This is a genomic window from Shimia sp. R11_0, from assembly GCF_017744035.1.
Lineage (GTDB): Bacteria > Pseudomonadota > Alphaproteobacteria > Rhodobacterales > Rhodobacteraceae > Shimia > Shimia marina.
Window position 1 is genome coordinate 337,650 of the sequence record NZ_JAGHQY010000003.1, and the last position, 57,213, is coordinate 394,862.

Below are 57,213 nucleotides of genomic sequence, written 5' to 3' on the forward strand. Positions count from 1 at the left end.
CATTTCAGTCATCCAAAGGTTCCGAGTTAGTCTGAAACGAGCCAGCCCTGTCGTAGCCACGTATGTGGGCCATTGAGAGCCGTAGTAGGGCTGCTGTTCATTCGACAAACCCTAAGCGGTCGCGTCTCGCCTAGGTCGGGTAATTAAGAGTGCTAGCGATAGACCGGCCGCAGCAAAAAATGCCGCATAGTACAGCGAGTATGACTCCCAAGCCCAGATAACGATTGCAAGAAATAGGCACCCGGCGGCACAGAGCAATCGCAAGATATCCCACACAATAATCGACGCGCTCCAACTTCGGAAATCACCTTTGGTGACGAATATGCGCCAAACAATGGGGGTAAAAAATAGCGCAGTTACAGTCCACCAGATCAAAGACCACAAAGCAACGAGCGGGAATTTTCTAATTTTTGCGCTTTCAAATCGGACAATCTCCGAAAATGTCGCGGGTCTTACCAAAAAACCAAAATCTAGGCCCATACCTTCTGGGTAAGCGGTCAGTAGTGGTTTCTCTTCTTTTTCTACAACGGGGCCTATCGCCCAAGCACTTGGCGCGACCTCATAAATCAGGCTAGAAACACTGTCATAAACCACGCAATCGTGAGCCTCTTCAAGTCGGCCACAGTTTATGTGCAATCTAACGCCTAAAGGTGAAATGGCGCGAATACGCGATTTGGAATCTACAACAATTGCGCGCACTGGGTCTGTTGTGATGATCCCGTCCCCATGGAGAAGTTTGATTGTGAAAGACTCACCCTCAATTTGCTGAAGTTGTTCTATTTGTGAATAGTATGGTGCGTGGGCAATCACTTGACTAGGAGCCAACAAAATCAGCAGGAACGAAATTAGTCTCAACAACGTATCATTCCCCTTTAAAGGTGAGCAGATCACTCATCGGCCGCAATGACATACTGCCTAACGGCCATGGTGGTGTCAAAGGGGGCGTTCGCGGCATCTGTCAATGAGCCGATTTCAGTAGCCGTAAGTTCGTCTGGTAAATTCGCTACCCCCGTTGTGCAGCACTTGTCTGCACCGTGTAGCCGATCCTTTGCAATTGCGGCCCCAAAGGGCTGCTTTTGCGCCAGATCAGGCCGATTTTGCGGTTGGGCTCGCGACCTTTGAAATGTGCGACGGTGACCTCTGCGGAGGGGGTTTCTATGGGCACGGCCATTTCGGGGATCAAAGTCACGCCAAGGCCTGCGCCAACCATCTGCACAAGCGTGGAGAGCGAAGAGCCGTCGAGCCCCTCATGCGGGCGGGCGGTGGGCATGCCGCAGAACGACAGGGCCTGATCGCGAAAGCAGTGGCCCTCTTCCAGCAGCAGGAGGCGTTCGCGTTCCAGATGCTCAGGGGCGGGCACAGGGGCGTCTGCTTCGGATTTTGGGCGGACCAGCACAAAGCTTTCAGACAGCAGTGGCATTTCCTCAAATGTGGGTTCTGAGACCGGGAGTGCGACGATGGCGGCGTCAATACGGCCACGGCGCAGCTCTTCAATCAGGTTGGCTGTCATGGTTTCACGCACGTGCAGTTCCAGATCGGGAAAATCCACGCGCAGCTGGCGCAGGAAGCGGGGCAGCAGGTAAGGGGCAATGGTTGGGATCACGCCAAGGCGCAGACGCCCCACCATGCCAGATTGCGCCATGCGCGCCATTTCGCCAATTTCATCAACTCCGCGCAGCACGTCGCGGACACGGCCGGCCATGTCTTCGCCAAAGGCCGTGAGGCGGATCTGTCGGGCGGTGCGCTCAAATAGGGGGAGGCCGAGATCTTCTTCCAACTCTTTGATTTGCACGGACAAGGCAGGCTGGGAAATGGCGCAGGCGTCGGCGGCGCGACCGAAGTGTTGATGTTGGGCGAGGGCTTCGAAGTAGCGGAGCTGGCGCAGGGTCAGATTTGTCATAGGAATTGATTATCGCAGTGATTAAAAAATGCAACTTCTGTTTATGAGTTTGCCATGTTTAGAATTGTTCCAGACAATCGACAGACCCATCTATCTGACAGGAGGACGATATGGACGGAGATATCAAAGCAGGCGGCTGCCCGGTGATGCATGGTGCCGTGAGCAACAAAACACGGGGCAACCGGGATTGGTGGCCCAATCAGCTGAACCTGCGCATTCTGCATCAGAATTCTGCCAAGTCCGACCCAATGGGCGCTGAATTTGACTATGCGGAAGAATTTAAGAAGCTGGACTACAAGGCACTGAAGGCGGATCTGACCGCGTTGATGACGGACAGTCAGGATTGGTGGCCTGCGGATTATGGGCACTACGGTGGGCTCTTCATCCGTTTGGCATGGCACTCGGCAGGGACCTACCGCACGGCGGATGGCCGTGGTGGTGGCGGCACCGGGCAGCAGCGTTTTGCGCCGCTGAACTCTTGGCCTGACAATGGCAACCTCGACAAAGCGCGCCGTCTGTTGTGGCCGATCAAGCAGAAATACGGCAATCAGATCAGCTGGGCGGATCTCTATATCCTCGCGGGCAACGTGGCGATTGAGAGCATGGGCGGCACCACCTTTGGCTTTGCCGGTGGCCGGGCCGATGTCTGGGAGCCGGAAGAGGATGTGTATTGGGGCGCAGAAGCGGAGTGGCTTGCAAGCTCCGAAGCGGACAATTCGCGTTACAGCGGGGAGCGTGATCTGGAGAACCCGCTGGCCGCAGTGCAGATGGGTCTGATCTATGTGAACCCGGAAGGTCCGGATGGGCAGCCGGATGTGCTGGCCTCTGGGCGCGACATTCGCGAGACTTTTGCGCGGATGGCGATGAACGATGAGGAAACCGTGGCGCTGGTCGCTGGGGGGCACACCTTTGGCAAGGCGCATGGCGCAGGCAATCCTGAATTGGTGGGGCCAGAGCCAGAAGCGGCGTCGATTGAGACCATGGGGCTTGGCTGGATCAACAAACACGGTACCGGCAAAGGGGATGACACCACGACCTCTGGCATTGAAGGTGCGTGGACGGCGAACCCGATCCAGTGGGACAACGGCTACTTTGATCTGCTGTTTGGCTATGAGTGGAACCTGACCAAGAGCCCGGCGGGCGCGTGGATTTGGGAGCCAATTGATGTCAAAGAAGAAGACATGGCCCCGGCGGCGCATGATGCCAGCAAAAAGGTGAAGACCATGATGACCACCGCCGATATGGCGATGCGTCTTGATCCGATCTATGGCCCGATCTCCAAGCGGTTCCATGAGAACCCCGAAGAGTTCGCCGATGCCTTTGCGCGCGCCTGGTTTAAGCTGACCCACCGCGATATGGGCCCACGTGCGCGGTATCTGGGCGAAGAAGTGCCTGCCGAAGAACTGATCTGGCAGGATGTGGTTCCGGCCAGCGAAACCGCTCTGTCTGAGGATGATGTGGCTGCACTCAAGGCTGCTGTGATCGGCTCTGGCCTGTCGGTGAGTGATTTGGTGAAAACCGCCTGGGCGTCGGCCTCCACCTTCCGTGGCAGCGACATGCGGGGTGGGGCCAATGGGGCGCGTGTGCGTCTGGCACCGCAGAAGGACTGGGACGCCAACGAGCCAGAAGAGTTGGCGCGGGTTCTGGACAAGCTGGAAGAGGTGAAAGCGGAATTTGGCAAGCCTGTCAGCACGGCAGATCTGATCGTGATTGCCGGTGCTGCGGCGGTGGAGAAGGCGGCTCTGGACGCAGGGCATGACGTCTCCGTGCCGGTCTCCCTGGGTCGTGGGGATGCGACCCAGGAGATGACCGATGTGGAAAGCGTCGGCATGCTGGAGCCACAGGCCGATGGGTTCCGCAACTATCAGAAGGCGCAATACACTGTGTCGCCGGAAGAGCTGCTTGTGGACAAGGCCCAATTGCTGACGCTGACCGCGCCGGAAATGACCGCATTGGTGGGTGGCCTGCGTGTGCTGGGCGCCAATCATGGCAACAGCAAGCATGGTGTCTTCACCGATCGGGTTGGCACGCTCAGCAATGACTTCTTTGTCAATGTGCTGGATATGGCCAATGACTGGAGCCACGCTGGCGAAGGGATCTATGAGGGCACGCACCGCGCCTCTGGTGAGGTGAAGTGGACTGCGACCCGTGTGGATCTGGTCTTTGGCTCAAACTCGCAGCTGCGGGCCGTGGCGGAAGTTTACGGTCAGGCAGATGGGGAAGCCAAGCTGGTGCAGGACTTTGTGGCCGCCTGGTGCAAGGTCATGGATGCGGACCGCTTTGATCTGACGTGATCTTAGGCGCATGAGATGGAAAGGGCGCGGCGTTGGTCGCGCCTTTTTTTGTGGCCGCTTTAAAATGCGGGTTTCATCAACATCAGCCAGACGATGGCAATCACCGCAAAGAAGGCGGGAAAGCCGCAGGCGAACCAGATGCGATAGAGGTGGTGGTATCTCTCTGGCAGGGGGGTGTCTTGGTCGCGCGCCAAGCGGGCCAGATTGCGCATTTGCAATTGTATCCAGACCACTGGCAACCAGAAGGCACCGACCACCACATAGAGGATAAGCGATAGCGCAATCCAGGGCTCCCACAGGGACCAGCCAATGGACCAAGCCAGCCAAGCGCCGGTGATGGGTTGCAGCAGGGCGGCGGTGGCGGTGAAAACGGTGTCAGCGATGACCACAATGCCCGCCACATGGGCAATCAGCGCCGGGTCACGGCTGCGATGAGACATCACCATAAAGAAAGCGATGCCCGCCCCGGTGCCAAGAAGGACGGTGGCCCCGATGACATGGGCGAACCGCAAAAGCTCTTCGATCATCTGTCCTCCAGAAGCAGAGCCACAAAAGCGGCCAGTGTGATGCCGGGCAGCACTTTGACCATGGGGCCAAGGGGATCAGCAAAAAGCGCAGGCGTCAGGAGGGCGGCTCCAAGCAGGTAGGCGGCGGACAGGGCCACCATGCCTATTGCGGCGCGGCGGGTGTGCCGCCGTATCAAGATTGCCCCGCCAAGTGCTATATCGGCAAAGGCCCCCGCGATCACAATGAGCTCAGCAAGACGCGGGGGGGTGTCGGCATTGATCATCACCGCAGCGGCTTCGGGCAATTGCAGCAGGCCTATGGTGCCAGAGAGCACCCAGAAGACCGCAAGGGTGGCAATGGCCAAAGGCATCAACAGGTAAAGGCGCGCGGCGGTGCGATCTTGAGAGGTGGCTGGCGTGATTGAAAGAGTTGTGTGGAGTGTCGCGCATCTCTGGCCGGACAGGGCCTGCCAAGGTTTTGGGGCTGCGGTGATGCCCTCTTTGAGGACGGTGATGGCAGAGCTGCGCAGCGGTGCGCGCCAGCCAAGCCATCCCAGCCCGTCACCAACAGAGGCTGCGCCTTGTAGCATCCAAGGTGACAGTCGCGGGCGCAGGATGGGGGGCGGAAGGCCAATCCACTGGCGCATGCGCAGGGCCAGCGCATCAAAGCTCTGGCTCCCGCTCTCTGCGAGATCTGCCACAGTGCCAGAGGGGATTTTGGGATTTGCCGCGAGCAGGACGGCCTGTGCCACATCGGAGAGTGCCACGGTTTGAACAGGGCTATCTTCGAATATGCGCGGCATGATCCATGGCAGAGCTGCACATGCACGCAGCAGAGCGCTGCCGCCATAGGCGTCGCGGCCCAGAACCATGGCAGGGCGCAGGATCACGTGATCTGCGCCGGATTGGGCAAGGATGGCATCGCCCTGCGCTTTGGTGCGCAGAAAATCAGTTGTGGCCTGCGTGTCGGCGCCCACTGCCGAGATATGCACCACACGGCTGCCGGTGTGTTTGGCCGCCTGTGCAAGCTTCTTAAGGACGTCAACATGGATGGCTGTCAGGGTGTCTTTGGCCCCATCCTGAAGCGCGCCCGTGGCATTCACCACAAGATCTGCATGAGAGAGCAGCGCGTCCCATTGGGATTGTTTGAGGTCTGTGAGGTTCAGATGTTTCCAGCGATATTGCGGAAAGCGTGCAGCGGATTGTGGGGACCGTCCGACGCCGGTGACGTCATATCCGGCCCGTGCCAAGACAGACAGGCATTCTGCGCCAATCAGGCCGTAGCCTCCAAGGACAAGAGCTTGCGGCATAATTATCTGCCTTATGCTGGTTCCATACAGCCGAGGTTCGCAGGCTGCGCTGGATGTGAGTTTGTTACACAACGCAGTGTTTCAAAAGCGCATGTTGCAGGCAGCGGCAATATGTCTTTTCAGTCTTTAAAAAAGCCAAAGGCGCAGCCGAGGGGCTACGCCTTTGACAGTGGCTTATGACGAGAAGACTGGGATGATGCCCTCGTCGTCGGGTCTCTATTGAGATATGCCACCTTCCGTTGTGACCTGTTCCTGCACATGCGCCTCGTTGCCCAATGCCGCGCCACGTGGCGGGAAATCAGCAAAGGTGGACAGATGGGACTGCACGAGGCGTGCCGCAGGTCCGAAGGCCCACATCTTGTTGCCCATCCAACGGGTGTACATGCCGGACTCTTCGGCCGCTTTTTCATAGGGGTCGCGCCGCAGATTAAACAGCAATGGCGCGTTCAGTTCTTCTTTGGGGCCTGCCCAGCCTTTTTCCTGAACCACAAAGTGGGCTTTCCAGTCATTGTAGCGCACGGCCTGAAGATCAGTGCCTTCATAATAGACAATCTCTTTGCGCTGACTTTCCGTGTCACCGGTCAGGTAGGGCAGTTGGTTGTAGCCATCCAGATGCACCTGAAAGCCCTGATAGCCGTCGAGCAGGGCGGCGGGCAGATCTTCTGGGCCCCCAGCGGCGGCGACGAGGGTGGGCATCCAGTCCATGCCGTCAAAAATGCCGTTCAGGACCTGACCTTCAGCGATCTGGCCGGGCCAGCGGATGATCGCAGGCACGCGGAAGCCACCTTCCCAAGTGGTGCCTTTCTCGCCGTGGAATGGGGTGGTGCCGCCATCTGGCCATGTCATGGTCTCAGGACCGTTGTCAGATGTGAACACCACAATAGTGTTGTCACTGACGCCGAGATCATCCAGATGAGCGAGCACCTTGCCGACGTTGTCATCAAGTTCCTTCATGACCACATCCTGAAGCCCGCGCCCGTCTCCGAGCATGGCTTCATATTCCGGGCTCAAGTGAGTCCAGACGTGGGCGCGGGCAGGGGCCATCCAAACAAAAAATGGCGTGTCGCTTTCCACAGCGCGGTCAATGAAGTTGATGGTGTGAGTGGTGACTTCGTCGTCGAGCGTCTTTTGGCGTTCCGGCGGCGCAGCGCCGTCGTCTTCGATGCGTTGTTTCCCAACCATGCCCCAGCGCGGCTCTACGGTTTCATCCACGGTGTCTGTGGCATAGGCGTGGATGATGTTGCGCGGGCCAAACTGATTGGCGAATTCGGGATCGTCCGGCCAATCCGGATCGGTGGTGTATTCCATGGCATTGAGGTGGTAGAGCCAGCCCCAATATTCATCAAAGCCCTTCATAGTGGGCAGGAATTTGTTCAGGTCACCAAGGTGGTTTTTGCCAAATTGGCCTGTCGTATAGCCAAGACCCTTGAGCATATTGGCAAGGGTTGGGTCGTTTTCATTGAGGCCGACAGGATCGCCTGGCAGACCGACAGTGTGCATGCCTGTGCGCACCGGATACTGGCCGGTGATGAAGGCAGAGCGGCCCGCGGTGCAGCTGGGCTGTGCGTAGTAATCGGTGAAGCGCGCGCCTTCTGCGGCCAGCTGATCAAGATTGGGCGTTTGAATGCTTTTGACGCCCTGATGATAGCTGCCGAGGCTGGCCCAGCCGACATCATCGGCCATAATCACGAGAATATTGGGTTGTTGACTGTCTTGTGCAAACGCAGGGGCGGCAATGCCTACAGATGCGATCGTCGTTGTTATTGATAGCATAAATGCATGTGTTTTCGACATATCTTATCTTTCTACGAAGGTTGCTTGAATAGACTTCTCCAATGACGCGAATAGTAGTGAGCAGTGGGGCATTTTCACAAGAGCGGTTTACTTTCGTTTCATGATCTGAAAATTTCTCACCAGATGCTGAAACTGAGACTGCCATGTTGAACGAGACTGCCTTAGCCGCTTTTTTCCATTTGGCAGAAGCCAATAGTTTTCAAGAGGCTGCACGCCGGATGGGGGTCTCAAACGCCTCGTTGTCACGCTATATCGCACAGGCGGAAGCGCAATCAGGATTGGTGTTGTTTCACCGAAATCGCAACAATTGTAAGTTGACGGATGCGGGGCAGGCGTTTTTGCCCATCGCGCGAGCGTTGCGCGAAGATATTGGGCGATTTACCCGTGATGTCGATTTGTTGCGCGATGGCAAGGGGCGTCGGTTGCGTGTTGGATGTGGGCCATTGACCACACGGACTGTGGTGGCACCTGTCCTGAAGCGGGTGGTGGAAGAGATCCCGGAGCTTGCTTTCTATCTTGATGTGAACGCGCGCGTGGCACCGCTGGAAGGGTTGCTGAGCGGCGATATTGATATTTTCATCGGAGATCTGACCCATACGCCGGAGGCGGAGAATGTCGATATTCTCATGATGGAGAAGCGCAGTGTGATGTTTGTGGCAACGCCGGATCATCCCATTCACGATCTCGGAGCTTGTAGCATTGCGGATGTGGTGAGCTATCCGTTGGCCTCCGGCCATTTGCACAGGCATTGGCGCAATACGTTCATCAAGTTGCTAGGAGGGGATCAGGACGCGCAGGACAAGGTGAACGCGCTGCCGCAAATTGAGAGCGATGACTACAGTTTCCTTATCGATATGGCGTTGACTGGGCGCTATGTTCTGGGCGCGATGGAGGAGACTTTTGCGGAGTTTGTTGCCGCTGAGCGGCTGAAGGTGATTGAGATGCACACGCCGGTGATCTGGAATATTTGTGCGGTGAAGAAAAGCGGTACGAGCTCTGTGGGGGTGCAGGCTTTCTGGGATCATTTGAGAGCTTTTGGCGTCAACCCGGTGGCGGCCTAATTCCGGCGCTCCGTCAGTGTTTGCTGCCAAGCAGCCGGTCTCTGGCGTTAGCTGGTTTGCGACAGATATTGCAGGCAGCCCTCGAGCGCGGCCACGTCTTCTGTGATCAAGCTGATCGGGAATTGATGCGCATCGACGATGCCATGATGATCTGCGGTCAGTTCCTCGACAAAGGCGGGCAAAGCTTTTGACGTCAGGACGCCGCGGGAGGCAGATCCTGCAAAAGCGATGCCATCGCGTGGCATGAACTGATGAATGACGGACTGGGTCATGCGCCCGAGTGCACGGGCAAAGAGAAGGACGGTGCGCTGAGCGTCAGTTTGCCCGGCGGCGAAGCTCTCCATGATGGATTTGCCATCCTGTTTCTCACCGCTCACAGCTTCATGCAGGCGCTCCAGCCCTCTGCCGGAGAAACAGTCTTCATAGGTGTTGAAGGGCTGCGCCGCGGCGCCGAGCGCATCTTGCAGAAGTTGGCTCACGGAATACGGTAATTCTGCATGGCCGAGTTCGGATTCCATAGCGGTCACGCCTGATGCCGTGGCCCGAGTGGGGCTGACGTTGAAACCTGTTCCCATGCCGACAACAAGCCGCTGCCCGTTGGTGGCACCTTGGTGGGTGCCAAATACATGTTCGGTTGACACACGTGCAAGGGCGTAGCCAAGCGCAGAGAGATCATTGATCAGTTCTGCATGCGGGGCGCGCGCCTGTGCTCGCAGACTGTCCACATCCAGAGACCAATTGCGATTGGTCAGGGTGCCTTTGCCGGCCTGCACCGGGCCAGCGATGGCGACACAGACCCCGGCAAGGCTATCGGGGTCTGTCTTTTGCAGATAGGAAGACAGCACCGCATCAAAACTCTCGTAGGCGTCATTGCTGGCTCGCATTACAGAGGCGGGCTGGACGCCAGTGACATCTGCTAATGCGAGGCGGGTATTTGTACCGCCGATGTCGCCAACGAGATAGGTCATGCGTGAGGTGCTTTCTTCCATTGTGCTTCGAAAATTCGTTTACCGAATTAAGTTACTCCTGAACAGGCACGCCTTCCGGCTTTTTGCCCAGAATAATCATGCCAAGGAGATCATCATCGGTCACGTCTTTCACATCTACGGTTCCGACCAGTTTGCCGTTTTTCATCACAGAGGCGCGGTCACAGAGCTCCATCACATCATGAATGTCATGGCTGATCAGGAAAATGCCAATGCCCTCTGCCTTGAGCTGTTGGATCAATTCTGACACCATTTGCGTCTCATGGGGGCCAAGCGCGGCGGTGGGTTCGTCCATGATCAGGATTTTGGCGTCAAAATAGACCGCGCGGGCGATGGCGACCGACTGACGCTGTCCGCCGGAGAGTGCCGAGACGGGCTCTGCAAACTTTTTAAAGTTCGGGTTGAGCTTGCCCATGATTTTGCGGGTCTCTGCCTCCATGGCATCGTCGTTGACCATGCCCAGAGGGGTGGTGAGCTCGCGCCCTAGAAAAAGGTTGGAGGCAGCATCGAGATTATCGGCCAGCGCCAGCGTTTGGTAGATGGTTTCGATGTTGTATTTGCGCGCATCCCGGGGATTGTGGATCTCGGCTTTCTCGCCATTGATGCGGATCTCGCCGCCGTCGGCCTGATAGGCGCCGGAGAGGATCTTGATAAGCGTGGATTTGCCTGCGCCATTGTGGCCCAGAAGGCCGACCACTTCGCCGGGGTAGAGATCGACCGAGACATGGTCCACCGCTTTGATCCCACCGAAGGAGATGTGGATGTCACGCATGTCCACGAGAGGGGTTTGCTTGTCCATTTCAGTTCTCCTTATGCGCCGGTGCGGCGGCGGTAAACGATGTCGATCCAGACGGCGAAGACCAGAACGATGCCGACCACGATGTTTTGCAGCGGCGCATCTACGCCAACGGAGGCCATGCCCGATTGCAGCGATTGCATGATCAGGGCCCCGATCACCGCGCCGTAGATGGTGCCCGCGCCGCCAGCGAGGGCGGTGCCGCCAATCACAGCAGCGGCGATGACGCGCAGCTCATCGAGCGTGCCCAAACCCACATCGACCGCGTTCAGGCGCGCGGAGGCGATGATGGAAGCAATGCCGGTCAGCGCGCCCATCAGGGCAAAGATTTTGACGGTCAACAGGCGGGTGTTGATGCCGGAGAGCTCAGCAGCCTCAGGGTTGCCCCCGGTGGCGTAGACGTAGCGGCCAAAGCGGGTGCGGTTGGCGACGATGGTCATGACGATGGCGACCGCCAGAAGGATCACCACTGGAATGGCAACACCGTGGTTCCACACCATGCCATCGGTGTACTCAACGCCTTGCGCTTTGGCCATGCGCTTCATGGCACCTTTGGACAGGGGGTAGCTGTTCATGATCCAGACAAAGAGCAGGATGCCGCCAGCAGCGATGGCCATGAGGATGGCCTCGGCCCAAGCCGGTTTCACAGTGAAGCCATGGGCCGCTTTGTTGCGACGGCTCAACAGCATGAATCCTGCGGCGGCGAATGCGGCAACGGTGCCAAAGAGCCAGCTCATGGTTTCCCTCAGAGTGCCTTCTGCGCCGCCCCCCAAAAGGCGGAAAATTGGATCGAGCGGCGCCTGTGTCTGGCCTTCTGTGACCCACCACATCGCCCCCCGGTAGACCAGAAAGCCGCCGAGCGTCACGATGAAAGCGGGTACAGTGAGATAGCCTATGATCCAGCCCTGAAAAGCGCCAAGCACTGCCCCCATGGCAATGGCGAACAGTACGGCAATGATCCAGATGGACCAGTGACCGAGGCCAAGAATTTGGGGCAGCCATTGGACTTGCAGGGCGGCGGTGGCCATGCCGATGAAGCCCAGCATGGAGCCGACAGAAAGGTCGATGTTGCGGGTCACGATCACAAAGACCATGCCCGTCGCCATGACGGCCACGGAGGCGGTCTGAACGGATACGTTGAAGAAATTGCGCGGTGACAGGAAGCGGCCTTCGGTGAAAACGCCGAAGACGATCCAGATCACCACAAGCGCGCCGATCATTCCAAGCAGGCGGGGATCGAGGCCCAGCTTGCCGATCAGGTTCTTGGCTTGATTTTGCATTTGGCGTTCCCTTTTTTGGTGCGCGGATGCGTGCGTGAGCTTTCCGGTCCGATGACGACACGTCGTCCCGGTTGGAAAGATGCTGAATTCTCAGAGGGGGCGGAGGGTGTCACCCGCCGGGGCGGGTGACCTGGTTTTGATCAGTTGCAGGCTGCGTTGGAAGAGCCGGCGCAGAGCACGTCTTTGGCAATCCAGCCCGCGTCCAGAACAACGTTGAGGTTGTCAGCGGTGACGGGCACTGGGGCGAGGAACATCGCGTCCATGGTGGTGCCGGAGGGCGAGGTCCACTCAGCGGCACCATCTACTGCGTTGCCATTGGCAAGGCTCACGGCAATTTCACCTGCCGCTGCACCAAGGGCGCGAGCGTCTTTCCAGACAGAGACCGTCTGTGTGCCGGTAGCCACACGGTTCAGAGCGGCGTGGTCGCCATCTTGGCCGGAGACAGGAATGCCTTCCATGCCCTGTGCGGTCAGGGCGGCCACAACGCCGCCAGCGGTGCCGTCGTTAGAAGCCACTACCGCGTCAACCTTGTTGTCCTGTGCGGTCAGGATCTGTTCCATGTTGCGCTGTGCGTTCGCGGGCACCCAGCCATCTGTGTAGGCTTCGCCAACAATCTTGATGTCGCCAGAGTCAATCGCGGCTTGCAGTACCTCCTGTTGGCCACCGCGCAGGAAATCCGCGTTTGGATCGGTGGGGGAGCCTTTGATCATCACGTAGTTGCCTTTGGGCATGGCTTCCAGCACGGCGCGGGCCTGCATGCGACCAACTTCGACGTTGTCAAAGGTCAGGTAGAAAGCACGCGCGTCTTCGATCAGGCGGTCATAGGCAACAACGGGGATTTCTTCGTCCGCTGCGGCCTGTACTGCCGGGCCAATGGACGCGGAGTCTTGCGCCAGAATGATCAGCGCATCGGCGCCCTGTGCGATCAGGCTTTCGATATCAGACAGCTGTTTGGCAGAAGAGCTCTGCGCGTCGGCGGAAATGTATTTTGCGCCTGCCGCGTCCAACGCGGATTTGATGGCCGCCTCGTCTGTTTTCCAGCGCTCTTCCTGAAAGTTCGACCAACTGACACCAATGGTCAGATCTTCGGCCCAAGCTGCGGTGCTCATAAGGGCGCCGGCGAGGACCGCCGTCGCAGATGCGAATAGTTTCATGATTTCCTCCCAATACATGGCCCGGGGTCAGCGATGTGAATCAGCTTTGTTCCGGGTGCACTCATTGTTAGCGCAATAAATTTGTAAATCAAATTAAATAAGCTATCCTTGAAAAAAACCGGCGAACATCGGCATGGTGTGAGGCCACGATTGATGGCGGAAACGCCTGATTTGCCGAGTGGTTCACGTTTGGAGGAGAGTGATAAATGTCTGTCAATCAAAGGGAAATTGGGCGTCGTGTGTTGCTCAATGAAATTCGCAGACAGCAGCGTGTGCCGCGTATCACTCTGAGTGAAATTACAGGAATCAGCCGAGCCACTGTGACCACGATCACCGCTGAACTGCTTCGTGAAGGGCTGATTGAGGAGGTGTCCAGCGAGGCAGGAGACAAGGATGCACGGCGTGGGCGACCGAAAGTTGACCTTAAGATTCGCGGGGCGGCGCGGCTGATTGCTGGGGCCAAAATCTCCAACCGCACGATCTCTCTTGTGTTGTTGGATTTTGAAGGTGTGCAGCTTGCCGCCCATGAGGCGACATTGGATGTGGGGGTTTTTGAGGCGCAGGATCTGGCCGCTATTTTGGCGGAGTTTGTGGATGTTCTGGCACAGAAGGTCGGCCAAAGCCGTGCTGCGGTGGCCGGGTTTGGTCTGGGCATCGCGGGCATTGTGGATGCCCCCAAGGGATTTGTGCATTGGTCGCCCTCTCTGACCACGCGCAATGTAGCGCTGGGCCCGGTGATGGAAGAGGTGATGGGCGTTCCGGTCTTTATCGACAACGACGCCAACCTCGTGGCCATGGCCGAAAAGAGCTTTGGGCTGGGGCAGGGGCACAGTGACTTCATTGTGGTGACCATCGAAAGCGGTGTCGGGATGGGCATTGTGATTGGGGATGAGATTTACCGGGGCACCCGTGGATGTGGTGCGGAATTTGGTCATACAAAGGTGCAGCTGGAAGGTGCGCTCTGCCGCTGCGGGCAGCGTGGGTGCCTTGAAGCTTATGTGGCGGATTATGCGTTGTTGCGTGAGGCGATGATTGCCAGCGGGGATATGGCAGCGCGGCAGGTGGATGAGATCCTCGCCTCTGCCAAGGCTGGTGATGAGGTGGCCGCATCGATCGTGGAGCGCGCAGGGCGGATGTTTGCCATGGGGCTCGCCAATATTGTGAATATCTTTGACCCGGAGCTGATCATTCTGGCCGGAGAGCAGATGCAATTCAGCCATCTCTATGCGGAAGAGGTGATTGATGCGATGCGCAAATCCATCGTGCAGATCGACAAGGCTCCGCCAGAGGTGGTGATCCACAAATGGGGGAACCTTATGTGGGCGCGTGGAGCGGCCGCCTATGCGCTTGAGAGCGTGTCAGAGATGGCTTTGCAGGAGATGGTTGACCATGTGGCGTAATCTTTTCTGTGTGCCCTTCGTTTTTAGCGCAGATGCCGGTGTGGCGGAGGTGCGGTTTCAACCGGTTGATGTCAGCCCGCATGTCTATGATGGCGGTTGGGAGTTTTATGTTGGCGGCGGGATTGCCGCGCTGGATTGCGATGGGGATCACCTGCCAGAGTTGGTGGCCGCAGGGGGGGAGAATATGCCGGTTCTGCTGCGCAATCGTAGCAGCGCCGGGGGCGAGGTGCAGTTTGAAGCGCGGACGCCCGATGCCCTTAACCTGCCCGGGACCATCGGGTTTTACCCGGTGGACATAGACAGCGACGGGCTTCTTGATCTTGTGGCCCTGCGGGTTGGGCAAAACCGCCTCTTCAAAGGGGGACTGGACTGTCAGTTTGACCCGATGGACGTTGGCGGGTTTGACGGCGGTACGGGGTGGACAACGGCTTTTTCGGCGACATGGGAAGGGCAGGCGGATCTGCCGACGCTTGCATTTGGAAACTATGTAGATCGAGAAAACCCGAAGGGGCCGTTTGAGGCCTGCGATGACAATGATCTGTTCCGCCCTGATGGTGAGGGGTATGTGCAAAGCGCGCTCTCGCCTGGGTTCTGCCCGCTGTCGATCCTGTTTTCAGACTGGAGTGGCGCAGGGCGGGCCGACCTACGGATGAGCAATGACCGGCATTACTATGTCAAAGATGGCGCAGAGCAGCTTTGGGCTATGGAAGACATGCCGCGGCTTTATGGGGAGGCAGATGGCTGGGCCACGCATATGCTATGGGGGATGGGGATTGCGCAGCGGGATCTTGATTTTGATGGGATCAGTGAGGTGTTCCTCTCTTCGATGGGGGACCAGCGCCTGATGAAGCGGGTGGACCCTTTGCGGCCCACATTTGAGGATGTGCCGTATGAATTGGGCACATCGGCACATCGCCCCTTTGTGGGCGATGATGGGCGGCCTTCGACGGGCTGGCATATCGCCTTTGGTGATGTGAGCAACGATGGGTTGGATGATGTGTTCATTGCCAAGGGCAATGTGCAGCAGATGCCCGGCGCGGCGATGGAAGATCCCAACAACCTTTTGATACAACAGGTGGACGGGCGTTTTGCGGAGCATGGTGATCTGGCCGGTATCGCAAGCATGGCCCGCAGCAGAGGCGCAGCGCTCGTGGATCTGAATGCTGATGGGCTTCTGGATCTTGCGGTGGTCAATCGCCGTGCGCCGCTGGAAGTCTATCAGAACATCTCTGAGGCAGAGGGGGGCTGGATTGATGTGGATCTGCGCCAGAGCGGTGTCAATGCATTTGCCGTGGGCGGGGTGATTCAAGTGTCTGCCCCGGATTTTGCCACGCGCATGCGGGAGGTGACGGTTGGGGGGGGACATGCCGGTGGCGTGGCTGTGCCTGCGCATTTTGGCCTTGGGGCGGCGTCAAATGTGACGGTGCGCGTGGTCTGGCCTGATGGGTTGATCTCAGACATCATAGATGTCAAAGCCGGTCAGCGCTTGCGGCTTGAACGAGAGGGGGATGTGGTTGTGGCGCGGCGCTACTGAGCCGCGATCCCATCCAATGGCAGGCCCGAGGGCACGGCATCAGGCACGCCAAGGCGGCCTTTGATGGCATCATAGTCTGTGAGGGTTTCGAGAAAAGCGAGGATATCGCTGACCTCCTGATCAGAGAGAGCGATCGCGGGCAATTCATTGGCTCCGGCGATTTGCAGGACGTCAATTTTGCGCTCTAATACAATGAAGTCACTGTTAAAATTCCCATCCGAGAATGTGGATTGATCGGCCTCATAGGCGAGCAGTGCCGGGACCGGATCAAGGTGGTGGCGCACCACATCTTCAAGGCGCGTGTATGCTCCGCTGTGCCCATAGGGGGCGGTTTGCGTGACATTGCGCAATGAAGGGGTGCGGAAGCGGTAGAAATCCTCCTCCGCCCCGGTGACGCGCCCGCGGCCCACATCCCGGTTGTGGCGCTCAAACCGTGCGGCTTTGCCCGGGCCGATCTGTGGCATGGCAATGGCATGAAAGCTATGATCCGTCTGAAACTGTCCGGCGTGACAGCTGCTGCACTGCGCCTTGCCATAAAACAATTCCATGCCCACAAGTGCCTCTTCTGAAAGTGGCGTCTCATCGCGCAGGTAGGCATCAAAGGCTGCGGCATCGGCGCGCCATTCAAAGGCGATGAAGGCGGCCATGGCGTTGGCGATGTCGTGGAATTTGATCGGGGCCTGCGCGCCGATCACGTCGTCAAACGCGCTGCGATAGGCGGGGATGGCGGCCACGCGCTGCGCCAGGATGTCCCAGGCTCCGCCGGGCCCGGTGAGCTGCCCAAGGCGCACGGCCTGGCTGACATCGTTTTCGGAGTAATGCCCGGCCATTTCATCAGGGGAGAGGACGGGGAACATGGCCTGCGCAGAGAGCGCGTTGTCAAAGCCCATTTCCATTTCAGACCCCAGTGGTGTGCGAATGCCGGAGGGGCGGCTGGGATCATCTTCAAGCCGGCCATCGTGAAAGAAGACTGTGAACTCGGTCGCGCCAAGGTTCCAGAGCGCGGGGGCATTGCGGGGGATGCGTTGTTCCGGCGGATTTTGCGGATCAATCTTGCGCTGCAGTCCCAGTCCCGTGGCCCCATCTCCTAACCCCAGAGACAAGCCGTCGGACGTGCCGAGGTCCGGGTGATGGCAGCTGGCGCAGGAGACGGTTTTGTTGCCTGAGAGGATCGGATCATAAAACAGAAGCTGGCCGAGTTTGACTTCAGCCATATCCTGTTCCGGGAAGAGCGCATCCGCCTCTGGCAAGGGGGCCGCGGCAAGCATGATGGGCATGAGGGCGGCGGTGCAGAGCAAGAGGTGGCGCATGGCTGATCTTCCTTTGGCAAAATCCACCGCATCGATGATGTGGTGCGATGGATTTAATTTAAGTATGTCTAAAAATTATTGTAAAACAATTTTTTAGACAAAACGGTTCACGTGGTTTTCCAGTATCTCCTGACGCCCGGATTTTGGAGTTGGATTGATTTTTCCGCTCAGCACATCGGCAAAGCTGCTGTCCAGATCGCCTTCCAGCATGGCTTTGGCTTCGGCGGTGTCCCAGCCTGCGTAGCGGGCTTTGAGCGCATCCTCCAGACCGCCATCTTCGACCATGGCTGCGGCGGCTTTCAGGCCACGCGCGCAGACATCCATTGCGCCGATGTGGCTGGCGATCAGGTCTTCGGCGTCCAGAGATTGGCGGCGCAGTTTGGCGTCAAAGTTGGTGCCACCGGTGCCAAGCCCACCTGCTTTGAGGATGTGGTAATAAGTCAGTGCCACCTCGGGGACATTGTTGGGGAACTGATCCGTGTCCCAGCCGGACTGGTAGTCGTTGCGGTTCATGTCGATGGAACCAAGCACGCCAAGCGCGGCGGCGGTGGCAATCTCATGTTCAAAACTGTGACCGGCAAGGATGGCGTGGCCTTGCTCAAGGTTCAGTTTGACCTCTTTCTCAAGGCCGTATTTCTGCAGGAAGCCATAGCAGGTGGCGGCGTCAAAATCATATTGGTGCTTGGAGGGTTCCTGTGGTTTGGGTTCCACAAGGATGGTGCCCTCAAAGCCGATCTTGTGTTTGTAATCCACCACCATATTGAGGAAGCGGCCCATGTGATCGAGTTCGCGCCCCATGTCGGTGTTGAGCAGGGTTTCATAGCCCTCACGCCCGCCCCAGAGCACATAGTTTTCCCCGCCCAGACGTTTGGTGGCGTCCATGCAGGTTTTCACAGTGGCGGCGGAATAGGCAAAGACCTCGGGATCTGGGTTAGTGGAGGCCCCTGACATCCAGCGACGGTGGCTGAACATATTGGCGGTGCCCCAGAGCAGTTTGATGGTGCGAGTACTCATTTTTTCTTCAAAGTAATCAATGATCTCTTCGAAGTTCTTGAGGCTTTCGGCAAAGCTGTCACCTTCGGGGCGCACGTCTGCGTCGTGCCAGCAGAAGTAGGGCTGCCCGAGGATGTCAAACATCTCAAAGGCGGCGTCGGCTTTGACTTTGGCCATATCCAGGCGGGTTTGCGGATGCCAGGGGCGCTCAAAGGTTTGGCCGCCAAATGGGTCACCGCCTTCCCATGCAAAGCTGTGCCAATAGGCGACGGCAAAGCGCAGGTGATCCTCCATCCGTTTGCCCATGACAATTTCGTCAGGGTTGTAGTGGCGGAAGGCCATCGGATTGCTGCTGTCTGGCCCTTCATAGGTGGCGGGGGCGATGGCTTTGAAAAAATCGGTCATTGTGTCAGGGCCTTTATGCCGGGGTAAAGTTGGGCGAAGTCGGCATAGGCCGCTTCGTAGCTGTCGCGCAGATCGCTGCGGGGATGAACGGTTGTGCCGATCTCGGGGCGGGTCATGACGGCGTCAGGCGCGGCGTCGGTGGCGGCGCAGATCGCCAGCCGGGCGGCCCCCAGAGCGGCACCAAACTCACCGGCCTTGGGCAGAGAGATGGGCATGTTGAGCACGGTGGAGATGAGCTCCACCCAATAGCGGGACTGTGCGCCGCCGCCGATGGCGATCAGGCTGTCCAGTTGTGCGCCGGTTGTGCGCAGGGCATTCAGGTTGTCTCGCAGGGCAAAGGTGACCCCTTCGAGCACTGCCTGTGTCAGCGCGGCGTGATCGGCCCCCATATCAACATTGAGAAAAGCCCCGCGAATTTGTGCGTCATTGTGCGGGGTGCGTTCGCCTGACAGATAGGGCAGGAACCGCATGCTGCCCGGCCCATTAAGAGCGTCGCCGAGCAAGGCGGTGAGGTTTTGCGGGCTGTCTTGCAGATTGCGGGCCAGCCAATTCAGGCTGTCGGTGGCGGCGAGGATCACCCCCATCTGGTACCAGCGGTTTGGGATGGCGTGACAGAAGGTGTGCACGGCGCTTTCCGGTTGGGGCGCATAGGCATCACGCCCGGTCAGAAGCACACCGGAGGTGCCCAGCGACACAAAGCCATCGCCTTCATTCAGGGCCCCAATGCCGCAGGCCGCTGCGGCGTTGTCCCCGGCACCCGCGGCGACAACCACGGCTTTGGGCAGGCCCAGTTCCGCGGCGATGTTATCGCGTATTGTGCCAATGGCATCGCTGCCTTCAAACAGGGTGGGCATTTGGTTGGGGCGCATGCCGCTTTCAGAGAGCAATGTCTCAGACCAGCCTCTTGCGCCCACGTCGAGCCAGCTTGTGCCTGCGCTGTCGGACAAGTCAGAGGCGTAGATGCCGGTCAGCCAGAAATTGAGGTAGTCTTTTGGCAGCAGAACTTTGGCGGTGCGGGCAAAAATCTCTGGCTCATGGGCCGCGACCCAGGCGAGTTTTGGGGCGGTAAAGCCGGGGAAGACGATATTGCCGGAGAGGCTGCGCATGTCTGCGATGTTGTCCAGTTCTTGGGCTTCTTTGGCGGCGCGGGTGTCATTCCACATTATGCAGGGCCGCAGGGGCATGCCGGTTTCATCCAGTAGATTTGCACCATGCATGTGGCCAGAGACGCCAATGCCTTTGACGGCGGCCATATGCGCCGGAAAATCTGCGCTCAATTGCGCGAAGACCTGCCGGCAGGCGTCAATCCAGTCGGCTTGGTTCTGTTCGCTCCAGCCTGCATGGGGACGGGCGGTGTCATACTGTGCTTCGCGTGCTGCAATGACGGTTTGCTGCGCATCGATCAGCAACGCGCGCAATCCGGATGTGCCCAGATCGAGTCCCACAAACATGGGTGGCCTCCCTTTGTCTCCTCTTTTTAATTTTTGCGTCAAATTAAATTGGAGATCAAATGGAAAATGACACGGAGAGGCAAATTTCGGGGGAAATCGGACACAGGTCGCGGGAAGTTCTTTTGAAAATAATGGTCAATATCAAAGAGATGTGGCCTTTGTTGGGGCAGGGAAAACTGGCCTTCGTTCTGGGGATAGCCTGTGCTTGACCTTCCACTTGCTGGAACCTTTATAGAGGGCGAGCACCCAAGAGAGACTCACAGGGAGACTTGCGGGGTGACGGATGGATTGAAAGACCGATGCAAACACTGACGTTTCAAATTGATGGCCTGAATTGTGCCGGATGTGTCTCGCGTGCTGAGAAAGCTTTGGCGGCGACGGATGGGGTGCGCAACGCACATGTGAACCTCGCAGATGAGATGGCGAGGGTGGAGGCAGAGGCGCTGTCTGTTGATAAGCTGGTGTCTGCCTTGCAGGCCGCAGGCTATCCGGCGCGGGAGGCCAGTGTGACCATGGATGTGTCCGGCATGAGCTGTGCGGGATGTGTGCGCCGGGCTGAGGCGGCTATGGCCGCAGGTCAGGGCGTTTTGGAGGCGGCGATCAATTTTGCGGCTGAGACGGCGACGGTGCGCTATCTAGAGGGTTCCGTGACGCCAAGCCAGATTGCGGCCTTGAGCACCAAGGCGGGCTATCCGGCGCGCCTGCAACAGAGCGGGGCGCCTGTGGTGGATCGCAAGGCAGATGAAGCGGCCAAGTTACGGCGTGATGTTTTGGTGGCGGCGGTGCTGGCCTTTCCGGTGTTTTGTGTGGAAATGGGGGGGCATCTTGTGCCGCCGTTTCATCACTGGCTGATGGGGACATTTGGCGTGACGCAGCTGCATGTGATGCAGTTTATTCTGACCACGCTGTTGCTGATCGGGCCGGGGCGGCAGTTTTATGTCAAAGGCTTTCCGGCTCTGCTTAAGGGCGCGCCTGAAATGAACTCTCTGGTCGCGGTGGGCACCAGTGCGGCCTATCTTTTCTCCGTGGTGTCGACCTTTGCCCCGCAGCTTCTGCCGGTGGGCGCGGCGCATGTTTATTTTGAGGCCGCCGCCGTGATTGTGGTGTTGATCCTGGCAGGGCGCTGGATGGAGGCGCGGGCAAAGGGGCGCACGGGGGAGGCCATACGGCAGTTGATCGGCTTGCAGCCGCGTGTGGCCCGCGTGGAGCGCAAGGGCGAGATCACAGAGCTTTCGATTGAGGAGGTGGCCTGTGGTGACGTGCTGCATTTGCGGCCCGGTGAGCGGGTTGCGGTGGATGGGCGCGTGCTGGATGGGCAATCCTATGTAGATGAAAGCATGATTTCTGGTGAGCCAGTACCCGTGTTGAAGACCGCCGATGCGCAGGTTGTGGCGGGCACGATCAATGGGCAGGGCAGCCTGCGCTATGAGGCGGAGAAAATTGGTGCGGAAACCATGCTGGCGCAGATTATTGCGATGGTGCGGGAGGCGCAGGGCACGAAGCTGCCGATACAGGCACGGGTGGATAAGATCACGGCAATCTTTGTGCCCGCTGTGATGTCGGTGGCCTGTCTGACCTTCCTTGTCTGGCTTGTTCTGGGGCCGCAGCCGAGCTTTGGCCCGGCGGTGGTGGCGGCGGTTGCCGTGCTGATCATTGCTTGCCCCTGTGCCATGGGGTTGGCCACGCCGACGTCGATCATGGTGGGCACCGGGCGTGCGGCGCAGCTTGGCGTATTGTTTCGCAAAGGTGATGCGTTGCAGTCTCTGCGTGAGTGTCAGGTGGTGGCGTTTGACAAGACTGGCACGCTGACCAAGGGCGCGCCAGCCTTGACGGATTTGCAAGTGACTGAGGGCTTTTACGATGCGGCGGTTCTGGCAGCTGTGGCCGCGGTGGAAGCACACTCGGAACATCCGGTGGCACGTGCACTGGTGCAGGCGGCGCAGGAGCGGGGGCTGACGCTGCCGCAGGCGTCTGGCTTTCATGCCGAAATCGGTATGGGCGCCGCTGCTACAGTGGCCGGGCAGCAGGTGCATGTTGGTGCAACGCGTTACATGGTTGCCTGCGACGTGGCGGTTGCGGAGCTTGCGCCGCAGGCGGATAGGCTTGCCGCAGCGGGAAAAACGCCGATTTTTGTGGCGATTGATGGGGTGTTGGCAGCGGTGATGGCTGTGGCAGATCCGGTCAAAGACGGCGCGCAGGCGGCGGTGGCGACCTTGCACGACCAAGGTTTGAAAGTGGCCATGATCAGTGGGGATCGCGCGCAAACGGCGCAGGTCCTGGCAAAAACGCTAGGGGTGGATCATGTTGTGGCGGATGTCTTGCCTGCCGGAAAAGTAGACGCGCTTGAGGCATTGCGCGCGGAGTTTGGCGCGGTCGCCTTTGTGGGTGACGGTATCAATGATGCGCCTGCACTGGCGGCGGCAGATGTGGGCATTGCCATTGGCACAGGCACGGATGTCGCGATTGAATCCGCAGATGTTGTGTTGATGTCGGGCGATGTGGGCGGCGTGGTGACGGCGTTTGATTGCAGCCGTCAGGTGATCCGCAATATCGGACAGAATCTTTTCTGGGCTTTCGGCTATAATGTAGCGCTGATCCCGGTGGCGGCAGGTGTGCTGGTGCCTTTTGGTGGACCGGCGCTGTCCCCCATGCTGGGTGCGGGGGCGATGGCTCTATCCAGTGTGTTTGTTCTCTCAAACGCGCTGAGGTTGCGCCGGATACAGTCGCCACTATGGAAGAAGGATGTGTGATGAATATCGGAGAAGTCGCCAAACGGTCTGGACTGCCAGCAAAAACCATTCGGTATTATGAAGACATTGGCTTTGTGACCCCGGCGCGGGGGGACAATGGCTATCGCAGCTTTGGGGAGAAAGACCTGCACAAGCTGGCCTTTCTGGGACGTGCGCGCGGGCTGGGATTTTCGATTGAGGACTGTCGCACACTGCTTGCGCTTTACGAGGATCAGGGCCGTGCGAGTGCGGACGTGAAGCGGGTAGCGCAGAAGAACCTCAATGAGATTGATCGCAAGATTGCCGATTTGCAGGCGATGCGCGGCACATTGAGCCATCTGGTGGCGACCTGTGCAGGCGACGGGCGGCCAGATTGCCCGATTTTGGAGGATTTGGGGCGCAGGTAACGCCTTGATGTCACAAAAGGATTGCGCAATGCCTGCGCCGTAGTAGCATTGCCGCATGGAACCCATTCACTACGCGCTTTTGCTATCTTTGTTTGCCGGTCTGGCGATCCCCGTTGGGGGCGCATTGGCCCGCTGGGCGCATATTGCCAATCGTGCTGTGGAGGCGCGGGTTCTCAAATCTGTGACTGCTTTTGGCGGCGGGGCGTTGCTCTCTGCTATTGCGCTGGTGCTGGTGCCGGAAGGGGCGGAGGCTTTGCCTGCTACGCTGGCTGTTGGGCTCTTGCTGGCGGGTGGTCTGTGTTTTGCCATTGTCGATTGGGTGCTGGCGCGGGCAGGGGGCAGTGGTGCGCTGGTTTTGGCGATGCTGTTGGATTTTCTGCCTGAAGCCATGGCGCTGGGGGCGTTGTTGGTGACCGAGGCGGCCACGGCGAAGCTTTTGGCGGTGATGATGTTTTTGCAGAACCTGCCGGAAGGGTTCGCCGCCTTTCGCGACATTTGGGCCCAAGGCAAGCTGAGCGCGAGTAAGGTGCTTTTGGTGTTTGTTGCGCTGGCCGGGCTGGGGCCGCTTTGTGCCGGGATTGGATTTGCGGTGTTGTCCGATGATCCTGAAATTCTGGGCGGCATCATGATCTTTGCCGCCGGAGGTATTCTCTATCTGGTGTTTCAGGACATTGCGCCCGAGGCGCATGAGCCGGGGCTCTATGCGCCAGCGCTGGGGGCCGTGGCAGGTTTTGCGCTGGGACTGGCGGGGGATATGCTGATTGGATAAAAGTGGGCGGTTCGCAAACCCAGCCCTTAGTGATCGAAAGTGTGCGCGAAAGCGCTGAAGGCGCGAAGCTTGAATCCTCTGTGATCGTTTTACCAATGAAAATTACGCTTTCAGCCGCTCAGCGACACTGCTACCTTCGCGGTATGAAACAGTATGTATTTACCTTCGTAATTGCGGTTCTGACGTCCGCTCAACAGAGTTTTGCATGCTATCCTGACCCCCAATTCGATTATGACGACGTTGGTTCTCAAGCCGTTTCGATTGTTACGGCAAAGGTCAGTGCTGTTGATTTTAGGAAGGGTGATAGCCAGTCCTGTTGGCATGTCAGCTATTCCGGCGCTAGCTATCTGCACGGGAAAGGTGAAAGTGAGTTCTCAGTGACTACCTGTACGTCGGAAGTTTATCAAATTGAGATGACGGCACAGGAAGTTGAGGGTTTGGACTATCTCGGTTTCGTCGAGGGGGCTGAGGTCTTGATCGGGGTGGCAGAGAAACAAGAAAACCGACCTGAGCTGCGTTATGCCATTCCTTCGTGTTGGGGGCCACTTCACGTCAACCTGAGTAAGTTCTCCCGCGTAGAGCGTAAAAAGTTTGTGCAAGATGTTTTGAACCAAGTCACAAGTAAACAATGACCGCTTGAACCGCAGGCCATGATCTAATGAAAAGGGCCGCCCGGAGGTAGCCCTGTTCGTGATCAAGCAGGCTTTTATCGCCGGATCAGGCGAGGTCTTTGTAAGAGACCTCTTTGGCATCTACCCCTTCGCCCACCTTATCACGGCGCACCAGCAGGCGGTTGAGGGCGTGGATATAGGCTTTGGCGGAGGCCACCACCGTGTCGGTGTTCGCCGACTGTCCTGTTGCAATCACGCCGCCTTCTTCCAGGCGCACAGACACAGTGGCCTGCGCATCGGTGCCTTCGGTCACGGCGTGTACCTGATAGAGTTGCAGGCGGGCCGTGTTGGGGTGGATCTGACGGATCGCTTTGAAGGTCGCATCAACCGGGCCGTCGCCTTCGGAGGTGGCGGTGATGTCTTGGCCGTCCACTTCCATTTCCACAGTGGCCTCTGCCGGGCCACCGGTGCCGCAGACCACTTTCATGGAGACCAGTTGCAGGCGGTCATCCTCATCTTCGCCGCTGCCCGCGCGCACCAGCGCCACGATGTCGTCGTCAAACACCTCTTTCTTGCGGTCCGCCAGCTCTTTGAAACGCACAAAGATGTCCTTGAGCTGATTGTCGGCCACTTCAAAGCCCAGCTGTTCGAGCTTGTCGCGCAGCGCCGCACGGCCGGAGTGTTTGCCCAGCGGCAGGGAGGTGCCGGAGAGGCCCACATCTTCGGGGCGCATGATCTCAAAGGTTTCTTTGTTTTTGAGCATGCCGTCCTGATGGATGCCGCTTTCATGGGCGAAGGCGTTTTTGCCAACGATGGCTTTGTTGAACTGCACCGGGAAGCCAGAGACGGTGGCCACACGGCGGGAGATGTTCATGAGCTTGGTTGTGTCGATGCCCGTGGACCATGGCATGATGTCGTTGCGCACCTTGAGCGCCATCACGACTTCTTCGAGCGCGGTGTTGCCCGCACGTTCGCCCAGACCGTTGATGGTGCATTCAATCTGACGCGCACCACCCGCCACAGCGGCGAGTGAGTTGGCTGTCGCCATGCCAAGGTCATTGTGGCAGTGGGTGGCAAAGATCACATCATCCGCACCCGGCACGGTCTCGATCAGCTTCTTGATCAGATCGGCGCTTTCCATTGGGGCGGTGTAACCCACGGTGTCGGGGATATTGATGGTGGTGGCGCCCGCCTTGATGGCGATTTCGATCACGCGGCAGAGGTAATCCCATTCGGTGCGTGTGGCATCCATCGGAGACCACTGCACGTTCTCACAGAGGTTGCGGGCGTGGCTGACGGTTTCGTGGATCTTATCGGCCATCTCATCCATGGTGAGATTGGGAATGGCCCGGTGCAGCGGAGAGGTGCCGATGAAGGTGTGAATGCGGTTTTTCTCCGCGTGTTTCACTGCCTCCCAGCAGCGGTCGATGTCGGCAAAATTGGCCCGCGCCAGACCGCAGATGCGGGAATTCTTGGAGCGTTTTGCAATCTCGGACACGGCGGCAAAGTCGCCTTCCGACGCGATGGGGAAACCGGCTTCGATGATGTCCACGCCCATGTCATCCAGCATCTCGGCAATTTCGAGCTTTTCATCATGGGTCATGGTGGCGCCGGGGCTTTGTTCGCCGTCGCGCAGGGTGGTGTCAAAAATAACGACGCGGTTGTCGGACATGGGGATCTTCCTATTCAGATATGCGGGGCGGCAGGCTGTGTGGTGACACAGGTGCCTGAATACAAGGGCTGGCGCAGCGCTTTGTGAGGGCTGTAGACGCATAAAAACGATTTTGGATCAGTGTGATATGCGATTTTCACGAGGATGTTCCTACGGTCCTGATGTCTGTCTTCGCCAGTGGGGTGGGCAAGTGTGACGCGTCCATTTCTCCTCTGAGCACGCGCGCCGACAGGGTCACGCTCAGAGGCGGACTAGGAGTAGGTCAAGGCCACGCGCAAAAGGCGCCGGAAGGCGCGCAGCGTTTGCGATATGGGCGTTGGTCATCATGGGCGCGATTTATACATGCCGCCTGATAAATGAAAAGAGCAAAATTGCGTGGATCTTGCACGGGGCAATCTGCTGCGCAGTGTTGGATCCAAGCGGGGTCATGCTGCGTATTGCGAAAGAGAGAGAAGGAGGGCGCGGCATGCGGGCCTTGGTGATTGGGGAGAGTGGTGGCATTGGCGCGGCTGTGGCACAGGTGCTTCGGGCAAAGGGCGGGGAGGTTGTTGGTCTCTCACGCAGTCGCGATGGTTTCGATCTGACGCAGCCGGAACAGGCGGATCGTGCGCTGTTGGCGATTACAGGGGCGTTTGATCTGATTTTTGTGGCTTCGGGGGCTCTGACGGTGACACGCACAGGGCCAGAAAAATCTCTGCGTGATCTGAGTGCGGAGGAACTGACGGCGCAATTTGCGGTCAACACCATTGGCCCGGCTTTGGTGCTCAAACATGCGGCGCGCTTACTGCCCCGTAGGGAGCGCGGTGTTTTTGCAGCCCTGTCGGCGCGGGTTGGGTCGATTGGCGACAATCGCGCAGGGGGCTGGTACTCCTATCGTGCCTCAAAGGCGGCGCTCAATCAGATTGTCCATTGTGGGGCGATTGAACTGGCGCGCAGTCACAAGCAGGCGGTCTGTGTCGCGCTGCATCCCGGTACGGTCGAGACCGCTTTTACGGCCAATTATCCCAGTCATGAAAAACACTCCGCGCAGACCGCCGCCGTGAAGTTGCTTGCGGTGCTTGATGGATTGGAGGCTGAGGAAAGTGGCGGGTTCTTTGACTACTCTGGTGCAAAGGTTGTCTGGTAGCCCATAAAAAAGCCGCGCAGAGGGGCGCGGCTTTGCGGATTCACGGAAATAGAGGGGTCAGCCGTCGTTTTGTGGGGCGGCCTCGGAGAGGGTGCCATCGCTCCAGTTTCCGCTGCGCTCCTCGCCGGAGGCGTATTTCATCGTGCCTTCTCCCTGACGTTTGCCGGCTTTGAATGTGCCTTCATAGACGTCGCCATTGGCATAGGTTGCGGTGCCAACACCGTCGATTTCGCCATTTTGCCACTCGCCCGCATATTTGAAGCCGTCCGGCATGACAATTTCGCCAATGCCGTGGCGCTGACCGGCGGTGAATTGGCCTGTGTAGACTGTGCCATCTGCATAGGAGGCTTTGCCCATGCCCTCGCGCTGGCCATTTTGCCATTCGCCTTCGTAGCGATAGCCATCGGCATAGGTCATCACGCCACGACCGTGGTTTTTGGCGCTTTGAAATTCGCCTTCATAGATGAGACCATTGGCATAAGTCGCTTTGCCAACACCATCAATCACGCCAGCTTTCCAATCCCCTTCATAGGTTGAATTGTCTGTATAGGTGATTTTGCCCTGACCATCGGCCAGATCATCCTTGAATTGACCAACATAGATGGAGCCGTCCGGGTAGGTGACTTTGCCATTGCCTTCGATGTGGCCATTCACCCAGTTGCCTGTGTAAACATAGCCGTCGGTGCCGGTGAAGGTGCCGTTGCCATGGCGCAGGTCGGCTTGAAAATCACCTGCATATGTGTCGCCATTGGCATAGGTCACGGTGCCCTGTCCCTGACGCTGACCGCCCACAAGCTGACCAACATAGATGTCGCCATTGGGTTGTGTCAGCGTGCCATCGCCTTCGATCTGACCTGCGGCCCATGTGCCTTCGTAAATCAACCCACCGGGCATTGTCAGACGGCCCTGACCTGCGCGTTCACCTGCTTTGATCTCACCGTCATAAATGGTGCCGTCTTTGTAGGTGATTTTGCCAAGGCCTTCTTTGACACCATTGATCCAATCCCCTTCGTAGCGATAGCCCGCCGGGCTGATCATCACGCCTTTGCCGTGGTGATTGGCATTTTGAAAGCTGCCTTCATAACGCACGCCATTGGCATAGAGTGCCACCCCTGTTCCGGTGATCTTACCGTCGGACCAGTCGCCTTCGTAGGTGCCGCCATCTGTGAAGGTGATTTTGCCAAAACCATCGGGTTTGCCTTTGGCAAAGCTGCCTTCATAGACGGAGCCATTTGGAAAACGGGCGAGGCCTTGTCCGCGAATTTCGCCGTCGAGCCATTCCCCTTCATATTCATAGCCATTGGGCAAACGGTAAGTGCCGGTGCCGTGTTGAAGCCCGCCTTTGAAGGTGCCTTCGTATACGCCGCCGTCGTCATATTGCTTGGTCAGAACTTGGCTGTCCTGCGCGAAGGCCGATGTGCCTGCCAGCAGGATGGCTAGAGTAAGTGCCTGAGTTCTTCTCATAATTTTGGACCCGAATTTTCCCCAAATCTGCCATGCGTTGTAGAGCAGGGCGTTAACGTGATTTTAGGCCAAGGGCTCTTTCGGAGCAAACGGTTTTGCGAGATCGCGCACAAAGGGCGCGAAACATCCTCTTTCGTGAAGGTATGCTTTGCACTTTTCCTCGCTGTGATCTCTGCTACATCTCATCTCAAAGCTGTTGGCACAGGAGAGCAGATATGGCCGATACATTCCGTTTGACGTTGGCACAGGCCAATCCGGTCATGGGGGATTTGGCGGGCAATGCCGATAAAGTGCGTGAAATATGGGCGCAGGCCAAGGCAGCAGGCGCAGATATGGTGGCCTTTCCTGAAATGTTCATCGTGGGCTACAACGCGCAGGATCTCATCCTCAAGCCGGCGTTGCAGGATGCTGCGCTGGCAGAAATCGAGGTGCTGGCACGGGAGTGTGCCGAGGGGCCGGTTGTGACGGTTGGCGGGCCGCTTCGCGAAAATGGCGATCTGTTTAATGCCTATTTTGTGCTCAAAGGTGGTAAGATTGCGCATATTCAACGCAAGCACCATTTGCCCAATTACACGGTCTTTGATGAAAAGCGTCTCTTTGCGCAAGGCCCTATGGGCGGCCCTTATGACGTGAATGGGGTGCGGGTGGGCTCGCCGATCTGCGAAGATGCCTGGTTTGAAGACGTGCCGGAAACCTTGGAGGAAACCGGGGCGGAAATCCTCGTGGTGCCCAATGGCTCCCCTTATTACCGTGACAAGTTTGACCGGCGCATCAACCATATGGTGGCGCGGGTGGTCGAAACTGGTCTGCCGCTTGTCTATCTCAATATGGTGGGCGGGCAGGACGATCAGGTGTTTGATGGCGGCTCTTTTGTTCTCAATCCCGGTGGGCAACTGGCGATGCAGTTGCCGGTGTTTGATGAGGCGGTGGCCCATATTGATTTTGAGCGCACTGCGGATGGGTGGCGGTGTCAGGACGCGCCCAAGGCGGTTTTGCCTGCCGGCGAAGAGCAGGATTATCGCGTCTGTGTTGAAGCGCTGCGCGATTATATGGGCAAGAGTGGTTTCAAGAAGGTGCTGCTTGGGCTGTCTGGCGGCATCGACAGCGCGCTGGTGGCCACCATTGCGGTGGATGCGTTGGGGGCTGAGAATGTGCGCTGTGTGATGTTGCCATCTGAGTATACCTCGCAAGGCTCATTGGATGACGCCGAAGACATCGCCAAGCGTCTCGGCGTGCATTACGACTATGTGCCCATCGCCGAAGGGCGCGCGGCAATCACCAATACGCTGGCACCGCTTTTTGCGGGCATGGAAGAGGGTCTGGCCGAAGAAAACATCCAGAGCCGTCTGCGCGGGTTGCTGTTGATGGCCATGTCCAACAAATTTGGCGAGATGCTGCTGACCACGGGCAATAAATCGGAGGTCGCGGTGGGCTATGCCACGATTTATGGCGATATGGCGGGCGGCTATAACCCGATCAAAGACATGTATAAAACCCGTGTGTTTGAGACCTCGCGTTGGCGCAATGCGGTGCATCGCGACTGGATGATGGGGCCTGAGGGCGAGGTTATTCCGGTGAACATCATCGACAAGCCGCCCTCTGCGGAGCTGCGTCCGGATCAGAAGGATGAAGACAGTCTGCCGCCTTATGACGTGCTGGATGCGATCCTGTACATGCTGGTGGATGAGGATAAATCCGTCGCCGATTGTGTGGCCGCCGGATATGATCGGGACACTGTTAAGCGGGTGGAGCATCTGGTCTACATCAGCGAGTACAAACGCTTTCAGTCTGCCCCCGGTGCGCGGTTGAGCAAGAAAGCCTTTTGGCTGGATCGCCGCTATCCGATTGTGAACCGGTTCCGCGATCCAAGCTGACGCGTGTAAAGCGCGGCAAAAACGTAATTCAGTTCAATTGAGCAGAGGAGCCCGTAGCCTGAATTGGCGTGGGCTTCTCTGAAAATTTCTAGTTTCCTTTTTCGGATCCAGAACTCCTTTATTCTTTTTATGCTATCGTGCCAGTAAACGGTCATCAGAGGGCGCCATGCGTGTTACAAATACTCGGCAGAAGTGGCTTTTTGTTCTTATTGTTACGGCGAGTTCCGTTCTGGCTTCGCTGACCATTACAGCGTTTTTGTCACCAACGGGGCTGAGTTCTGTCGCCTTCATTCCCGCGGTATCGGTTCCGTTGATTGTTGCTCCGATCGCCTCCTATGTGGCGGCGCAGATGATGTTGCGGATTTATGAACTGAATGCGCGTCTGACCTATCTTGCGACCCATGATCAGATGACCGGACTTTTGAATCGGGGCGCGTTTTTTGAGCGACTGGAAGGTCTCGGAAGACAGAGATCTGGGGCGCTGATGATGGCCGATATCGATAAGTTCAAGAGTATCAATGACACGTTTGGACATGACGTAGGTGACAAAGTGATTTGTTCCGTGGCCAAGACGATTCATGCGCAAGCGGGCCAAGGCAGCGTGGTTGCACGATTTGGGGGGGAGGAATTTGTGGCCTTCTGTCCGGGCGTTGTTGCGGAGGATGCTGTGGCTTTGGCGGAATTGGTGCGTGCCGCTGTGGCGCAGCAGGAGGTGCCTTTGGAAGGAGAGGTTTTGAAAGTGACCGTTTCCATTGGTCTCAAACCTATGGGGGAGGCCTGTGATGTTGATCAGGCGCTCACATCGGCAGATCAGGCGCTTTACGTGGCCAAACGTGATGGGCGCAACAAGGTGGTGTCCCAAGCCGCTTAAGCTGACGATCAGGTGGTGCCCCAGAGGGTGGCAAAGAAAAAGGCGCTCCAGTGAGAAGCGCCTTTTTTGTTTTTGCTTTTGGCGATTTAGCCGCGTGCTTTGATGACCTGTAGCAGTGGCATCAGGGAGGCCATGTCTGGACCATTTTTCTGACCCGTCAGAGCCTTGCGCAGCGGCATGAAGAGGCCGCGGCCTTTGCGGCCTGTGGCCTCTTTGACGGCGGCGGTCCATGTGGACCATGTGTCGTCGTCAAACGGACCTTCGGGCAGGAGTTTCATGGCTTCTGCAATGAACTCTTTGTCTTCGTCGTCGATCTCTGGCTCGGCCCCATTGGTGTAGAGATCCCACCATTTGCCCAAGTCGTTGAGCGTGGTGATATTGTCGCGGGTCACGTTCCAAAAACGCTCGGCCTTGTCGGCGGGCACACCCACTGCGGTGATGGCCTCGGCCACCTCTGCGAGAGGTTTTTCGTGCAGCACTTTGGCGGTCAGCGGGTAGAGATCGTTGACGTCAAATTTGGTGGGCGCGGCACCGAATTTGGAGGTGTCAAAGCCCTCAGCGATTTCGTCAAGATTGGCGCGCAGTTCCACCGGATCAGAGCTGCCCAGACGGGCCATCAGGCTCAGGAGCGCCATGGGCTCCACACCCGCTTCACGCAAATCGCGCAGCGCCAATGTGCCAAGGCGTTTGGAGAGCGCCTCGCCCTGTGGGCCGGTCAGCAGGGAATGGTGGGCAAAGTTTGGCACAGCGCCGCCCAGGGCTTCGATGATCTGAATTTGGGTGGCGGTGTTGGTCACGTGGTCAGAGCCGCGCACAACATCGGTGATGCCGTAGTCGATGTCATCACAAACGGAAGCCAGCGTATAGAGGAACTGGCCATCTGCGCGGATCAGCACCGGATCAGACACGGAGGCCGCATCAATCGAGCGATCGCCAAGAATGCCGTCGGTCCATTCAATTCGGGCGTGATCGAGTTTGAACCGCCAGTGGCCATTGCCGCGCTCTTCGCGCAGTTTGGCCTTTTCATCGTCAGACAGCGCCAGTGCGGCGCGGTCGTAGACCGGTGGCTTGCCCATGTTGAGCTGTTTCTTGCGCTTCAGATCCAGTTCCGTTGGTGTTTCAAAACACTCATAGAAGCGGCCCATGTCGCGCAGTTGCTGTGCAGCATCTTCATAGCGCTCCAACCGGTCAGATTGCTTTTCGATGCGGTCCCATGTCAGGCCAAGCCATTCGAGGTCTTGTTGAATGGCATCCACATATTCCTGCTTGCTGCGCTCTGGGTCTGTGTCATCGATGCGCAGAATAAAGGTGCCGCCGGCTTTGCGGGCGATCAGGTAGTTCATCAGCGCAGTGCGCAGGTTGCCAACGTGAATATAGCCAGTGGGCGAGGGGGCGAAACGGGTGGTGGTCATCAGATTCTCCTGTTGAGGTTTCCATTTCCACAAGTTGCGCGTCTTGTCCACTGTTCGGGCTGTTTTGCGCTTATTTCACAGGTGACACCGTATGCCCCACGCCGTGTCACCTTTGCGTGAAAATGCATCCAAACACTGGGGTTTTGCGTAACCACGCTACTACATTCAACAGACGATATTTTGACAGCAGCGGGAGAGGACCAATGTCAAATAAGACTGGAGTGACGCGGCGTGGATTGATTGCGGGTGCGGCGGCGGTGCCGATTGCAGCGACGATGGCGCCGCAAATGGCGCGGGCCAAAGCGGAGATGAAGGGGGTTGGCATGACCCGTTTTAACCGCATGAAGCTTGGCAATTTTGAAGTCACCACTTTGCTGGTGGGCACAAGAACCGTTGAAAATCCTCAAAGCATTTTTGGTATGAATGTCAGTGGTGAAGAGTTTGCGGAAGTCTCTGCGGCGGCCAACATCCCAACCGACGCGGCGCAGTTCTTCTTCACGCCAACCGTGGTGAACACCGGCAATGAGCTTGTGCTGTTTGACGCGGGGCTGAGCCCGGAGAGCATCACTGGTGCTCTGGAGGCGGCGGGATATGCGGCGGATCAGATTGACACAGTGGTGATCACCCACATGCATGGAGACCACGTTGGCGGTGTGGCCGGTGAAAACGGTGTGACATTCGCCAATGCGAAGCATGTCACTGGGCGTGTGGAATTTGATGCTTGGGCCGCAAGTGACAGCAATAAGGCCTTTGAGGGCAAGATCCGCCCTAATGCAGAGCGTTTTGATATGATTGAAGCCGGTGCCAGCGTGGGCAGTGGCATCACGGCAGAAGCTGCCTTTGGGCATACGCCTGGCCATATGGCTTACCGCATCGAGAGTGAGGGCAAGCAGCTGATGATTGCCGCGGATTTTGCCAATCACTATGTCTGGTCGCTGGCTTATCCGGACTGGGAAGTGAAGTTTGACCGCGACAAGGCAGCCGCCGCGGCGACCCGTCGTAAAATGCTGGACATGCTGGCCGCGGATCAGATCCCTTTTGTGGGCTACCACATGCCCTGGCCCGGTGTGGGATATGTTGAAACACATGAAGGTGGCTATAAATACGCGCCTGCAAGCTATCAATTGATGCTTGGTTGACGCTTCTTTGCGGAATGTCAGCGGTGTTTGAATCAGAGCGCTGCTGACACTTTCAGAGACCAAAGAAGGCTTCATTACCTTTGGATTGGGGTCAGTCTATGATTTTGGTACCAAGTGTTTTGAGGTGGTGGTCCACCATTGCAGTTTCTGAGCCTGTGAGAGTTTGATGGCGCGGGTAGATTGGTGCGGCGCGATCGTTGAGGATCGGCGCGTCCCATCCTTGCGTTGTTGTGAAAAAGTCGGCCACGGCGTCTTCGCCCAAACGATGCAGAAATCCCTGCGCGACCACATCAATATAGCTCAGCAGGATCGGGTGCTGGATGTCTTCTTCGGTTTTGTGATCGGACGAGACCTGATACACCGCAACATCAAGCGTGTCTGACAACGGGTGTGCCACCTGTGTTGAAATACCAACGCGATCGTAAGCAAATTCTCTTTCATCCAGTACGGCCCAATCATTCTTGGGGACTTGAGCGATCAATCCGTGGATATGGCTTTCGGCATGGCGCTCCACGGACAGGAAGGCAATGGGCCGAAGAGATGTGTGATACCAGACACGGCGCCATCCATGCAGGGTTGCATCATGGGCTTCATCGTAGCCATGGGTGTGCAAGTTGACGAGGCTGCCGTAGCCAAAGAAGTAAGATCCGCTCATGAGAGTATGACCGACCATGTGTGTTGATCCATGTCAATGCCTCACAAAAAGGTGTCTGACAGTATTCTGCCACTTGGCCGCCTTGCGCGGTGCATTGAAGAAGGCAGCCAGATGCGCATCACCAAACGGACCAATATTGCCATGCGCGTGCTGATGTTTTGCGCGGCAAACCGTGGGCGGTTGGTCACCAAACACGAGATTGCCAAAGCGTGTAACGCATCCGAAAACCACTTGGCGCAGGTGATCCATCAACTGGCTTTGATGAAGGTTCTGAAAACCCATCGCGGGCGCAATGGGGGGCTTGAGCTTGCGCATGAACCTTCCGAAATTCAGGTGGGCGCGATTTTTCGGGAGATGGAGGCACCGGTGCCTTTGGCGGAGTGTTTTGCCGATGTGGATGACACCTGTCCTTTGGTGTCTGCCTGTCGTTTGCGGGATGCGCTGCATGATGCGGCAGAGGCGTTTTACAAAAGGCTTGATGAGGTTACGCTGGACACGCTGACTTGTAACAATCAGGCGTTGCTTAATATTTTGGCGCCTGTTCGGTGCTCGGCATAGGTCCATTGGTGCTTCACAATAAGCAGCGGTGATCGCGTAATAAAATTACGCGATATAGTGACTTGCCACCTCGTAAATCGCACACTAGGTTCCGGTTAAGGTGAATCGGGAGAACTGGATTTTCCAGTGCCGAAGGAGCAACCGCCCCGGAAACTCTCAGGCCAACGGGACCGACCACCGACATAACACTCTGGAGAGTGATGCTCAGATCCGGGCATCCGCCGAAGGGATAACGATCTCAGGCGCAGGGACAGAGGGGGCATCGCTCGTGTACGTCAGTACGCGGTAATGGGATGCCGGATGTGACCATTTGATGGATACGCCCGGAAGGAAGAGGGCGACGCAAATGGAAGAGCTGAAACAGACAGCGCTTTTTGATCTGCATGTAGAACTCGGCGCCAAGATGGTGGGATTTGCGGGCTATAGCATGCCTGTGCAATATCCGCTTGGCGTGATGAAAGAACACCTGCACACGCGACAGGCCGCTGGCCTGTTTGATGTCAGCCACATGGGGCAGGTGGTGCTGCAAGCAAAGAGCTATGAGGACGCAGCGCGTGCGTTTGAAACGCTGGTGCCGCAGGATGTGCTTGGGCTGGGCGCTGGGCGACAGCGCTATGGTTTTTTTACCAATGAGGCAGGCGGCATTGAAGATGACCTGATGTTTGCCAACCGTGGGGATCACCTGTTTGTGGTGGTGAATGCGGCCTGCAAAGAGGCCGACATTGCGCGCATGACAGCGGCTCTTGCGCCGGATGTTGTGGTGACAGAAATCACCGATCGCGCGCTTGTGGCCTTGCAGGGGCCTGCGGCGGAAGCGGCCTTGGCGCGGCTCAACCCGGCGGTGGCCGATATGGCCTTTATGGACTTTGCCGAGGTGGAGCTGGAGGGGGTGGCTTGTTGGGTCAGCCGGTCTGGATATACCGGTGAAGACGGCTATGAGATTTCCATCCCCGAGACTGAGGCTGCGGGGCTTTGCCGCAAACTTCTGGACATGGACGACGTGGAACCCATTGGTCTTGGTGCGCGTGACAGCCTGCGTCTGGAAGGTGGGCTTTGCCTTTATGGCAATGACATTGATGCGACCACCTCCCCGATTGAGGCAGCCTTGACCTGGGCCATTCAGAAGGTGCGCCGCGCAGATGGCGCGCGCGCTGGCGGTTTCCCCGGTGCGGATCGTATCTATGGCGATCTGGCAGAAGGCGTGGCGCGCAAACGCGTGGGGCTTGCGCCACAGGGGCGGGCCCCGATGCGTGCGGGCACGCAGCTTTTTGCCGCTGCGGAAGGGGGCGATCCGATTGGGGAAGTGACCTCCGGCGGCTTTGGTCCGACCTACGAAGGCCCGGTGGCCATGGGATATGTCGGCGCGGCACAGGCCGCTGTCGGCACAGAAATTTTTGGTGAGGTACGGGGCAAACGTATGCCTGTGACAGTGGCGAAGATGCCGCTGGTGCCTGCCAACTTCAAACGTTGAGCAACAGGAGAGCAAGCAATGAAATTTACCGAAGAGCACGAATGGCTGCGGGTTGAGGGCGATGTTGTGGTGGTGGGGATCACCGAACACGCCAGCGAGCAACTGGGCGACGTGGTTTTTGTGGAGCTGCCCGAAGCCGGCACAGAAGTGACCAAGGACGAAGAAGTCTGTGTGATTGAATCGGTGAAGGCGGCCTCTGACATTCTGGCACCGCTGGACGGTGAAATTGTCGAAGTGAACGAGCCGCTGGTCGATGAGCCCGGAAAGGTGAACGAGGACCCGCTGGAAGGGGCCTGGTTCTTTAAGATCAAGCCATCCGACCTGTCCCAGATGGACGACTACATGGATGAAGCCGCCTACAAGGATTTTATCGGCTGATGTTTTCATGGGGCGGCTCCGGTTGGGGCTGCCTTTTGTTTTTGCGCTTTCGGGCGCTGATGGGTCGGCGTGCCGCTGATCCAAACGATGACCTATTCTTCGCCGCACCTGTTGCCGCGGCCCTTTTGAGGAGACGAAGATGACCTTCAAACCGACTGACTACCTGCCGTATGACTTTGCCAATCGTCGCCATATTGGACCATCACCCGAAGAAATGGCTGAGATGCTTGAGGTGATTGGCGCGGACAGTCTTGAGGCGCTGATTGACGACACCATGCCAGAAAGCATCCGTCAGAAAGAGCCGCTTGATTTTGGTCGCCCTATGTCTGAGCGCGACGTGCTGAACCACATGAAAGAGATTGCCTCCGAAAATGAGGTGATGACCAGCCTGATCGGCCAGGGCTACTACGGCACTGTGACGCCACCGGCCATTCAGCGCAATATTCTGGAAAATCCAGCGTGGTACACGGCCTATACGCCCTATCAGCCAGAGATTTCGCAGGGCCGCCTTGAGGCTTTGCTGAACTTCCAGACCATGATCACAGATCTGACCGGGCTGGATATTGCCAATGCGTCGCTGCTGGATGAATCCACCGCCTGTGCGGAAGCCATGACCATGGCGCAGCGGGTGTCAAAATCCAAAGCCAAGGCGTTTTTTGTGGATGAAAACTGCCATCCGCAGAATATCGCCGTGATGAAAACCCGTGCCGCGCCTCTGGACATTGAGGTGATCGTTGGCAACCCGGATGATCTGGAGGCTGACGCGGTCTTTGGCGCGATTTTCCAATATCCGGGCACCTATGGGGATGTGCGTGATTTCAGCGCAGAAATGGACGCGCTGCATGCGACCAAGGCGATTGGCATTGTGGTGGCTGATCCGCTTGCGCTGACCTTGTTGAAAGAGCCGGGTGCCATGGGCGCGGACATCGCCGTTGGCAGCACCCAGCGGTTTGGTGTGCCCATCGGCTATGGTGGCCCACACGCAGCCTATATGAGTTGTAAAGACGCCTACAAGCGCGCCATGCCGGGGCGGATCATTGGTGTGTCGATCGACAGTCATGGCAATCGCGCCTATCGCCTGTCGCTGCAGACACGCGAACAGCATATCCGCCGGGAAAAAGCCAATTCCAACGTCTGCACGGCACAGGCCTTGTTGGCGGTCATGGCGTCTATGTATGCGGTGTTCCATGGTCCCAAAGGGCTGAAGGCCATTGCGCAGCGTGTGCATCGCAAGACAGTGCGTCTGGTCAAAGGGCTGGAGGCGGCGGGCTTTACCGTAGAGCCGATGCATTTCTTTGACACGGTGACTGTGGATGTGGGCTTGTTGCAGCGCGGAGTGTTGCAGCACGCGGTGCAGGAAGGCATCAACCTGCGCAAAGTCGGCAAGACCAAAGTAGGGATTTCGGTGGATGAAACCACCGAGCCCAAGACTATTGAAGCGGTCTGGCGTGCGTTTGGGATTGTGCAGCCTGATGATGATTTCACGCCGGAATATCGTCTGCCCGAAGCATTGCTGCGCAGCAGTGCCTATCTGGAACATCCAATTTTCCACATGAACCGGGCCGAAACCGAGATGATGCGCTACATGCGGCGGCTGGCAGATCGCGACCTTGCGCTTGACCGGGCGATGATCCCGCTGGGCTCCTGTACCATGAAGCTCAACGCGGCGGTAGAAATGATGCCAGTGAGCTGGCCTGAGTTTTCCCAGATCCACCCTTTTGTGCCCAAGGCACAGGCGCAGGGTTACACGCGGATGATCGAGGATCTGAACGACCGGCTGTGTCAGATCACGGGCTATGATGCGATCTCCATGCAGCCCAACTCGGGGGCGCAGGGGGAATATGCGGGGCTATTGACCATTGCGGCCTATCATCGGGCCCGTGGTGAGGGGCATCGCAATGTCTGTCTGATCCCGATGAGCGCGCATGGCACCAACCCAGCGTCCGCACAGATGGTGGGCTGGAAAGTGGTTCCTGTGAAATCGGCAGAGAATGGCGATATTGATGTGGAAGATTTCCGCGCCAAGGCGGAAAAACATGCCGATACGCTGGCAGGATGCATGATCACCTATCCGTCGACCCATGGTGTGTTTGAGGACACGGTGCATGACGTCTGTGGCATCACCCATGAGTTTGGCGGGCAGGTCTATATTGATGGGGCCAATCTCAACGCCATGGTCGGGCTTTCCCGTCCCGGCGATATTGGCGGCGACGTGAGCCATTTGAACCTGCACAAGACCTTCTGCATTCCGCATGGCGGTGGTGGCCCCGGCATGGGACCGATTGGGGTGAAGGCGCATCTTGCCGAGCATCTGCCCGGCCACCCGGAGACCGGTGGCGAAGAAGGGCCGGTCTCTGCAGCGCCATTCGGCTCGCCGTCGATCCTGCCGATCAGCTGGGCCTATGTGTTGATGATGGCGGGCGAAGGTCTGACGCAGGCCACGCGTGTGGCGATCCTGAACGGGAACTACATTGCCAAGCGGCTCGAAGGGGCTTTTGACGTGCTCTATAAAGGGCCGACAGGTCGGGTGGCGCATGAGTGCATCATCGACACGCGCCCCTTTGCTGAAAGTGCGGGGGTGACTGTGGATGACATTGCCAAGCGGCTAATTGACTCAGGCTTCCATGCGCCGACCATGAGTTGGCCAGTGGCGGGCACCTTGATGATTGAGCCAACGGAATCGGAGAACAAGGCCGAACTGGATCGGTTCTGTGAGGCGATGCTGTCCATTCGTGAAGAAATTCGCGCCATTGAAGACGGGAAGATTGATGCGGAGAACAATCCGCTCAAGAACGCGCCGCATACAATGGAAGATCTGGTGAAAGATTGGGAGCGTCCCTACAGCCGTGAGCAGGGCTGTTTCCCTCCGGGTGCGTTCCGTGTGGACAAATACTGGCCGCCGGTGAACCGCGTGGATAATGCCTATGGGGATCGCAATCTGGTGTGCATTTGCCCGCCTATGGACGCCTATGATGAGGCGGCGGAGTAGGGCCGTTTCTAAGGGTTTGTGAGCCTATGATCTAAGAACAGAAAAGCCGGGCGTTATGCCCGGCTTTTTTGTGATCTGCTGTTTGCGATCAAGCCTTATGAGATCAGTCGCGCGCGCGCAGGATGCGGGCGGGCCGTGTGGCCAGAGAGGGCAATGCAAAGATCAGACCGGCCAGAAGGTTTGCCAGAATGCCTGCGCCCAAGATCGTTGCGGCATTGGGCCAGATGACGGCGAAGTCACTCTCCATGACAAATGTCATCACGGCCCAGCCGCCTGTCACCCCCACGGCCAGAGCCACAGCGCCTGCAGCGGCTCCAAGCAGGGCTGCGCGCCAGGCAAAGCTGCGCAGGATTTGGGGGCGCGTGGCGCCAATGGTTTTTAAGACGGCTGCTTCATAGGTGCGCGCGGATTGACCTGCCGCCGCCGCGCCAAAGATCACCAGAAGCCCCGTGAGCAGGATGGTGGAGGCGCCATAGGTGGTGGCATTGGCCAGCTGTGCCACGAGGCGTGAGACCTGTTGGGCGGCGTCCCGCACATGGATGGCGGTGACATTGGGGTAGTCTTCGGACACAGATTTTAACAAGGCGGCCTCTGACGCTGGCTCCGCATAGACGGTTGCGATGAAGCTGTGCGGGGCCCCCGCGAGCGCGGCTTCGTTCATGACCAGAATAAAGCCCATGCCGGCGGAGGAGAAATCCACTTCGCGAAAGCTTGTGACGATGCCTTCGATGTCGCGGCCGAGAATGTTGACGGTCATGCTGTCCCCCAGCTCAAGACCCATTTCCAGCGCTTCTTCTTCGGCAAAGCTGATCTGAGGTGTGCCTGCGTGATCTGGATCCCACCAAGTCCCGGCGGTCAGCTTGGTGTTTTCTGGCATGTCGCCAGCGTAGGTGACGCCGCGATCGCCTCGGATGACCCAATGATCACCCGCGACGTCTTTGGCGGGCATGCCATTGATGCGGGTGATCACACCGCGCAGCATGGGCGCGGTTTCGACTTTGTTGATTGTTGGGGTGTTACGCCAGTTGTCTTGCAGGGCGGGCATCTGATCGCGTTGGATGTCCACAAAGAAGAATGAGGGCGCGACCTCTGGCAAGTCGCTGGCAATGGCGTTGCGCAGATTGCCATCCACCTGTCCGACTGTGGCCAAAACGCTGAGACCCAGGCCAAGAGAGAGGATCACCGGAGTTGTGGCATCGCCTGCGCGGCCCAGAGACTGTACCGCCCACCGCAGTTCTGGACGTTTGGGCGACAGGCGGCGCAAACCGGTGCGCAGACCTGCGCCCGCCAAAGAGAGCGCGATCATGGCAATGGCCACGCCCGCTGCAAACCAGAGCGTCAGGCGCGTCGAGCCTGACAGCCAGCTGGCGAGCCCCAACAGCAGCGCGATGAGCAGAGCCGTTGCAAGCACAAAGCGGGGGGCGGGCACGGCGCGGTTTTGGCCCAGTTGATCGCGAAACAGCGCGCTGGGACGGACATTTTCCACCTGTGCCAGCGGCCAAAGCGTGAAGATGGCGGCTGCAAGTGCCCCATAGAGTGCCGCCTCAATCAGGGGGATCGGATAGAGATGAAATTTTGCCGGGAAGGGCAAGAGGGTTTCAATCACCGGGCCCAGCAGGATGGGCAGAACTGCGCCCAGTAAAACCCCTGCGGCAATGCCCATCAAGGCGACGAAGCCGATTTGCAAAAAGTAGCTTAGAAAGATCGTGCTGCGCTCGGCCCCAAGACTGCGCAGTGTCGCGATGGTTTCGGTCTTGCGTGCCAGATAGGCGCGGATCGCGGTGGAGATGCCGACGCCGCCCACCGCAAGACCCGCAAGTCCTACAAGGATCAGGAATGCGCCAAAGCGTTCCACAAATCGAGTGATGCCCGGCGCGCCATTGCGGCTGTCTCGCCAGCGCAGGCCCGTGCTTTCGAATTGAGCACGTGCATCCGCCTCCAATGCGGCGAGGTCGGTCTGATCCGGCAGCATGAGCCGGTAATGGCTTGTAAACAGCGTGCCGGGCGCAAGCAGCCCGCTTTGTGCGAGGTCTTGGGTGCGGACAATGGCGCGGGGGGCGAAATTGAACCCGCCAGCGGTGTCAGGTTCCCGCTCCAGACGGGCGGTGAGCACAAACACCTGGGTGCCTAACTGGAAGCTGTCTCCAATGTTGAGCCCCAGACGATCAGCCAGCAATCCATGCAAAACCGCGCCGGGCAGGTTGCCCTTGCCTGCAAGCGCGGTGGCTATCGGAATGTCAGGGCTGAGGGCAACGCGACCGACCAGAGGATAGGCGTCATCCACGGCCTTGACCTGCGCAAGGGCGCGTTCCGTGCCAGCCTCTCTTGGCACCACAACCATAGAGCGGAAGTCAATGATTTCTGAGCGGTTTTCGGTGTTTTCCACCATCCATGCGTGCTCCTCATCGGTGGCGCGACGATAGGTGAAACTCATCTCAGCATCACCGCCAAGCAATGTGGCGCCTTCGGAGGCGAGGCCTGTTTGAATGGCGCTGCGTACCGATCCAATGGCGGCGATGGTGGTGACGCCGAGGATCAGACAGGCGAGGAAAACAGCAAATCCACGCAGTCCGCCGCGGATCTCCCGCCGCGCGATGCGGGTGGCGGCGGCGACACTCATGCGCGGGCCTCAACAGGTGCTAGGGCGCTGTCGATGCGGCCATCTTTCAGGCGCACAACGCGTTCGCAGCGTGCGGCAAGCGCATTGGAATGGGTGACCAGAACCAAAGTTGTGTTGCGTGTTGCGTGCAGATCAAACAGCAGATCCATGATGGTCTCGCCTGTGGAATGATCCAGATTGCCGGTGGGTTCATCCGCCAGAAGCAGGCGCGGAGAGGGGGCGCAGGCCCGCGCCAGCGCCACGCGCTGTTGCTCGCCGCCAGACATCTGCGAGGGGTAGTGCTCGGCGCGATGGGCCAGACCCACGGCCGCGAGCTCCGCTTTGGCGCGCTCCTGTGCGTCTTTGCGACCTGCCAGTTCCAGTGGGGTTGCGACGTTTTCAAGAGCGGTCATGGTTGGGATCAGGTGGAAGTTTTGGAACACCACCCCCATGTGCGCGCGGCGAAACCGGGCCAGCGCATCTTCGTCCATCGCGGAGAGATCATGGTCCAGCGCGGTGATGGTGCCGGATGTGGCGCGCTCAAGCCCGCCCATCAGCATAAGCAGCGAGGATTTCCCGGATCCGGAGGGGCCAACCAGCGCCAAGGTCTCACCGGATTGCACATCCAATGTAATACCATGCAAGATTTCTATCCGTCCGGCATTGCTATCCAGCGCCAAAGTCGCATCTTGGAGGGAGAGAATAGAGGACATGAAAGAGGCCGCCTGCTGATGAAAGTTTCTTTTCTATATGGGGCGCTTGTGCGTCGGGGCAAGGCGCTGGCGTTGAGCATTTTAGCGGTTCCGGTAACCGCTTGGTCAGCATTGGCGGAGCCTGTGGTGGTGGCGGCTTTGGGCGACAGCCTGACCCATGGCTACGGGGTTGCGCAGGAGGCGGGCTTTGTGCCGCAATTGGAAAGCTGGCTGCGTGGGCAGGGGCTGGAGGTCACAGTGCAGAATGCCGGTGTGTCGGGCGACACCACACAGGGTGGTCTGGCGCGCGTGGGCTGGACCCTTGGGCCGGATGTGGATGCCATGATTGTCACGCTTGGGGGCAATGACGCGCTGCGCGGGGTGGATCCTGCGGTGAGCAAAGCCAATCTCGCGGGCATTATTGAGGCCGGTCAGGCCGCGGATGTGGATGTGTTGCTGATTGGGGTTGAGGCACCGATGAATTTTGGTGCGGACTACAAGCAGGCGTTTGACGGCATGTATGGGGCTTTGGCCACGCAATATGACGTGTCGCTTGCGCCAGATTTCTTTGCGGCCATTCGGGATCTGCCTGCTGACGAGCTGCGCGGGCTGATGCAGGCAGATGGGATTCACCCGAATGCAGAGGGTGTGGCAAGGATTGTCCCCGAGTTGGGCCCCTATGTGGTGCATCTGCTTGAGATGCCGTCGCAATAAGAGCCGAAAGCGCGGGGTGCAGTTGACGCGTCAGGCGGCCAGATCAATCCAAACCGGCACGTGGTCGGAGGGTTTGGAGCGCCCACGTTCTTCCTTGTCAATCTGGCAGTCCAGCAGCAGATCCGCGCATTGCGGGCTGAGCAAGAAATGGTCGATGCGGATACCGTTATTGCGGTTCCATGCGCCGGCCTGATAGTCCCAGAAGGAATACATGCCAGCCATCTGATTGCGGGCGCGGAACGCCTCGGTCAGGCCGAGGTTGAGCAACCGGCGATAGGCGGCGCGGCTCTCTGGGCGGGCGAGGGCGTCTTCCTGCCAGTCTTCGGGTTTGGCGGCGTCTTCATCTTGGGGAATGATGTTGTAGTCCCCCGCCATCAGGAAGGGCTCTTCTTGTGCCAGAAGGGTTTCGGCACGGGCCTGAAGGCGTTTCATCCACGCCAGTTTATAGTCATACTTTGGTCCGGGGGCGGGATTGCCGTTGGGCAGGTAGAGACCGCACACACGGATGGGCCTTTCGCCCATCACAGTGGCTTCAATATAGCGCGCCTGTTCGTCACTATCGTCGCCGGGCAGGCCCCGGGTCACATCTTCCAGCGGCAGTTTGGAGAGAATGGCAACGCCGTTGAAGCTTTTCATGCCATGGGTTTCGACCGTGTAGCCACGTTCTTCGAAGATCTCCCGCGGGAAAGCCTCATCAACGGATTTGATTTCCTGCAAGAGCGCCACATCCGGCTGCGCCTCATCAAGCCAGCGCGGCAGGGTTTCAATGCGCGCCTTGATGCCGTTGATGTTGAAAGTGGCGATTTTCATGCTGCGCTCCTGTCTGCTGGATGGCTGTATCTATCCAGCCATGGGCGGGAACCACAAGGGGGAAGCCGCCACAATAGCAGGCAGGCGCTACATCGCAGGTTACATGGAGAAGCTGGTGCCGCAGCCACAGGAGCTTGTGGCATTGGGGTTGTTGATGACAAACCGCGCGCCAATCAGTTCTTCGGTAAAGTCGATCACCGCATCTGCGAGGAAAGGCAGAGAGATGCTGTCGACAAGAACCTTTTCCCCTGCGCCTTCCAGCACAAGGTCGTCTTCTTTCTGCGTGTCGAGCTTGATTTCGTACTGAAACCCCGAGCATCCGCCCCCCTCAACCGCCACGCGCAGGGCCTGACCTTGATCGGCGGCACCAATCTCTGCGAGTCTTTCGAAGGCTCTTTCGGTCACTTTGGGAGGCAACTGCATGATTTTTTGTCCTATTCGCACGATTTGCCCGGTTCCTTGAGGGGGCAAAACCCAATATAGAAAAGCTAAGGACAGGCTACAAGGACCTCGCACATGTATGCGCCCTATGCCTCAGATCCGGCACGCGCCAAGGGGCGGCGTTTTCCGGAAGAGGAAAGCAGTTTTCGGTCGTGTTTTCAAAGAGACCGGGATCGGATCATTCACGCCAGTGCGTTTCGGCGGCTCAAGCACAAAACACAGGTGTTTGTGGAGCATGAAGGCGATTATTTCCGCACCCGACTGACGCATTCTATTGAGGTGGCGCAGGTGGCGCGCACCATTGCTGGCGCGCTTGGGCTCAATCAGGAGATCACGGAGGCCATTGCACTGGCACATGACCTTGGTCACACGCCTTTTGGCCATACCGGTGAGGACGCGCTGCATGCTCTGATGGCGCCATATGGGGGCTTTGATCACAACGCGCAGGCCGTTCGGATTGTGACATCTCTGGAACGGCACTACGCGGATTTTGATGGGCTGAACCTCACTTGGGAAACGTTGGAAGGTATCGCCAAGCACAACGGGCCGGTCACAGGCGCGCTGCCCTATGCCCTGGCTGATTACAATGCGGTGCATGATCTGGAGCTGCACACACATGCTAGTGCCGAGGCACAGGTTGCGGCGCTGGCCGATGATGTGGCCTACAACAACCATGATCTGCATGATGGTTTGCGCGCAGGTCTGTTTACGGAAGAGGAAATCTGCCATCTGCCCATTGTGGGAGAGGCCTTTGCCGAGGTGGATCGGATTTACCCCGATTTAGAGCATATTCGCCGCCGTCATGAGGCCCTGCGCCGGGTGTTTGGCGTGATGGTCGGAGATGTGATCGACACATCACGCCAAAATCTGGCCGAAGTGGATCCGCAATCCGTGGAAGAGGTGCGCGTTTGTGGCCGGCCCATGGTGCAGTTTTCCGCCGCGCTTTGGCAGGATCTCAAGCAGATCCGCGCGTTTTTGTTCAGCCGTATGTATCGTGCGCCCTCCGTGGTTGAGATGCGCAAGAAGGTGACTTTGGTGGTGGAGGAGCTGTTCCCGCTCTTTCTCAAAGACCCGATGTTGTTGCCAGAGCGTTGGCATCCGGATCTGGAGCATTGTCAGGATGAAACCGCGATTGCGCGCAAAGTGTCGGACTATATTTCCGGGATGACGGATCGATATGCGCTTCAGCAACATGCGCGGCTTGTTGGCGAGTAGCGTTGACGTGGCGGATTAGGGTGGTAAACCAGCGCAAATCCAAAAAGACCATAACACATACATAGGACGGTCTGATGAACCTGTTTTCCGAAATCCGCGCGCTTGTGATTGAGGCGCTGGAAGCGATGCAAGCCGAAGGCAAGCTGCCTGAAGGACTGGACTTTAAAAACGTGGCTGTTGAGCCACCCCGCGATGCGTTGCATGGGGATATGGCCACCAACGCCGCGATGGTGCTGGCCAAACCTGCCAAGATGAAACCACGCGACATTGCCGATGTGCTCGCAGGTAAGCTCGCCGAAGATGCGCGTGTCTCTGTTGCTGAAGTCGCCGGTCCGGGCTTTTTGAACCTGCGGCTGGCACCGGTGCTGTGGCAAAATGTGGTCAAGGCCGCCCTGGAAGCTGGTCAGGACTTTGGCCGCTCTGCCATGGGGGCAGGTAAAAAGGTCAACGTTGAATATGTTTCTGCCAACCCCACTGGCCCGCTGCATGTGGGGCACACCCGAGGGGCGGTGTTTGGGGATGCGCTGGCGTCTCTGCTGGATTTTGTCGGCTATGATGTAACACGTGAGTATTACATCAACGATGGCGGCGCACAGGTGGATGTGCTCGCCCGGTCGTCTTACCTGCGGTATCTGGAGCAGCACGGGGAAACCGTTGAATTCCCAGAGGGCACCTATCCGGGGGATTACCTGATTGAGGTTGGCGAAAAGCTGAAGGCGCAATATGGCGACAAATTTGTCGGCCAGCCAGAAGAGGTTTGGCTGAAAGAGATCCGCGAATTTGCCACCGAAGCCATGATGGATCTGATCCGGGCCGACCTTAAGGCGTTGGGCGTGGAGATGGATGTGTTCTTCTCCGAAAAGTCGCTTTATGGCACCGGTCGCATCGAGGGCGCGCTGGAAACGCTGGAAAACAAAGGCTTGATCTATGAAGGCGTGCTTGAGCCGCCAAAAGGCAAAAAGCCCGAAGACTGGGAGCCGCGTGAGCAGACCCTGTTCCGCTCCACAGACCATGGCGACGACGTGGACCGCCCCGTGAAAAAATCTGATGGCAGCTGGACCTATTTTGCGCCTGACATTGCCTATCACTATGACAAGGTCAGCCGCGACTTTGACGCGCTGATCGATGTGTTTGGTGCCGATCACGGCGGTTATGTGAAACGCATGAAGGCGGCGGTCTCCGCGCTTTCTGACGGTCAGGTGCCGCTCGACATCAAGCTGACCCAGTTGGTGAAGCTCTTCAAAAACGGCGAGCCGTTCAAGATGTCCAAGCGGGCCGGAACATTTGTGACCCTACGCGATGTTGTCGATCAGGTGGGGCCGGATGTGACCCGCTTTGTGATGCTGACCCGCAAAAACGATGCGCCGCTGGACTTTGATTTTGACAAGGTTCTGGAGCAATCCAAAGACAACCCTGTATTCTATGTGCAATATGCCCATGCGCGGGTCTGTTCCGTGATCCGCAAAGCCGAGGCTGCTGGGATTTCCGTGGATGATAGCACATTGCTGTCTGCGGATCTGACCAAGCTGGACAGCGATGCGGAGATCAATGTGGCCAAGAAGGTTGCGGAATGGCCACGCCTTGTGGAGATCGCCGGGCGCACCAATGAGCCGCACCGGATTGCCTTCTATCTATATGAATTGGCAAGCGAACTGCACAGCCACTACAAGAAGGGTGATGAGGATCACAGCCTGCGCTTCCTGCAGGAAGGTGATGCGGCGGCGTCTCAGGCGAAAATCGGCCTCGCACGTGCCGTGGCCGTTGTTATTTCCGCAGGTCTTGGTATTCTGGGTGTAACTCCGGCGCAAGAGATGCGCTAAAGCTGCACGTTCGTCGGGGGTGAGGACAAGGCAAGACGACCCCGGCGACACCGCTTCACAGGTGGTGGAAAATGGGCAGTGAGGCAAAAATGGCAGAAATTCCGATGGGTGCGCCGCACGCACCCAAAGGCGAATCCCCGAATGCGGCGCTTCTTGTGAACCGTGCTGGCATGGTCATGTCTTTGGCGCTGGTCGCTGGAACATGTGTCTGGGGGTATAAAATTTTGTCCCGCGATGTCAGTGGCGTGCCAGTTGTGCGTGCGCTGGAAGGCCCGATGCGGGTGCAGCCCGAAGATCCGGGTGGGCGCCTTGCCGGGCATCAGGGATTGATGGTCAATAAGGTTGCTGCCGATGGCAGCGCAGCTGGCCCAGCGGATCAGGTGATTGTTGCGCCGCCTCCGATTGCCATCACTGAGCGTGACATCGTGGATGCCTCCGCTGTGGAGGCCGCGGTTGTTGCTGCCGCAGCTGAGATCGCAGCGCAGATGCCTGCTGTCGATAGCGAAACACTTGAGGTGGAGACGCCAGCCCCCATCGTGGCACCTGAACCTTTGGATGTGAGCGCGCCGCTGTCTGTCGAAGAGCTGGCGGCCCAACTGGCCGCAGGCGCCACGCCTCTGGAAGCGGTTGAAGCGACGGAAACGCAGCCCGTGCAAGCCTCTCTTTCCGTTCCAGAAAGCGAAACTGTTGAGGTGGACGCGCAACCAGCACCTCAGGTGCAGGGTGGTCTGAAGCGGTCGCTGCGCCCTGTCTTGCGCCCTGTATCCTTGTCGTCTGCCGCCTCCAGTCAGCAGATCGCCTCTATTGATGCCGCCGTTGGATCCGTTCTCAAAACGGCCGATCCTTCAACGATTCCTGCCGGCACGCGGCTTGTGCAGTTGGGGGCCTATGAGAGCACCGAGATTGCCGAACGAGAATGGACGCGTTTGCAGACCCGATTTGAGCCTTATCTGGGGGACAAAACGCGCGTGATTCAGAAGGCCAGCAGTGGTGGGCGTGTGTTCTATCGTTTGCGCGCCATGGGCTTTGATACCGTGAGTGATGCGCGGCGTTTGTGTTCTGCGCTGAAAGCAGAAAATGCGGATTGTATTCCGGTGACCACACGATGAGCGGTTTTTGCGCTGCTATTTTTGGCTGTGATGGTCTGCGTCTCAGTGAAGAAGAAAAGCAGTTTTTCGAGGATGTACAGCCGTTTGGCTTTATTCTCTTCGCACGCAATATTGATACAGCTGATCAGGTAAAGGCCCTATGCGCGGAGTTGCGCGCGACCGTGGGGCATGAGGCTCCTATCCTGATTGATCAGGAAGGCGGGCGTGTGCAGAGGTTGCGCGCGCCTTTGGTGCGCGATTGGTTGCCGCCTTTGGTGCAGGTGATGCAGGCCGGGGAAAAGGCCGAGCGGGCGATGTATCTGCGCTATCGCCTGATCGCGCATGAGCTTATGGCGCTTGGTATTGACGCCAATTGTGCGCCCATGGTGGATGTCGCACGCGATGAGACGCATCCGTTTTTGAAAAACCGTTGCTATGGTGCGGATCCTGCATCGGTGGCGCGGATCGGGCGCGCCGTGGCAGAGGGGCTATGGGATGGTGGGGTCTACCCGATCCTAAAGCACATGCCCGGACATGGGCGCGCGGTGGTGGACAGCCACAAAGAGCCGCCACGGGTGACAGCATCACAAGCAGATCTGGAAGGCGACTTTGCACCGTTTCGCGCGCTCAATGACATGCCCATGGGAATGACGGCGCATATTGTTTTTGAAGCGTTAGATGACCGCCCGGCCACCATTTCGGACAAAATGATGCGCTTCATGCGGCATGATATCGGATTTGGTGGGCTGATCATGACCGATGACATCGGCATGGAAGCCCTGAATGGAACCGTGGATCAGAGGGCGAAGGCCGCAATTGAGGCTGGGTGTGATGTGATTTTGCATTGCAACGGCAGCTTGGCAGAGCGCAAGGCTGTGGCAGAAGCCATTGGTGCGATGACCCCTGCAGCACAGGCGCGATCTGAGGCTGTGCTGGCGGCGCGTCGTGCGCCCAAGCCTGTTGACATTGAAGCGCTCGCCGAGGAACTTAAAGCGCTCTGACGGGGCGCTTTAAGGGCAGGGGGCATGGCCGACACAGACCTTTTTGAAGACATGGAGAAGATGTCTGTCGCCGAACGAATGGCGGCGGAAGCTTTGATCGTGGATGTCGATGGGTTTGAAGGGCCACTGGATTTGTTACTGACACTGTCGCGGACCCAGAAAGTGGATCTGCGCAAGATTTCCATTCTTGATCTGGCGCAGCAGTATCTGAACTTTGTGGAACGTGCAAAGCGTCTGCGGCTGGAGTTGGCCGCGGATTATCTGGTGATGGCGGCCTGGCTGGCCTTTCTGAAATCACGCCTGCTTTTGCCGCCGGATCCCACGGAAGAGGGGCCATCGGGTGAAGAGCTTGCGGCACATCTGGCCTTTCAGTTGGAACGCTTGCAGGCGATGCGGGATGCGGCTGCCAAATTGATGGCGCAAAATCGTCTGGGACGAGATTTTTTCGCGCGCGGCGTGCCTGAAAAGATGGAGCGCGTGCGCCGGGTGACATACACCGCAACGCTGCTGGATCTGATGCAGGGCTATGCCAGATTGCGCACGCGGGATGAATTCCGTCCTTTCATCATGGACCGAGACTCGGTGTTTACCATGGAAGAAGCGCTGGAGCGTATGCGCGGGTTGATCGGGTTTGCGGGCACATGGACCGATATTCTGAGTTATTTACCAGATGGCTGGGAGAATGATCCCAAGAAGCGCAGATCCGCAACGGCGGCCACTTTTGCAGCCTCGCTGGAGCTTGCTAAAGAAGGCAAGGTCTTCATTCGGCAGAGCGAGACCTTTGCGCCAATTGAAGTTCGTAAGAGGGATGGCCGAGATGAGCGATGACGTGACGCCGGTTGAAGAGGACACGGTTGCGCAAGGCGGTCACGCGCCGGAGGAAAGCCTGTTTGAAGCGCCGCCGTTGGCGGAGCAGGAGCGCATGTGTGAGGCCATCCTTTTTGCCAGCGCGGAACCGGTGAGCATCAAGGAACTGAACGACCGGATGCCGCATGGGGCGGATGCGGCAGAGGCGCTGGTGCATCTGCGCAAACGTTACGAGGGGCGGGGCGTGCATGTGGTGAAAGTGGGGGATGCCTGGGCGATGCGCACGGCACCTGATCTTGGCTTTCTGATGCAGAAGGAAACCGTTGAAACGCGCAAACTGTCACGTGCAGCCATCGAAACGCTTGCCATCATTGCCTATCATCAGCCTGTTACGCGCGCCGAAATTGAAGAAATCCGCGGTGTGAGTGTGAGCCGCGGTACGGTGGATCAGTTGCTTGAGATGGAATGGATCCGGTTTGGACGTCGTAAAATGACCCCGGGCCGTCCGGTGACCTTTGTGGTCACGCCGGTTTTTCTGGATCATTTTGGCCTATCTAGTGCGCGTGATTTGCCGGGACTTAAAGAGTTGCGGGCTGCCGGTCTCTTGGAAAATCGTCCATCGCCGGGAACGATCCCACTTGGCGTTAAGTCGGACGAAGAAGAAGACGACGTGTTGGATCTGAGCGACGGGCAACCGGAGCTTTTTGAGGACTGACCCACTCGAATATTGAACACAGGTTGGTGTTTGGGTCTTAATATTGGCGCAATTGTCGCTTACATGAACGCCTTGAGAGAATGGAGCGCGCTCAATGAATGCCAATCAGATTGTGAACATGATCACCCGCCAAATCATCCGCCGTTTGGTCAATGGTGGCATCAACGCTGGGTTTAAGGCGATGTCCAATCGCGGAAAATCTGGCCAGAACACCGCCAATGAGCAGGCGCAGAGCAATACGCCACAGCCGCAAGCGAAGCAAGCCAAGCAGGCGATGCGTGCGATGCGCCGTATGAACAAATTCTGAAGGTTTAGTGGTGTCTCAAGGCGGCTTAGGTCGCCTTGAAATGTTTGCTAAGCTTCAGGCCCTGACCCTGATAATTGGATGCGATGCCTGCGCCATAGAGCTGCTCTGGCACCTCTGACATGCGCTCATAGACCAGACGGCCAACGACCTGCCCATGTTCCAGCACAAATGGTGCCTCATGGCATCGCACTTCGAGCACGCCACGCGATCCGCTGCCCCCGACGGCATCGTGACCAAAGCCGGGATCAAAGAAACCAGCGTAGTGCACACGGAACTCGCCAACCATGGCAAGGAATGGCGCCATTTCCGCCGCGTAGGCTGGGGGTATGTGCACCGCTTCGCGGCTCACCAGAATATAGAAGGCACCGGGGTCCAGAATGATTTTTCCGTCTGAGCTGTGCAGTTCTTCCCAATACTCCGCAGGGTCGTAATACCCGATATTGTCCAGATCGATGACGCCCGTATGGGGTTTGGCTCGATAGCCCACAAGCGTGCCGGATTGTGGCTTCAGATCGACGGAAAACCCCAGACCGTCATCAATCACGGCCGCTCCGTTCACAAGCGGTGAGCGGTCGTGCAGGACACGCAGATCGGCATCTGTCAGAATGCTCTGCCCCTTGCGAAAGCGTATTTGGTTCAGGCGCATGCCGGGGCGTACAAGCACAGAGAAGCTGCGCGGGCAAATTTCCGCAAAAAGCGGGCCAGTATAGCCCGGCGCGATTCGATCAAATTCTGTGCCACCGTCGGTGATGGTGCGCGTCAGCAGATCCAGACGCCCTGTCGAGCTCTTGGCATTGGCGACGGCTTGCACATTGTCCGGCAGGGCAAGGTTTTCCATCAGGGGCACCACATAGACGCAGCCCTTTTCCAGAACGGCCCCATTGGTCAGATCAATGCGGTGCATTTCGAATTCGGATAGGCGATCTTTTACAGAGCGTTCCTGCCCCGCAAGGAAGGAGGCGCGCACGCGGTAGGCCACAGTCCCAAGACGCAGATCAAGCGATGCGGGTTGAACCTGACCTTCTGCAACCGGGTGATCTACAGAGATTTCGCCAGATTGAAGCATGGTTTCAATGGTTTGGCTGGGCAATACGCCAGTCATCGCGGTCCTCCAGAATACAAAAAACGCCCGGGCCTTTCGGCACACGGGCGATTTTTAATGGTCGGGCTAGCAGGACTCGAACCTGCGACCTTCCGTCCCCCAGACGGACGCGCTACCAGGCTGCGCCATAGCCCGACGATGGGCTTTTCATAACCTAAATGCGGGCGGGGGCAAGTCAAAAATGACATCTTTCTACGACACTTGCATCGATCAGCTTGCTTTGGCGTGCAGCGCCTCCAGACGGGCAAGAAGTTCAGCTGCGCGGCTTTTATCTGCGTCGGCCACGCGCGCCGGCGCACTGAATACCATTAGGAACTCGTCGCGTTTGATTTCTTGTTCGGAGAGGTCCTGCACACTGGGCTTTGGAGCTTGTGGCCCAGAGGCATTTGTTGGCTGAGCGCTGGCCCCCTCCGGCATCACTGTTGGCTCTGGGGTAGGGGAAACAGGTTCGGCAGGTGGTTCCACGCCAGTTTCGGTATTGCTTTGCAAAGCAGTTTCGCTGGGCGCTGGCGGCTCCGTGATCGACACTGACTCTGTAGGTGGCGCTGTTGGTTCCTGTGGCGCTGCAGTTTCCGATGGAGGCGTGAGCGCGTCTGATGCCTCGGTCTGAGCTGCATCGCCCTGCGCCGTTAGAGATTCTTCTGTTGCGACAGGCGGGATATCTTGTGCCGCAGTGTTAGGCTCTGCTTGAGGTGAAAGCGCCGCTGTATCTGGTTGGGGCGGTGTCTCTTGTGGTTCTTGAGCCGCTGCAAAAAGATCCTCCATCACAGGTGCAGGTTGCTGCTCCATGGATGGCGTGTCTTCCTGTTGCCCAATCAGATCAGGGGACAGATCTTCGCTCTGTTCTTCCGCAACCTCAGTAGCGTTTGCTTGAGGTGTGGACGGCTCTGACGTGTCTGGAGCAGGGCTTGCATCATCTTGAAGCGTCTCTTCAGACGGCGTGATGGCTGGTTCAGTCGCAAGGTCCTCGTCAACCGGGACCGTATCCGCGATATGTTCCTGATCTGCAGTGGCTCCCTGCTTAGAACCGACCTCATCTTCAGCCGGAGGATCCTGGGCTTCTGGAGCTGGCGCTTCAAAAGTGGACTGCTCTGGGGCTGCAACTTCGATGTCTGAAGGCTCGTCCGCTGCGACGGGCTCCGCCTGCGCTTCGATGGTATCCTTGGCTTTCGGAGCTGGCGCATCAAGAGGTTGTGACATGGCGGAGACATGCTTCACGCCTTTGTCGCGCAGAAGCTGCTGCGCCTCTTTGATAGGCATGCCATCTTCATGCAGCAGTTTGCGAATGCCGCCGAGAAGTTCCATGTCTTGTGGGCGGTAATATCGACGCCCACCTGCACGTTTTACGGGTTTCACCTGAGAAAATTTGCTTTCCCAGAAACGCAGGACATGGGTCTGCACACCGAGCCAATCAGCGACTTCGCTGATGGTTCGAAAAGCCTCCCGAGATTTCGCCATGGGCTATGTATCGCCTTATTTTTTGTTGCCAGCGGCAACACGGTCTTTCATGAGATGTGACGGCCGGAACGTCAAAACGCGACGCGGGTTAATTGGAACCTCTTCGCCGGTTTTGGGGTTGCGGCCCACACGTGCGGCTTTGTCTCGCACGCTGAAGGTTCCAAAAGAGGAAATCTTGACTTGCTCGCCACTGACAAGCGCGTCGGACATGTGCATGAGCACGCTTTCCACAAGTTGTGCGGAATCGTTGCGAGACAATCCAACTTCGCGGAACACCGCTTCGCTGAGATCCATTCGAGTCAATGTCTTGGCAGTCATACGTTCCCCCCTGTCACCGGTGTTTCGTTCAAAAAGCATAGAAGCAAGGCAATTTATAAGTCAATGACTAGCGCCCGGCTAAGCCAGATTATCTTTGATGTTCGCCAAAGACTTAGAACATATCGCTTGCTGTGGACCTTTACCAGCGCAGGACAACCGAGCCCCAGGCTAGCCCACCGCCAATTGCTTCTGTGACGAGCAGATCGCCACGTTTGATCTGTCCATTGGCAACACCTGTTGACAGGGCCAGAGGGATTGACGCTGCGGAAGTGTTTCCGTGGTCCTGCACTGTGACGATGACACGCTCCATTGGGATGCCAAGCTTCTTGGCAGTGCCCTGGATGATGCGAATATTGGCTTGATGTGGCACAATCCAGTCTACGGCATCGTCGGTGAGGCCGATTTTGGTAAGCGCAGTATGTGCTGTGGATGTCAGTTTCTCGACGGCCTGACGGAAGAGGGCATTGCCCTGCATGCGCAGCTTGCCTGATTCCCCATTGGTTGAGACGCCCCCATCCACGTAAAGCATATCGCGGTATCTGCCGTCAGAATTCAGATCGGCACTGAGAACGCCGCGGTCATCGGAACCGCCTTTGCCTTGCTGAGCTTCCAGGATCAATGCCCCCGCGCCATCGCCAAACAGCACACAGGTGGCCCTATCGGTCCAGTCCATAATCCGACTAAAGGTTTCTGCGCCAATCACCAGAACCCGTTGCGCTTGGCCAGAAACGATCAAAGCGTTCGCGTTGGTCAGGGCATATACAAACCCTGCACAGACAGCTTGGACATCAAAGCCGAAACCGCGGGTCATGCCGATCTTTTCCTGAACCATTGTCGCGACGGAAGGGAACGTTAGGTCAGGCGTTGATGTTGCCACCACTATAGCATCAATATCATCTGCATTCAGACCGGCGTTTTGCAGCGCTGCTTTGGCCGCAAAGCTGGCCAAATCTGATGTTGTTTCATCCTCGGCGGCGAAGTGGCGTCGTTCGATCCCTGAGCGGGTGCGAATCCATTCGTCTGTTGTGTCGAGGGTTTGTTCAAACTCGGCGTTAGGAACGACCCGTTCCGGCAAGTAGTGGCCTACGCCCATCACCACGGCGCGTGTCGTCATATCGATGCCTTGCTCAGCTGTTTTTATTCGTTTGTATTCTCGGCATCTTGCGGCAGGGACACGGCAGATGCAACCCGTGCAGCGAGCTTTTCGGAGAAGCCGGATTGCGCAAGTTTGAAAGCCAGTTTGACGGCCGAAGATACCCCTGTTTCATCAGAGGAGCCGTGCGACTTCACCACTGTGCCATTCAGTCCCAAAAAGACCCCGCCGTTCACGCGACGCGGATCAATACGCTTATTGAGGCGATTGAGGGATGTGTAGGCCATCAGCGCAGCGAGCCGCGAGAGAGGCGAAAATTTGAAGGCTTCGCGCAGGAGGCTGCCAATCAGGCTGGCGGTGCCTTCGCCGGTTTTCAGGGCGACATTGCCGGTGAACCCGTCAGTGACGATCACGTCCGCACGGTTGCCGGGGATGTCATTGCCTTCCACAAAGCCCACAAAGTCATAGTTGGCTATGGAGGCGTTTTGCGCAATCAAATCATGCGCGAGCTTCAGTTCATTGCGCCCTTTATGTTCTTCAGTGCCAACATTCAGGAGGCCAACACGGGGGCGTTTGAGTTCCATGCCATTGCGGGCATAAGACGCGCCCATCAGGGCATATTGCAGCAGGTCATGCTCATCCGCGCTAATGTCTGCGCCAGCGTCTAGCATGATGTTGAACCCCTGCGGGGAGCGCGAGGGCCACAAAATGGCGATGGCGGGGCGGTGCACGCC

General features: G+C 57.9%; 49 protein-coding genes, 1 tRNA gene and 1 riboswitch (1 of these 51 cut by a window edge). Of the genes, 24 read left to right on the plus strand and 26 right to left on the minus strand.

Annotated features, from left to right (window positions below):
- Positions 1-111: 111 nt before the first annotated feature.
- The gene (locus J7382_RS08565) at positions 112-855 is read right to left on the minus strand and encodes a hypothetical protein (RefSeq protein ID WP_209068632.1); all 744 of its coding nucleotides are present in this window, start codon (positions 853-855) and stop codon (positions 112-114) included.
- A 148-nt stretch (positions 856-1,003) separates the two neighbouring features.
- Entirely contained in the window at positions 1,004-1,900 is an 897-nt protein-coding gene (locus J7382_RS08570; RefSeq protein ID WP_209068633.1) for a hydrogen peroxide-inducible genes activator, read from the minus strand.
- A gap of 110 nt (positions 1,901-2,010) precedes the next feature.
- Here J7382_RS08570 and katG point away from each other — a divergent pair, with 110 nt between their 5' ends.
- Positions 2,011-4,194, plus strand: coding sequence for a catalase/peroxidase HPI (gene katG, locus J7382_RS08575; protein ID WP_209068634.1), 2,184 nt, complete (start codon positions 2,011-2,013; stop codon positions 4,192-4,194).
- Positions 4,195-4,253: 59 nt separating this feature from the next.
- Here katG and J7382_RS08580 read toward each other — a convergent pair whose 3' ends face one another.
- From J7382_RS08580 to J7382_RS08590, 3 genes are all read right to left on the minus strand, one after another.
- Positions 4,254-4,721, minus strand: a complete 468-nt coding sequence (locus tag J7382_RS08580; RefSeq protein WP_209068635.1) for a DUF2269 domain-containing protein — start codon at positions 4,719-4,721, stop codon at positions 4,254-4,256.
- Positions 4,718-6,010, minus strand: a complete 1,293-nt coding sequence (locus tag J7382_RS08585; RefSeq protein ID WP_209068636.1) for an SDR family oxidoreductase — start codon at positions 6,008-6,010, stop codon at positions 4,718-4,720. Before J7382_RS08585 ends, J7382_RS08580 begins: the two co-directional genes overlap by 4 nt.
- Before the next feature lie 216 nt (positions 6,011-6,226).
- Positions 6,227-7,783, minus strand: a complete 1,557-nt coding sequence (locus J7382_RS08590) for an arylsulfatase (protein ID WP_247744913.1) — start codon at positions 7,781-7,783, stop codon at positions 6,227-6,229.
- A 164-nt stretch (positions 7,784-7,947) separates the two neighbouring features.
- Between J7382_RS08590 and J7382_RS08595 the strand changes: the two genes are divergently transcribed.
- Entirely contained in the window at positions 7,948-8,865 is a 918-nt protein-coding gene (locus tag J7382_RS08595; protein WP_209068638.1) for a LysR family transcriptional regulator, read from the plus strand.
- Positions 8,866-8,912: 47 nt separating this feature from the next.
- On the opposite strand, the gene J7382_RS08600 is transcribed toward J7382_RS08595, so the two are convergent.
- From J7382_RS08600 to xylF, 4 genes are all read right to left on the minus strand, one after another.
- Entirely contained in the window at positions 8,913-9,833 is a 921-nt protein-coding gene (locus J7382_RS08600; protein WP_209068639.1) for an ROK family protein, read from the minus strand.
- A gap of 52 nt (positions 9,834-9,885) precedes the next feature.
- The gene (locus tag J7382_RS08605; protein ID WP_209068640.1) at positions 9,886-10,650 is read right to left on the minus strand and encodes an ATP-binding cassette domain-containing protein; all 765 of its coding nucleotides are present in this window, start codon (positions 10,648-10,650) and stop codon (positions 9,886-9,888) included.
- A gap of 11 nt (positions 10,651-10,661) precedes the next feature.
- On the minus strand, positions 10,662-11,927 hold the full coding sequence (locus tag J7382_RS08610) for a sugar ABC transporter permease (RefSeq protein WP_209068641.1): 1,266 nt from the start codon (positions 11,925-11,927) through the stop codon (positions 10,662-10,664).
- A gap of 140 nt (positions 11,928-12,067) precedes the next feature.
- Positions 12,068-13,081 (minus strand): D-xylose ABC transporter substrate-binding protein, encoded by a 1,014-nt coding sequence (xylF, locus tag J7382_RS08615; RefSeq protein WP_209068642.1) that lies wholly within the window; start codon positions 13,079-13,081, stop codon positions 12,068-12,070.
- A gap of 206 nt (positions 13,082-13,287) precedes the next feature.
- On the opposite strand from xylF, the gene J7382_RS08620 reads away from it, so the two are divergent.
- Together J7382_RS08620 and J7382_RS08625 are read left to right on the plus strand one after the other, a co-directional pair.
- Positions 13,288-14,481, plus strand: coding sequence for an ROK family transcriptional regulator (locus J7382_RS08620; protein ID WP_209068643.1), 1,194 nt, complete (start codon positions 13,288-13,290; stop codon positions 14,479-14,481).
- Positions 14,471-16,015 carry a CRTAC1 family protein gene (locus J7382_RS08625; protein WP_209068644.1) on the plus strand — a complete coding sequence of 515 codons (1,545 nt, stop codon included), beginning with the start codon at positions 14,471-14,473 and terminating at the stop codon, positions 16,013-16,015. Before J7382_RS08620 ends, J7382_RS08625 begins: the two co-directional genes overlap by 11 nt.
- On the opposite strand, the gene J7382_RS08630 is transcribed toward J7382_RS08625, so the two are convergent.
- The 3 genes from J7382_RS08630 to xylB all read right to left on the minus strand — a co-directional run bounded on the left by J7382_RS08630 (position 16,009) and on the right by xylB (position 20,174).
- Positions 16,009-17,325, minus strand: coding sequence for a cytochrome c peroxidase (locus J7382_RS08630; protein ID WP_209068645.1), 1,317 nt, complete (start codon positions 17,323-17,325; stop codon positions 16,009-16,011). The two genes, J7382_RS08625 and J7382_RS08630, sit on opposite strands and share 7 nt — an antisense overlap.
- Positions 17,326-17,418: 93 nt before the next feature.
- Positions 17,419-18,723: a xylose isomerase gene (gene xylA / locus J7382_RS08635; RefSeq protein WP_209068646.1), complete on the minus strand. Its 1,305-nt coding sequence runs from the start codon at positions 18,721-18,723 to the stop codon at positions 17,419-17,421.
- On the minus strand, positions 18,720-20,174 hold the full coding sequence (xylB, locus tag J7382_RS08640) for a xylulokinase (RefSeq protein ID WP_209068647.1): 1,455 nt from the start codon (positions 20,172-20,174) through the stop codon (positions 18,720-18,722). Before xylB ends, xylA begins: the two co-directional genes overlap by 4 nt.
- A 299-nt stretch (positions 20,175-20,473) precedes the next feature.
- Here xylB and J7382_RS08645 point away from each other — a divergent pair, with 299 nt between their 5' ends.
- From J7382_RS08645 to J7382_RS08660, 4 genes are read left to right on the plus strand one after another with little or no spacing between them, the layout of a single operon-like run.
- Positions 20,474-22,924 carry a heavy metal translocating P-type ATPase gene (locus J7382_RS08645; protein WP_209068648.1) on the plus strand — a complete coding sequence of 817 codons (2,451 nt, stop codon included), beginning with the start codon at positions 20,474-20,476 and terminating at the stop codon, positions 22,922-22,924.
- The gene (gene cueR / locus J7382_RS08650) at positions 22,924-23,310 is read left to right on the plus strand and encodes a Cu(I)-responsive transcriptional regulator (RefSeq protein WP_058239145.1); all 387 of its coding nucleotides are present in this window, start codon (positions 22,924-22,926) and stop codon (positions 23,308-23,310) included. The genes J7382_RS08645 and cueR overlap by 1 nt, the downstream gene beginning before the upstream one ends.
- 55 nt (positions 23,311-23,365) lie before the next feature.
- A complete protein-coding gene (locus tag J7382_RS08655; protein WP_209068649.1) occupies positions 23,366-24,079 on the plus strand; it encodes a divalent cation transporter in 714 nt (237 codons plus the stop codon).
- Positions 24,080-24,081: 2 nt separating this feature from the next.
- The gene (locus tag J7382_RS08660) at positions 24,082-24,711 is read left to right on the plus strand and encodes a hypothetical protein (RefSeq protein ID WP_209068650.1); all 630 of its coding nucleotides are present in this window, start codon (positions 24,082-24,084) and stop codon (positions 24,709-24,711) included.
- An 85-nt stretch (positions 24,712-24,796) separates the two neighbouring features.
- On the opposite strand, the gene J7382_RS08665 is transcribed toward J7382_RS08660, so the two are convergent.
- Positions 24,797-26,362 (minus strand): 2-isopropylmalate synthase, encoded by a 1,566-nt coding sequence (locus J7382_RS08665; protein WP_209068651.1) that lies wholly within the window; start codon positions 26,360-26,362, stop codon positions 24,797-24,799.
- Between the two features lie 466 nt (positions 26,363-26,828).
- Here J7382_RS08665 and J7382_RS08670 point away from each other — a divergent pair, with 466 nt between their 5' ends.
- Complete coding sequence (locus J7382_RS08670) at positions 26,829-27,488, plus strand: SDR family NAD(P)-dependent oxidoreductase (RefSeq protein ID WP_209068652.1); 660 nt, start codon at positions 26,829-26,831, stop codon at positions 27,486-27,488.
- A 57-nt stretch (positions 27,489-27,545) separates the two neighbouring features.
- On the opposite strand, the gene J7382_RS08675 is transcribed toward J7382_RS08670, so the two are convergent.
- Positions 27,546-28,952 (minus strand): 2-isopropylmalate synthase, encoded by a 1,407-nt coding sequence (locus tag J7382_RS08675; RefSeq protein ID WP_209068653.1) that lies wholly within the window; start codon positions 28,950-28,952, stop codon positions 27,546-27,548.
- Between the two features lie 215 nt (positions 28,953-29,167).
- Here J7382_RS08675 and J7382_RS08680 point away from each other — a divergent pair, with 215 nt between their 5' ends.
- Positions 29,168-30,826 carry an NAD+ synthase gene (locus tag J7382_RS08680; protein WP_209068654.1) on the plus strand — a complete coding sequence of 553 codons (1,659 nt, stop codon included), beginning with the start codon at positions 29,168-29,170 and terminating at the stop codon, positions 30,824-30,826.
- A gap of 166 nt (positions 30,827-30,992) precedes the next feature.
- On the plus strand, positions 30,993-31,697 hold the full coding sequence (locus tag J7382_RS08685; protein WP_209068655.1) for a GGDEF domain-containing protein: 705 nt from the start codon (positions 30,993-30,995) through the stop codon (positions 31,695-31,697).
- Positions 31,698-31,783: 86 nt separating this feature from the next.
- Here J7382_RS08685 and gltX read toward each other — a convergent pair whose 3' ends face one another.
- Positions 31,784-33,109, minus strand: a complete 1,326-nt coding sequence (gene gltX, locus J7382_RS08690) for a glutamate--tRNA ligase (RefSeq protein ID WP_209068656.1) — start codon at positions 33,107-33,109, stop codon at positions 31,784-31,786.
- Between the two features lie 203 nt (positions 33,110-33,312).
- Here gltX and J7382_RS08695 point away from each other — a divergent pair, with 203 nt between their 5' ends.
- A complete protein-coding gene (locus J7382_RS08695; RefSeq protein WP_209068657.1) occupies positions 33,313-34,248 on the plus strand; it encodes an MBL fold metallo-hydrolase in 936 nt (311 codons plus the stop codon).
- Positions 34,249-34,339: 91 nt separating this feature from the next.
- Here J7382_RS08695 and J7382_RS08700 read toward each other — a convergent pair whose 3' ends face one another.
- Positions 34,340-34,921, minus strand: coding sequence for a gamma-glutamylcyclotransferase family protein (locus J7382_RS08700; protein WP_247744914.1), 582 nt, complete (start codon positions 34,919-34,921; stop codon positions 34,340-34,342).
- Positions 34,922-35,014: 93 nt separating this feature from the next.
- Between J7382_RS08700 and J7382_RS08705 the strand changes: the two genes are divergently transcribed.
- The 4 genes from J7382_RS08705 (at position 35,015) to gcvP (ending at position 40,299) form a co-directional block, all read left to right on the plus strand.
- Positions 35,015-35,461 (plus strand): Rrf2 family transcriptional regulator, encoded by a 447-nt coding sequence (locus J7382_RS08705; RefSeq protein ID WP_209068773.1) that lies wholly within the window; start codon positions 35,015-35,017, stop codon positions 35,459-35,461.
- Between the two features lie 96 nt (positions 35,462-35,557).
- Positions 35,558-35,644, plus strand: a riboswitch (glycine riboswitch).
- A 163-nt stretch (positions 35,645-35,807) separates the two neighbouring features.
- Entirely contained in the window at positions 35,808-36,932 is a 1,125-nt protein-coding gene (gcvT, locus tag J7382_RS08710) for a glycine cleavage system aminomethyltransferase GcvT (protein WP_209068658.1), read from the plus strand.
- An 18-nt stretch (positions 36,933-36,950) separates the two neighbouring features.
- Positions 36,951-37,310 carry a glycine cleavage system protein GcvH gene (gene gcvH, locus J7382_RS08715; protein ID WP_209068659.1) on the plus strand — a complete coding sequence of 120 codons (360 nt, stop codon included), beginning with the start codon at positions 36,951-36,953 and terminating at the stop codon, positions 37,308-37,310.
- 139 nt (positions 37,311-37,449) lie between these two features.
- Positions 37,450-40,299, plus strand: a complete 2,850-nt coding sequence (gene gcvP / locus J7382_RS08720; RefSeq protein WP_209068660.1) for an aminomethyl-transferring glycine dehydrogenase — start codon at positions 37,450-37,452, stop codon at positions 40,297-40,299.
- Positions 40,300-40,402: 103 nt separating this feature from the next.
- On the opposite strand, the gene J7382_RS08725 is transcribed toward gcvP, so the two are convergent.
- Together J7382_RS08725 and J7382_RS08730 are read right to left on the minus strand one after the other, a co-directional pair.
- Positions 40,403-42,919 (minus strand): FtsX-like permease family protein, encoded by a 2,517-nt coding sequence (locus tag J7382_RS08725; protein WP_209068661.1) that lies wholly within the window; start codon positions 42,917-42,919, stop codon positions 40,403-40,405.
- Positions 42,916-43,611 (minus strand): ABC transporter ATP-binding protein, encoded by a 696-nt coding sequence (locus tag J7382_RS08730; RefSeq protein ID WP_209068662.1) that lies wholly within the window; start codon positions 43,609-43,611, stop codon positions 42,916-42,918. The genes J7382_RS08725 and J7382_RS08730 overlap by 4 nt, the downstream gene beginning before the upstream one ends.
- An 18-nt stretch (positions 43,612-43,629) precedes the next feature.
- Between J7382_RS08730 and J7382_RS08735 the strand changes: the two genes are divergently transcribed.
- Positions 43,630-44,304, plus strand: coding sequence for an arylesterase (locus tag J7382_RS08735; RefSeq protein WP_209068663.1), 675 nt, complete (start codon positions 43,630-43,632; stop codon positions 44,302-44,304).
- Between the two features lie 30 nt (positions 44,305-44,334).
- On the opposite strand, the gene xth is transcribed toward J7382_RS08735, so the two are convergent.
- Positions 44,335-45,114, minus strand: coding sequence for an exodeoxyribonuclease III (gene xth / locus J7382_RS08740; RefSeq protein ID WP_209068664.1), 780 nt, complete (start codon positions 45,112-45,114; stop codon positions 44,335-44,337).
- Positions 45,115-45,213: 99 nt separating this feature from the next.
- Positions 45,214-45,537, minus strand: a complete 324-nt coding sequence (locus tag J7382_RS08745) for an iron-sulfur cluster assembly accessory protein (protein WP_058239161.1) — start codon at positions 45,535-45,537, stop codon at positions 45,214-45,216.
- Positions 45,538-45,630: 93 nt separating this feature from the next.
- Between J7382_RS08745 and J7382_RS08750 the strand changes: the two genes are divergently transcribed.
- From J7382_RS08750 to J7382_RS08780, 7 genes are all read left to right on the plus strand, one after another.
- Positions 45,631-46,770 (plus strand): deoxyguanosinetriphosphate triphosphohydrolase, encoded by a 1,140-nt coding sequence (locus J7382_RS08750; protein WP_209068665.1) that lies wholly within the window; start codon positions 45,631-45,633, stop codon positions 46,768-46,770.
- Between the two features lie 74 nt (positions 46,771-46,844).
- Positions 46,845-48,590 carry an arginine--tRNA ligase gene (gene argS / locus J7382_RS08755; protein ID WP_209068666.1) on the plus strand — a complete coding sequence of 582 codons (1,746 nt, stop codon included), beginning with the start codon at positions 46,845-46,847 and terminating at the stop codon, positions 48,588-48,590.
- 89 nt (positions 48,591-48,679) lie between these two features.
- Positions 48,680-49,699, plus strand: a complete 1,020-nt coding sequence (locus J7382_RS08760; protein ID WP_209068667.1) for an SPOR domain-containing protein — start codon at positions 48,680-48,682, stop codon at positions 49,697-49,699.
- Positions 49,696-50,679: a beta-N-acetylhexosaminidase gene (gene nagZ, locus J7382_RS08765; protein ID WP_209068668.1), complete on the plus strand. Its 984-nt coding sequence runs from the start codon at positions 49,696-49,698 to the stop codon at positions 50,677-50,679. Before J7382_RS08760 ends, nagZ begins: the two co-directional genes overlap by 4 nt.
- 24 nt (positions 50,680-50,703) lie before the next feature.
- Positions 50,704-51,507, plus strand: a complete 804-nt coding sequence (locus J7382_RS08770; protein WP_058239166.1) for a ScpA family protein — start codon at positions 50,704-50,706, stop codon at positions 51,505-51,507.
- Entirely contained in the window at positions 51,497-52,201 is a 705-nt protein-coding gene (scpB, locus tag J7382_RS08775) for an SMC-Scp complex subunit ScpB (RefSeq protein ID WP_209068669.1), read from the plus strand. Before J7382_RS08770 ends, scpB begins: the two co-directional genes overlap by 11 nt.
- A gap of 94 nt (positions 52,202-52,295) precedes the next feature.
- Positions 52,296-52,508 (plus strand): hypothetical protein, encoded by a 213-nt coding sequence (locus J7382_RS08780; RefSeq protein WP_209068670.1) that lies wholly within the window; start codon positions 52,296-52,298, stop codon positions 52,506-52,508.
- 25 nt (positions 52,509-52,533) lie between these two features.
- On the opposite strand, the gene J7382_RS08785 is transcribed toward J7382_RS08780, so the two are convergent.
- The 6 genes from J7382_RS08785 to plsX form a co-directional block, all read right to left on the minus strand.
- Positions 52,534-53,610 (minus strand): 2'-deoxycytidine 5'-triphosphate deaminase, encoded by a 1,077-nt coding sequence (locus tag J7382_RS08785; protein WP_209068671.1) that lies wholly within the window; start codon positions 53,608-53,610, stop codon positions 52,534-52,536.
- A 58-nt stretch (positions 53,611-53,668) separates the two neighbouring features.
- Positions 53,669-53,745: transfer RNA gene (locus J7382_RS08790), tRNA-Pro, on the minus strand.
- 75 nt (positions 53,746-53,820) lie between these two features.
- The gene (locus J7382_RS08795; protein ID WP_209068672.1) at positions 53,821-55,068 is read right to left on the minus strand and encodes a MerR family transcriptional regulator; all 1,248 of its coding nucleotides are present in this window, start codon (positions 55,066-55,068) and stop codon (positions 53,821-53,823) included.
- 15 nt (positions 55,069-55,083) lie between these two features.
- Complete coding sequence (gene ihfA, locus J7382_RS08800; RefSeq protein ID WP_058239169.1) at positions 55,084-55,386, minus strand: integration host factor subunit alpha; 303 nt, start codon at positions 55,384-55,386, stop codon at positions 55,084-55,086.
- A gap of 139 nt (positions 55,387-55,525) precedes the next feature.
- Entirely contained in the window at positions 55,526-56,500 is a 975-nt protein-coding gene (locus J7382_RS08805) for a beta-ketoacyl-ACP synthase III (protein ID WP_209068673.1), read from the minus strand.
- A gap of 23 nt (positions 56,501-56,523) precedes the next feature.
- Positions 56,524-57,213, minus strand: the 3' portion of a protein-coding gene (gene plsX, locus J7382_RS08810) for a phosphate acyltransferase PlsX (protein WP_058239171.1). The gene runs 399 nt beyond the window's last position; only the last 690 of its 1,089 coding nucleotides appear in the window; its start codon lies off the right edge, out of view; it ends in the stop codon at positions 56,524-56,526.

Excerpts from the sequence above, each read along its gene's own strand:
- cueR (WP_058239145.1), top strand. The coding sequence starts at position 22,924 with ATGAATATCGGAGAAGTCGCCAAACGGTCTGGACTGCCAGCAAAAACC.
- J7382_RS08630 (WP_209068645.1), bottom strand. The coding sequence starts at position 17,325 with ATGCGCCACCTCTTGCTCTGCACCGCCGCCCTCATGCCCATCATGCTT.
- gcvP (WP_209068660.1), top strand. The coding sequence starts at position 37,450 with ATGACCTTCAAACCGACTGACTACCTGCCGTATGACTTTGCCAATCGT.
- J7382_RS08595 (WP_209068638.1), top strand. The coding sequence starts at position 7,948 with ATGTTGAACGAGACTGCCTTAGCCGCTTTTTTCCATTTGGCAGAAGCC.
- J7382_RS08725 (WP_209068661.1), bottom strand. The coding sequence starts at position 42,919 with ATGAGTGTCGCCGCCGCCACCCGCATCGCGCGGCGGGAGATCCGCGGC.
- gcvH (WP_209068659.1), top strand. The coding sequence starts at position 36,951 with ATGAAATTTACCGAAGAGCACGAATGGCTGCGGGTTGAGGGCGATGTT.
- nagZ (WP_209068668.1), top strand. The coding sequence starts at position 49,696 with ATGAGCGGTTTTTGCGCTGCTATTTTTGGCTGTGATGGTCTGCGTCTC.
- J7382_RS08655 (WP_209068649.1), top strand. The coding sequence starts at position 23,366 with ATGGAACCCATTCACTACGCGCTTTTGCTATCTTTGTTTGCCGGTCTG.
- argS (WP_209068666.1), top strand. The coding sequence starts at position 46,845 with ATGAACCTGTTTTCCGAAATCCGCGCGCTTGTGATTGAGGCGCTGGAA.
- scpB (WP_209068669.1), top strand. The coding sequence starts at position 51,497 with ATGAGCGATGACGTGACGCCGGTTGAAGAGGACACGGTTGCGCAAGGC.
- J7382_RS08585 (WP_209068636.1), bottom strand. The coding sequence starts at position 6,010 with ATGCCGCAAGCTCTTGTCCTTGGAGGCTACGGCCTGATTGGCGCAGAA.
- J7382_RS08675 (WP_209068653.1), bottom strand. The coding sequence starts at position 28,952 with ATGAGAAGAACTCAGGCACTTACTCTAGCCATCCTGCTGGCAGGCACA.
- J7382_RS08600 (WP_209068639.1), bottom strand. The coding sequence starts at position 9,833 with ATGACCTATCTCGTTGGCGACATCGGCGGTACAAATACCCGCCTCGCA.
- J7382_RS08735 (WP_209068663.1), top strand. The coding sequence starts at position 43,630 with ATGAAAGTTTCTTTTCTATATGGGGCGCTTGTGCGTCGGGGCAAGGCG.
- xylA (WP_209068646.1), bottom strand. The coding sequence starts at position 18,723 with ATGACCGATTTTTTCAAAGCCATCGCCCCCGCCACCTATGAAGGGCCA.
- J7382_RS08590 (WP_247744913.1), bottom strand. The coding sequence starts at position 7,783 with ATGCTATCAATAACAACGACGATCGCATCTGTAGGCATTGCCGCCCCT.
- J7382_RS08580 (WP_209068635.1), bottom strand. The coding sequence starts at position 4,721 with ATGATCGAAGAGCTTTTGCGGTTCGCCCATGTCATCGGGGCCACCGTC.
- J7382_RS08745 (WP_058239161.1), bottom strand. The coding sequence starts at position 45,537 with ATGCAGTTGCCTCCCAAAGTGACCGAAAGAGCCTTCGAAAGACTCGCA.
- J7382_RS08625 (WP_209068644.1), top strand. The coding sequence starts at position 14,471 with ATGTGGCGTAATCTTTTCTGTGTGCCCTTCGTTTTTAGCGCAGATGCC.
- J7382_RS08705 (WP_209068773.1), top strand. The coding sequence starts at position 35,015 with ATGCGCATCACCAAACGGACCAATATTGCCATGCGCGTGCTGATGTTT.
- J7382_RS08760 (WP_209068667.1), top strand. The coding sequence starts at position 48,680 with ATGGCAGAAATTCCGATGGGTGCGCCGCACGCACCCAAAGGCGAATCC.
- J7382_RS08645 (WP_209068648.1), top strand. The coding sequence starts at position 20,474 with ATGCAAACACTGACGTTTCAAATTGATGGCCTGAATTGTGCCGGATGT.
- J7382_RS08780 (WP_209068670.1), top strand. The coding sequence starts at position 52,296 with ATGAATGCCAATCAGATTGTGAACATGATCACCCGCCAAATCATCCGC.
- J7382_RS08730 (WP_209068662.1), bottom strand. The coding sequence starts at position 43,611 with ATGTCCTCTATTCTCTCCCTCCAAGATGCGACTTTGGCGCTGGATAGC.
- J7382_RS08680 (WP_209068654.1), top strand. The coding sequence starts at position 29,168 with ATGGCCGATACATTCCGTTTGACGTTGGCACAGGCCAATCCGGTCATG.
- J7382_RS08700 (WP_247744914.1), bottom strand. The coding sequence starts at position 34,921 with ATGGTCGGTCATACTCTCATGAGCGGATCTTACTTCTTTGGCTACGGC.
- J7382_RS08695 (WP_209068657.1), top strand. The coding sequence starts at position 33,313 with ATGTCAAATAAGACTGGAGTGACGCGGCGTGGATTGATTGCGGGTGCG.
- J7382_RS08670 (WP_209068652.1), top strand. The coding sequence starts at position 26,829 with ATGCGGGCCTTGGTGATTGGGGAGAGTGGTGGCATTGGCGCGGCTGTG.
- J7382_RS08570 (WP_209068633.1), bottom strand. The coding sequence starts at position 1,900 with ATGACAAATCTGACCCTGCGCCAGCTCCGCTACTTCGAAGCCCTCGCC.
- xth (WP_209068664.1), bottom strand. The coding sequence starts at position 45,114 with ATGAAAATCGCCACTTTCAACATCAACGGCATCAAGGCGCGCATTGAA.
- J7382_RS08610 (WP_209068641.1), bottom strand. The coding sequence starts at position 11,927 with ATGCAAAATCAAGCCAAGAACCTGATCGGCAAGCTGGGCCTCGATCCC.
- J7382_RS08785 (WP_209068671.1), bottom strand. The coding sequence starts at position 53,610 with ATGACTGGCGTATTGCCCAGCCAAACCATTGAAACCATGCTTCAATCT.
- J7382_RS08770 (WP_058239166.1), top strand. The coding sequence starts at position 50,704 with ATGGCCGACACAGACCTTTTTGAAGACATGGAGAAGATGTCTGTCGCC.
- xylB (WP_209068647.1), bottom strand. The coding sequence starts at position 20,174 with ATGTTTGTGGGACTCGATCTGGGCACATCCGGATTGCGCGCGTTGCTG.
- ihfA (WP_058239169.1), bottom strand. The coding sequence starts at position 55,386 with ATGACTGCCAAGACATTGACTCGAATGGATCTCAGCGAAGCGGTGTTC.
- J7382_RS08665 (WP_209068651.1), bottom strand. The coding sequence starts at position 26,362 with ATGTCCGACAACCGCGTCGTTATTTTTGACACCACCCTGCGCGACGGC.
- gcvT (WP_209068658.1), top strand. The coding sequence starts at position 35,808 with ATGGAAGAGCTGAAACAGACAGCGCTTTTTGATCTGCATGTAGAACTC.
- J7382_RS08750 (WP_209068665.1), top strand. The coding sequence starts at position 45,631 with ATGTATGCGCCCTATGCCTCAGATCCGGCACGCGCCAAGGGGCGGCGT.
- katG (WP_209068634.1), top strand. The coding sequence starts at position 2,011 with ATGGACGGAGATATCAAAGCAGGCGGCTGCCCGGTGATGCATGGTGCC.
- J7382_RS08605 (WP_209068640.1), bottom strand. The coding sequence starts at position 10,650 with ATGGACAAGCAAACCCCTCTCGTGGACATGCGTGACATCCACATCTCC.
- J7382_RS08795 (WP_209068672.1), bottom strand. The coding sequence starts at position 55,068 with ATGGCGAAATCTCGGGAGGCTTTTCGAACCATCAGCGAAGTCGCTGAT.
- J7382_RS08620 (WP_209068643.1), top strand. The coding sequence starts at position 13,288 with ATGTCTGTCAATCAAAGGGAAATTGGGCGTCGTGTGTTGCTCAATGAA.
- J7382_RS08685 (WP_209068655.1), top strand. The coding sequence starts at position 30,993 with ATGCGTGTTACAAATACTCGGCAGAAGTGGCTTTTTGTTCTTATTGTT.
- J7382_RS08805 (WP_209068673.1), bottom strand. The coding sequence starts at position 56,500 with ATGACGACACGCGCCGTGGTGATGGGCGTAGGCCACTACTTGCCGGAA.
- gltX (WP_209068656.1), bottom strand. The coding sequence starts at position 33,109 with ATGACCACCACCCGTTTCGCCCCCTCGCCCACTGGCTATATTCACGTT.
- xylF (WP_209068642.1), bottom strand. The coding sequence starts at position 13,081 with ATGAAACTATTCGCATCTGCGACGGCGGTCCTCGCCGGCGCCCTTATG.